This window comes from Azospirillum oleiclasticum (genome assembly GCF_013423485.1).
Lineage (GTDB): Bacteria > Pseudomonadota > Alphaproteobacteria > Azospirillales > Azospirillaceae > Azospirillum > Azospirillum oleiclasticum.
Genome location: NZ_JABFFR010000037.1, coordinates 1 through 57,671 on the forward strand (window position 1 = coordinate 1; position 57,671 = coordinate 57,671).

Here is a 57,671-nt window from a genome sequence, read left to right on the forward strand (position 1 = left end):
GCCGCCGCGATCAGGCCCTTGCCGGCGAGCGCGTGGCCGGCACCTTTGCCGTCGGCGGTCAGCGTACCCAGCGTGGCGCTGGCCGCCGACGGCGCGGACTGCATCCGCAGTCCGGCGAACACACTGCCCTTCGGAGCGTCGATGACGGGGCCGGACAAGCGGAAGTCGTACGCCGCGGCCGCTGCTCCGTCTCTGCGGTACAGCAGGTCACGGGCCAGTTCCACAAGAAGGCCGGCGTGCCCACCGTCGACATCGGACAGCTTTTCCTCCGGTTCAGCATTCGGCAGGTGGCGCAGGGCGCCCTCGAAGACGCCTCGCGCCGGTGCCGGCAGGAGGTTCCCGCGCACGCTGTACCGGAAATTCGAATAGAGATGGCTGATGCCCTACACGTTCTGGTCGTCCTGGGCTGTTAAACACCACTCCTTAAGATCCATGCGCCGTCGATCCCATTCAGAAACGGATCGATCATATCCCAAGAAACTCCCGTTTCGATAGAGATCTCTATCGAAAATTATATGCGCGGCACAAAACCGCACTCGCCAGCACGCATCGAGCCAAATTTTTCAACTTTGAAATCTGTGTCCGCCTGACTCTCAATCCGCCAGCTCCGCCGCGATCTCGGCGAAGCGGTGGTGGATGGTGAGGAAGGTGTCGACCAGGGCCGGGTCGAAATGGGTGTCGCGGCCTTCGCGGATGATGCGGACGGCCTGCTCGTGCGACATCGCGTCCTTGTAGACGCGGCGGGAGATGAGGGCGTCGTAGACGTCGGCGATGGCCATGAGGCGGCCGGAGATGGGGATCGCCTCGCCGCGCAGGCCCTGGGGATAGCCGCTGCCGTCCCATTTCTCCTGATGGGTGTGCGCGATCTCGCGGGCCAGACGCAGGAAGGAGGAGTCGGCGTCGCCCAGCAGCCCCTCGGCCTTGCGGATGGCCTCGTAGCCCAGCGTGGTGTGGGTCTTCATCACCGCGAACTCGTCGGGGGTCAGCCGGCCGGGCTTCAGCAGGATGGCGTCGGGCACGCCGACCTTGCCGATGTCGTGCAGCGGCGCGGATTTGTGCAGCAGCTCGATGAAGGCGTCGGTGAGCAGGTCGCGGTGGGCCGGCCCATGCACGGGATCGTCGCGCAGGGCCTCGGCGAGGATCCGCACGAAGCGCTGGGTGCGGCGGATGTGGTTGCCGGTCTCCGCGTCGCGGGTCTCGGCCAGCGAGGCCATGGCGACGATGGTGGCGTCCTGGCTGGCCTGCAGGTCACGGGTGCGCCGCGCCACCTCCGCCTCCAGATGGGCGTTGCGGTCGCGGATGATGTCGGCGGCCTGCTTGAGGCTGAGGTGGTTGCGCACGCGGGCCAGAAGCAGCGGCGGCGACACCGGCTTGGTCACGTAATCGACGGCGCCCAGCGCCAGCCCCTCCTGCTCGTCCCGCTCCTCGGTGCGGGCGGTCAGGAAGATGACGGGGATGTCGCGGGTCTGCGGGTCGGCCTTCAGCCGGCGGCACACCTCGTAACCGTCCATATCCGGCATCATCACGTCGAGCAGGATCAGGTCCGGCGGCCCGTCCGAGCGGGCGATGCGGAGCGCGCGCTCGCCGTTCGGCGCCACCTTCACCCGGTAATCCTCGCGCAGCAGCGCCCCCATGACGGTCAGGTTCTCCGGCGTGTCGTCCACCACGAGGACGACGCTGCGTTCCTCCAACCCGCTGTTCATGCCCCCACTCTTCATGCCGGATCCATGGATGCGACGTGACGGTCGAGGACCTCGTCCACGACCGCCAGCGCGGTCTCGAAATCGAAACGGTCGATGGCGGCGGTCAGGGTCCGCCGCTCCTGCGCGCCCAGCAGGGCCGTCACCGACGGCTCCTCCGCCGCCAGCAGGGCCTGCGCCTCGGGATCGTCGTCGCGCAGCAGCGCCGCCAGACGGCGCAGCGACGCCAGCGCCGCGCCGCGGTCCACCGCGGCCGGGGCGGGAGCGTCGCCGCCATCGTGCCGGTGGATCGCCGCCACCGCGTCCGCCATGGCGGTGGCGAAGGCCTGCACGGCGTCCGGCTCCGGCGTGCGCCCCTCGCGCAGCGTGGCTTCCAGCACGGCGGCGGCGGCCTGGACGCGCACCGCCCCGATCTGGGCGGCGGTGCCGCGCAGCGTGTGGGCGATGAACTCCGCCCGCGCCGGATCGCCCGCGGCCAGCGCCTCGCGCAGGCGGTCGGGGCCGGCCGCCTGATCGGCGGCGAAGCGGCGCAGCAGACGCTCGTAGAGGGTGGCGCGACCCAGCGTCCGGCCGAGCGCCGCCTCCACGTCGAACACGCCGGCCAGCGCGGCGAAATGGTCCTCCGCCTTGGCCGGGGGAGCGTCCGGGGCGACGTCGCCCGGCCGCCCGGTGTCCACCCGCCGTGTCGCCACCGCGGGGCCGGAGGCACGCCAGCGGGCCAGCGTGGCGTACAGTTCGGCCGGGTCGATGGGCTTGGGGATGTGGTCGTCCATCCCCGCCTCCAGGCAGCGGCGGCGATCGTCCTCCATGGCGTTGGCGGTCATGGCGATGATCGGCAGGCCGGGCCAGGATCCCTCGGCGCGGATGGCGATGGTGGCGGCGATGCCGTCCATCACCGGCATCTGCATGTCCATCAGCACGGCGTCGAACGCCTCCCGCCGCAGCCGTTCGATGGCGGCGGCGCCGTGGTCGGCCACCGCGACCGACAGGCCGGCACCCTCCATCAGCTCGCGCGCCACCTCCTGGTTGACGGCGTTGTCCTCCACCAGCAGCACGCGCATGCCGGCCAGCGCCGCCGGGACCTCGTCATCGGACAGGGCGGTCCGCCCCGCCGGACGCGCCCGGCCGCCCAGGACGCGCAGCATGGAATCGAACAGCATGCTGGGGCTGATCGGCTTGACCAGCACCTCGTCCAGACCGGCCACCGCGGCGCGGCCCACCACATCCTCCCGCCCGTAGGCGGTGACCAGAACGACGCGCGGCGCCCGGCCGGCGGGGGAGAGGTCGCGCACGCGCTCCCAGGTGGCGATGCCATCCATGCCCGGCATGAACCAGTCGAGCACCAGCACCGTGAAGGGATCGCCACCGGACGCCGCCGCGCGCACCCGCTCCACCGCCTCCGCACCGGAGTCCGCCTCGTCCACCCGGAAGGTCATGGAGCGGAGCTGGGTGGCGACGGCGGCCCGGGCGTTGGCGTTGTCGTCCACCACGAGCACGCGGCGGCCGCGCAGGTCCGCCTCCGGGATCAGCATGCCCGGCCCGCCGGCCCCGCGGCCGAGACGGGCGGTGAACCAGAAGGTGCTGCCGGCTCCGGGCACACTTTCGACGCCGACGTCGCCGCCCATCAGCTCCGCCAACCGCCGGCAGATGGCAAGCCCCAGCCCGGTGCCGCCGTACCGGCGGGTGGTGGAGCCGTCCGCCTGCTGGAAGGGGCGGAACAGCCGGGCCTGTTCCGCCGCCGTCATGCCGACGCCGGTGTCGCGCACGGAAAAGCGCAGCAGCGTGTGGCTGGCCGTCTCCTCCGCCACGCGGACGGAGACCGCGACCTCGCCGCGCTCGGTGAACTTGACGGCGTTGCCGACGTAGTTGATCAGCACCTGCCCCACCCGCAACGGATCGCCGACCAGCCGCGGCGGCACGTCCAGCGCCACGTCGAACACCAGCTCCAGCCCCTTGGCCGCGGCGCGCTCGGCCACCACGTCGGCGACGTTGCGCAGCACCTCCTCCAGGTCGAACTCCAGCGCCTCGATCCTGAGCTGGCCGGCCTCGATCTTGGAGAAGTCGAGGATGTCGTTGATGACCGCCAGCAGATGCTGACCCGCCTGCCGGATCTTGGCGGCCTGGTCGCGCTGCTGGCGGGTCAGGTCGGTGCGCAGCAGCAGGTGGGTCATGCCGATCACCGCGTTCAGCGGCGTGCGGATCTCGTGGCTGACGTTGGCGAGGAACAGGCTTTTGGCCTGGTTGGCGGCGTCGGCCTCGCGGTAGGCGGCGAGCAGCTCGCCCTCCACCCGCTTGCGCTCGGTGGCGTCGCGCAGGACGCCGGTGAACAGCACCTCGTCACCGAAGCGCGCCTCGCTGACCGACAGGTCGAGCGGGAAAAGGTCGCCCGACTTGCGACGGCCCATCACCTCGCGCCCACTGCCGATGATGCGCGGCTCGTGGGTGCGGTGGTAGCGGTCGAGATAGCCGTTGTGGCGCGAGCGGTCGGGCTCCGGCATCAGCATGGCGACGTCCTGGTCCAGCGTCTCCGCCTCGCTGTAGCCGAAGATGCGCTCGGCACTGGGGCTCCAGCGCTGGATGCGGCCGGTTCCGTCGATGGTGATGATGGCGTCGACCACGTTGTCGAGGATGGCGTTCAGCCGCGCCTGCCCGGTGCGCGCCTCGCGTTCCGCCGCCTCGCGCAGCGCCACCGCCTCGCGCAGGCTCTGCGCCGTCTCGAACTGGCGGCCGGCGAAGCTGCCGGCCAGCGTGGCGACGGCGACGATGCTGGCGAACAACCCGATCAGCACCGCCAGCACGGTGGGATCGACGGCCGCCGCCGGTGCGCCCGCGGGAACGGGGAAGAACACCGCCGCGCGCATGGCGGTGTAGTGCATGCCGGCCACCGCCGCCCCCATGACCACCGCCGCCATCGGCACCGACAGCAGCGGGTGCGGGCCGACGCGGCGGCGCAGCGCCAGCATGCCCAGCGACAGGAAGGCCAGGAACACCGCCACCACCACCGACAGCAGCACCAGAAGCGGGTCGTAGCGCAGCAGCGCGTCCAGCGTCATCGCCGCCATGCCGGTGTAGTGCATGGCCCCGATGCCGCCGCCCATCAGCACCGACCCGGTGAGCAGCCGCGCCATGCCGATGTCGCCGCGCCGGCCGATGACCAGCAGCGCCACCCCGCTCGCCAGCAGGCTCGGCAGCACCGACAGCAGCGTCGTCCCGATGTCGTAGCCGATGCCGCAGGGCAGCGAGAAGGCCAGCATGCCGATGAAGTGCATGGACCAGATGCCGCCGCCCATGCTGACCGCCCCGGCCGCCACCCATGCGAGCCGGCCGATCCGCGTGCCGGACGCCGCCACCCGCTCCGCCGTCAGCAGCGCCACCAGCGCCGCCAGCATGGCGATCAGCACGGACAGGACGACGAGCCCGGGGCTGTAGGCGCCCGGCAGCGGCGCCAGCGCCTCCGCTTCGGCGAAGCTCGGCCGGAAGTAACGGTCCAACCAGAACGTCATATGACAACTCTTGCGCCCGGATCCAAATGCTCCTGGCCCAAGTTTGGACCAAACCGCGCGTACGTTCCAAACATTACGGAGGCGCCGTGCTTCCGGATCGCAATTTTGTCGAAAAAATACTCCTCCACGCCACAGGCGTTACATCGCGAAACGGGCACACGGTGCTGTTGCACGGCGTGCCGGGGCGTGGAAGGCGCGGTCAGTTGGTGCCGACCGTCTTGTCCTTCTTGCGGGTGAGCTGGAGCTGGCCGTCGGCACCCTTCACGTAGGTTGTCTTGCCCACGGCAAGGTTGTCGAGGATGGTGACCAGCGCGCGGGGAATCGCCGCGAACTCCTTCGAGCCGCGCGACACCGTGTTGTAGTTGGCCACATGCGCGCGCAGCGCGTCCTTGCCAACCGGTTTGCCGTCGTTGCCGATCATCGTGCCGCCGCCGTCCGTTCGAGGAAATGCAGTGTTCTGCCGCGCCGTCCGCGGCCATGCAAGGGCCGCATGCGGCCCATCGCCGGACAAGCATGTTGCGGACGCGCGCGCTCCACCGCATTCTGCATACGGTAATAGGAAGGGCGCGATGACGGACGACGAGATCCAAGCGCTGATCCGCCGTATCAGGGCCGAGCGGCCGAACCGCGACCTGACCGCGGCGGTCGCTCTTGCCCTGGGCTGGACCACGGGGCCGAGCCGGGCGGGATGGAAGCTGGTGGCGCCCCACGCCACCGTCGGGGGCATGGTCATGGCACCGCCCGAAGCCACCATGCCGGCGGTGGTGTGGTTCGACCCCGAGGGGCAGGAGCGCGGCGGCATCGTCGGCAGCCGCGACGAGACGCTGCCGCCCTGGCTGACCAGCCTGGACGCCGCACTCGGCGCCGTCCCGTGCGACCGCAGGGCCCGGCTGCTCTACCACGCCATCATGAACCACGCCGCCTGGCTGATCCAGGCCGAGCGGGAAGACCCCGCACTCGACCGCCTGCCGGCCTTCATCGTCGCCGAGCTGCTGGACGACCGTGGCGAGCCGGAACCGCAGCCCGTCGTCCCCTGACCCCGAATCGCGCCGATGCCGCCTACAGCCGGTCGGCGAACATGAAGGCCACGGCGCCGACCAGGCACAGGAAGGCGGCGCCGTGGTTCCATTTCAGGGTCTCGCCGAGGAAGAACACGGCGAAGCCGGCGAAGACCAGCAGGGTGACCACCTCCTGTATGACCTTGAGCTGGCCGGCGCTGAAGCCCTGCTCGTAGCCGATGCGGTTGGCGGGCACGGCGAAGCAGTATTCCACGAAGGCGATGGCCCAGCTCGCCAGCACCACCTGCCACAGCGGCCGGTCGGTGAATTTCAGGTGGCCGTACCACGCCACCGTCATGAACAGGTTGGAGACGCTCAGGAGAAGGATCGTCGTCATCGCGCCGCTCGCGGTTCCGGAAGACCGCCTGTGTCGCACAGGCCGGGCCGCCGGGAAAGCAGGCCGGTCAGGCGTTCCCCATGGTGCGGGTCAGCGCGTTGAGCAGCACCGGCGGCGACACCGGCTTGTGCAGCACGTCGATGCCGCTGTCCCGCGCCTCGCGCAGGCGGTCGGGTGCCGTCTCCCCGGTCAGGATCAGGCTGGGGATGGGGCGGCGGAAATGCTCGGTCACCCTGCGGATGGCCTCGGTTCCGGTGTGCCCCTCGCGCAGCCGGTAGTCGGCGAGGATCAGGCCGGGCGGACCGCCGCGCGCGTTCAGCGCGGCCATCGCCTCCTCCACCGAGGTGGCGGCGATCACGTCGTAGCCCCAGCCGCGCAGCACCAGCGCCAATCCGGCCAGCACCACCGGCTCGTCGTCGATCAGCAGGATGGCTCCGCGCGGCCCGAGCACACGCTCGCCGGCCGGCTCCAAGGTGGGCGGGCGGATGGCGGCCGGCGACTCGCCGTCGGTCGGCACCTCCACCCAGAAGACGCTGCCGCGGCCGGGGGCCGAGCGCAGCCCCACCGGGTGGCCCAGCAGCCCGGCGATGCGCCGCACGATCCCCAGCCCGAGCCCCAGACCCTTGGCGCGGTCGCGCTCGGGGTTGCCCAGCTGCACGAAGTCGTCGAAGATCTCGGCGCGGCCGTCGGCGGGCATGCCGACACCGGTGTCCCTCACCTCGATGCGCGCGCCGGACCCGGCGCGGCGGCAGCCGACCAGCACCCGGCCGGACGGGCTGAAGCGGATGGCGTTCTCCACGAGCTGGCGCAGCAGGCGGGCGAGCAGCGCCGGGTCCGACACCAGGGTCAGCGACGACAACACCACCCGCAGCTCGACACCCGAGAGGGCCGCGGCGTCGGCGTAATCGGCCGGCAGCGGCGCCAGCAGGGCGTCCGCCGGGAAGGCCACGGGGCTGGCCGTCTCCACCCCGGCGTCGAGGCGCGCCACCTCCAGCAGCGAATCGAGCAGGGACTTCAGGGCGCCGATGGCGCCCTCCATGTCGGTGACCATCGCCCGCTCCGACCCTTCCGGCAGGCGCGCGGACAGGGCCGCGGCGTAGAACATCAGCGACTGCACCGGCTGGCGCAGGTCGTGTCCGGCGGCGGCCAGGAACTTGGCCTTCGACAGGGCGGCGCGCTCCGCCTCCTCCTTGGCGGTGCGCAGCGCGCTCTCGGCGCGCTTGCGGTCGGTGATGTCGCGCAGGACGCCGGCGAACAGCCGCTGGCCGGCCAGATTGCCCTCCCCCACCGCCAGCTCCACCGGGAACACCCGGCCGTCCTTGTGGCGGCCCTGCACCTCGCGACCGATGCCGATGATGCGCGCCTCGCCCGTACGCAAGTAGCGGGCGACATACTCGTCGTGCTCCTGCCGGTAGGGTGGCGGCATCAGCATCGACACGTTGCGGCCCAGCACCTCCGCCGCCGCGTAACCGAAGATCCGCTCGGCCGCGCGGTTGAAGCCGCCGATGCGGCCCTTGTCGTCGATGGTGACGATGGCGTCCGCGGCGGCGTCGAGGATGGCGCGGTTGCGCGCCTCGCTGTGGCGCAGCCGCTCCTCGATCTCCTTGCGGGCGCCGACGTCGCGGACGAAGCCGGCGAACAGCCGCTCGCCGCCCCCACCGTGGCTGTCGCCGACCGCCAGCTCCATGGCGAAGGTCGTGCCGTCGCGGCGCAGACCGCGCACGTCGCGGCCCTTGCCGATGATGCGCGCGTCGCCGGTCTGCAGGTAACGCTGGAGGTAACCGTCATGGGCGGAGCGGTCGGGGTCCGGCATCAGCATGGAGACGTTGCGCCCGACCACCTCCTCGGCCCGCCAGCCGAACATGCGTTCGGCGGAGCGGCTGAAGGCCTGCACGGTGCCGCGGCCGTCGATGATGACCAGCCCATCGACCGCGCTGTCCAGGATGGCGCGGGTCAGGTCGCCGCCGGCTCCGGGGGCGGAGGACGGGTTGGCGCCCGGCATCGGGGCGTGGACGCGGCCGCGCAGCCACCAGCCGACCGCACCGGCGGCGACGGCCGTGAGAAGCACGGTCAGGATCATGCCCGCGGCGTCCATCGGCCCCACCCCATCCCCCGCTGCAAAGCCCCTTGTCGTTCTATGGTCGAATGGCCGTACCGGCGGCCGTCGCTATGATGTCCCGCACCCTCGCCACGCCCAACGAACGAAGAGGATGCACCCCATGACGCGCGCCCTGCACATCCTGCCGGCCCTCGCCCTGCTGGCCACCGCCCTGCCGGCAACCGCCGCCGACCGCTCCACCCCCGAGCAGGCCAAGGCCCTGGTCGAGGAAGCCGTGGCCCTCCTGAAGGCGAAGGGGCCGGATGCCGCCGCCGCCGCCTTCAACGACCGCAAGGGGTCCTTCGTCCGCCAGGACCTCTACGTCTTCGTGTTCGACGCCGCCACCGGCCGCTATGTGGCGTCGGGCGCGAACCCGACGCTGACCGGCACCGACGCCACCGACCTTGCCGACGCCGAAGGCAAGCCGGTGGTGCAGAGCATGATCGCCGCGACCAAGGACAGGCCGTCTGCCTTCGTCGAGTATGTCTGGCTGAACCGCAGCATCAACAAGGTCGAACATAAACATTCCTTCGTGGTGCGCGAAGGAAACTACCTCGTCGGAAGCGGGTACTACACGGATTGACGGACGGGCAACGGCGTCCGCCCGGCCGGAACTGATGATGCAATGAAACCCTAACAGAACGGAGGTTGAATAGTTGGCCTGATAATCGTATCTCGGCAACGGGCAAATTCGGGGGCCGGTTCCGCATGGACGCCGGGCCGGCGAACGCCCATCCTTAAGCGGAACGGGTACGGGGGGAAGGACACGCCATGGCGCCGAAGGCCGAACTGCTCAAGGACGAGCTGACCGAAGAGGTGATCCGACAGGTGCGGGAGCGGCTGGACCAGCCCCGCTCCGCCCCGGCCGAGCGCTTCGTGCGGCAGTTCTACGCCAATGTGCCCCCCGACGACATCGTGCAGGTGTCGGCCGACCAGCTCTACGGCGCGGCACTCGCGATGTGGCAGCTCGGCCAGCAGCGGCTGCCGGGCCGGCCACGCGTGCGCGTCCACAACCCCCGCATCGACAGCGACGGCTGGCAGTCGCACCGGACGGTGGTGGAGATCGTCAATGACGACATGCCGTTCCTGGTCGATTCGGTCACCGCCGAGCTGAACCGGCAGGGGATGACCGTGCATCTGGTCATCCACCCCGTCGTGCGGGTGGCGCGCGGGGCCGACGGCCGGCTGACCGACCTCTACGAGCCGGCCGCCGCCCCGGTGGAGGCGACGGCGGAATCCTTCATGCATGTCGAGGTCGGCGCCGTCACCGACCCCGCGGCCCTGGAGTCCGCCCGCGCCGGGCTGGAGCGGGTGCTGGCCGACGTCCGCCACGCGGTGGAGGACTGGCGCGGCATGCGCGAACGCGTCCGCTCCGCCATCGCGGAGGCCGACACCGCGCTTGCCAGCCTGCCGCCCGAGGAGGTGGAGGAGGCCAAGGCGTTCCTGGCCTGGGTCGATGACGATCATTTCACCTATCTCGGCTACCGCGAATACCGGTTCGAGGAGACCGGCGGCGAGCCGGGGCTGACGCTGGTGGAGAACAGCGGGCTCGGCATCCTGCGCGACGACGCGGTGACCGTGTTCGACGGGCTGCGCAATTTCGCCAGCCTGCCGCCCGACGTGCGCGACCACCTGCGCCAGCCGCGCGTGCTGATGGTGACCAAGGGCAACCGCCCGTCCACCGTGCACCGGCCGGTGGCGCTGGACACGCTGCTGGTCAAGCGCTTCGACGCCGAGGGGCGGATCGTCGGCGAGCGGCTGGTGGCCGGGCTGTTCACGTCCGCCGCCTACAACCGCAACACCCGCGAGATCCCGTTCCTGCGCCGCAAGGTCGCCGACGTGCTGGCGCGCGCCGGCTTCGATCCGCGCAGCCACGACGGCAAGGCGCTGACCAACATCGTCGAGACCTACCCCCGCGACGAGCTGTTCCAGATCGCCGTGCCGGAGCTGTACGACATCGCCATCGGCATCCTGCATCTGCAGGAGCGCCAGCGCCTGGCGCTGTTCGTGCGCAAGGACCCGTTCGAGCGCTTCCGCTCCTGCCTCGTCTATGTGCCGCGCGACCGCTACGACACCGACCTGCGCCGCCGCATCCAGGCGATCCTGGAGTCCGCCTACAACGGCACCTGCACCGCCTTCTACACCCAGATCGGCGAGAGCGTGCTGGCCCGGCTGCACGTCATCGTGCGCACCGAGCCCGGCCGGGTGCCGGAGGTGGACACCGCCGACCTGGAGGCCCGGCTGCTGCAGGCGGCCCGCGACTGGACCGACCTGCTGAAGGAGGCGCTGACCGGCGCCCACGGCGAGGAGCAGGGAACGCGGCTGTTCGCCCGCTATGGTGCCGCCTTCCCCACCGGCTACCGCGAGATGTATTCGGCCGAGACCGCGGTGTTCGACATCGACCGCATCGAACGGTCGCTGGCCGGCGGCCAGCTCGGCATCAACCTGCACCGGCCGCTTGAGGCGGCCGAGGACGAGCTGCATTTCAAGATCTACCACGCCGGCAGCCCGGTCCCGCTGTCCGACGTGCTGCCGATGCTGGAGCACATGGACCTGAAGGTCATCACCGAGGTGCCTTTCGAGGTGCGCATCGCCGGTACCACGGAGCCGGTGTGGATCCACGACTTCTCCACACGGTCGCAGGCGGCCGCCGGCGACTGCGCGCTGGTGAAGGAGAAGTTCCAGGACGCCTTCGCCGCCGTCTGGGACGGGCGGATGGAGGATGACGGCTTCAACCGGCTGGTGCTGCGCGCCGGGCTGACGGCGCGCGAGGTGACGCTGGTGCGCGCCTACGCCAAGTATCTGCGGCAGGCCCGCTTCGCCTACGCCCAGGACACGGTCGAGGCGACGCTGGCGGCGCATGCCGCGATCACCCGGCTGGTCGTGCGTCTGTTCCACGCCCGCTTCGACCCGGCGCACGGCACGGATGCCGCGTCTGACGAGGAACGGCTGCTGGCGGAGATCGGCGAGCGGCTGGACGGCGTGTCCAACCTGGACGAGGACCGCATCCTGCGGCGCTTCGTCAACCTCGTCACCGCCACGCTGCGCACCAACGCCTACCAGCCGGCGGCGGACGGGCAGCCCAAGCCCTATGTCTCCTTCAAGCTGGACAGCCAGGCGGTCGAGGAGCTTCCCCTGCCCCGCCCGTGGGTGGAGGTCTTCGTCTATTCGCCGCGGATGGAGGGTGTGCACCTGCGCGGCGGCCGGGTGGCGCGCGGCGGCATCCGCTGGTCCGACCGGCGGGAGGATTTCCGCACCGAGATCCTGGGCCTGATGAAGGCGCAGATGGTCAAGAACTCGGTCATCGTGCCGGTGGGCTCCAAGGGCGGCTTCGTGCTCAAGCGCCCGCCCCCCGCCGCGGCCGGACGCGAGGCGTTCCTGGCCGAAGGCATCGAGTGCTACAAGACGCTGATGCGCGGCCTGCTCGACATCACCGACAATCTGGCGGCCGACGGCTCCGTGCTGCCGCCGCGGGACGTGATGCGGCGGGACGGCGACGATCCCTATCTGGTGGTGGCGGCGGACAAGGGCACGGCGACCTTCTCCGACATCGCCAACGGGGTGTCCATCGACTACGGCTTCTGGCTGGGCGACGCCTTCGCCTCGGGCGGCTCCGCCGGCTACGACCATAAGAGGATGGGCATCACCGCCCGTGGTGCCTGGGAGAGCGTGAAGCGCCATTTCCGGGAGATCGGCAAGGACATCCAGGCGGAGGACTTCACCGTCGTCGGCGTCGGCGACATGTCGGGCGACGTGTTCGGCAACGGCATGCTGCTGTCGAAGCACATCCGCATGGTCGGCGCCTTCGACCACCGGCACATCGTCTGCGATCCCGACCCCGACCCCGCGGTGTCGTGGGCGGAGCGCAAGCGGCTGTTCGACCTGCCCCGCTCCTCCTGGGACGATTACGACAAGGCCCTGCTGTCGGCGGGCGGCGCGGTCTTCCCGCGCAGCGCCAAGTCGCTGGCGCTGACCCCGCAGATCAAGGCGCGCTTCGGCATCGCCGCCGACCATGTGACCCCGCAGGAGCTGATGCAGGCCATGCTGCGGGCCGACGTCGAGCTGCTGTGGTTCGGCGGCATCGGCACCTACGTCAAGGCGTCGGAGGAGAGCCAGGCCGACGCCGGCGACAAGGCCAACGACGCGCTGCGCATCGACGGCGGCCAGATCCGCGCCCGCGTGGTCGGCGAAGGGGCCAACCTCGGTGTCACCCAGCGCGGCCGGATCGAGGCGGCCCGCCGCGGCATCCGCCTGAACACCGACGCCATCGACAATTCCGCCGGCGTCGACACCTCCGACCACGAGGTGAACATCAAGATCCTGCTGAACGACGTGGTGGCGCGCGGCGACATGACCGGCAAGCAGCGCGATGTCCTGCTGGCCGGGATGACGGAGGAGGTCGGCCAGCTCGTGCTCGCCGACAACTACCTGCAGACCCAGGCGTTGAGCGTCGCGCAGACGCAAGGGCCCGACGGGCTGGACATCCAGGCCCGCTTCATGCGCTCGCTGGAGAGGGCCGGCCGCCTCAACCGCCGCATCGAATTCCTGCCCGACGAGGAGGAGATCGCCTCCCGCCTGTCCGACCGCGAGGGGCTGACCCGGCCGGAGCTGGCGGTGCTGCTGGCCTACGCCAAGATCACGCTGTACGACGACCTGCTGGCCAGCGACCTGCCCGACGATCCGTTCATGGTGGACGACCTCGTCCGCTACTTCCCCAAGGCCCTGCGCAAGGGCTTCGCCGAGGCGATCCAGCGTCACAAGCTGCGCCGGGAGATCATCGCCACCTCCGTCACCAACTCCATCGTCAACCGCACCGGCCCCACCTTCGTGAAGGAGATGATGGACAAGACCGGCATGGGGCCGGCGGACGTGGCGCGCGCCTACGCCATCGTGCGCGACGGCTTCGGCCTGCGCTCGCTGTGGACCACCATCGAGGATCTGGACAACCGCGTGCCGGCGGCCACCCAGACCGCGATGATCGTGGAGACGGTGCGGCTGATGGAGCGGACGGTGGTGTGGTTCCTCGCCAACCTGCCGCAGCCGATGGACGTGGCGGCGGTCACCGGCGCCTTCCGGCCGGGGATCGAGGAGCTGGCGGCCGGGCTGGACGGCTTCCTCGACGCCGAGGAGGCGAACCGGCTCGCCACACGCTGCCGCACCCAGGCCGAGCTGGGCGTGCCGGAGGAGGCCGCGCGCCGCATCGCGGCCCTGCCGGTGCTGGCCGCGGCCCCCGATCTGGTCAGCATCGCCACCCGCACCGGCCGCAGCGTGGCGCAGGTGGCGGCGGTCTATTTCCTGCTGGGCCGCCGCTTCGGGCTGGAATGGCTGCGCGACAAGGCGGCCCTGGTGAAGACCGACAACCACTGGCAGAAGCAGGCGGTGGGCGCCATCATCGACGACCTGTTCGCCCACCAGACCCAGCTCACCGTCCGCGTGCTGGAGGGTGCCGGCGGCTCCGGCCCGACCCCGGTGGAGGACTGGAGCGCGGAACGCCGCCCGGTGGTGGAGCGCGTCGAACAGCTCCTGTCCGAACTGCGCACCCAGCCGGCCATCGAACTGTCCATGCTGGCGGTCGCGAACCGCCAGCTCCGCGGCCTGACGGGGGGGTGAGGAGCCGGCTGGCCATCGGCGCACGGAGCGCCCATCCTGTCCGCCGGACGGACAGGATGACGGCCATGGGCACGATCGAACGGGACGATCCGGTCGCGGATCCCCTCCTGGCACCGCTGAGCTCGGCGGAATTGCGGGCGCTCCGCCGCCGGATGACCATGGAAGCCGGCGAGGCGCTGGGGCTTTTCACCGGCGATGGCGTGGAGATCGCCAGCCGCCTGCCCGCGCGGCTGGTGGAGGCGGCGAAGCAGCGGTCGGGCATCGACGACCTGACCGAACTGCTCGAATACGCGCTGGCGTGCATCGCCACCGAGGACGATTTCGGCGAACGGCTTCTCGCCCGCGAGGGCAGCGTCAGTCGGGATCTGGACCTTGACTTTTGACCTTGCGTCGGCGCTGCGGCGTGTAAAGCCACAGGCGAACCGGCCTGCACCCGTCCGTCGACCGGATGAGGAGCTTCCCTTTGCCGGCCCCCTCGATATGCAGGGGCCGCCGCTGCTTCTCGACAGTTGCGTCTACATCGATTCACTGCTGGGCCGGCGCCCCCGGTCATCCGCAATCTGTTAAGACTGCGCCTCTGCAACCATTCGACCATCGCACTGGCCGAACTCACGCACCTCTTTGGCCGGCTCGATCCGCGCCATCCCGAGACGCGACGGACCCTGGCGGCGGTCGCGGGCGTGGTCGCCGATATCCCGCCGCACCGGCTGCAGGCCCCCGACGAAGCCGCCTGGGGCACCGGGGGCATGCTGGCCGGCCAGCTGTTCCGGCTCGGCGGCTTTCAGCCGGGCCAGGAAACCAAATGCCTGAACGACGCGATGCTGTACGTGCAGGCGTGGCGCACCGGCGCGGTGCTGGTCACCCGGAACCTCAGGAAATTCGACCTTCTCGACCAAGTCGCCGGCGGCGCCCGCTTGCTGTTCTACCGGGCGACCTGATCCGTCTCAGCCCAGCGCCTTCACCGCGTCGTCGGGGTTGGCGTGGATCTCGAACAGGGTGGAGAAGCCGCTCATGTCGAAGACCTCGCGGATGGTCGGGGCCATCGCGGCGAGCACGATGCGGCTGCCCGCGGGCTTGGCCTTCTTGGCGGCGACCAGCAGGGCGCGCAGGCCGGCCGAACTCATGTAGGTGAGCTGGGTCATGTCCACCACCACCGAGGCGGGCCCCGGTGTCACCGCCTGGACCAGCCGCTGCTCGAAGGCGCCGCAGCTCCCGCTGTCCACGCGGCCCGCCGGCTTGAGGAGGAGGATGCCGTTCCTGGTCTCTTCGCTGATGTCCATCTGTCCACGTCCCTTCCTGGCGCACCACTAGCTTTAGCGATCCGCGCCCGCCGTGACGACAGGTTTTTTCTCGCATGTCACGGGCGCCGGATGCATCGGGCTACCCCCGATGGATGACCGGCCGCGGCGGGGCTGCTATACCTGGGGCGGCACCGCGGGGCGGACAGGGGGTGGCGGCGACGGGCATGGTGGCGGAAGCGACGGTCGATGAGGCGGAACCCGTCCGGGTCGCCGCGCCGCGCCGGTTGCAACCGGCCGGCGGGCCGCCGGCACCGCGCCCGAATCCGGCGACGGCGCCGGCCGCGACCACCGGCTTCGCCCGGGTGTGCACGGCGCGCAACCCGCTGCTGGCCGCGGCATCCCCCCTGCTCGCCCGCATCGCCGAGCTCCAGGCCCGCAGCGACCTGCCCCCGCCCGAGCTGCTGGAGGGGGAGCTCCGGGTCGCCCTGGCGCGCTTCGTGGAGACCGCAGCCGCGGCCGGCTGCCCGGCCCCGGCTCTGCGCGCCGGCCGGTTCGCGCTGGCCGCCACCATCGACGACGCGCTGGGTGCGGCCCTGCACCGCCGGCTGTCGCCGCCGGGCGACGGCGGCGGTCCCGACCGTTTCTTCGACCGGCTGGGGGCGCTGCTGACCGACCCGCGGCACCACCGCCACGCGCTGGAGCTGTTCCACGCCTGCCTGTCGCTGGGCTTCATGGGGCGTTACCGCGACCGGCCCGGTGGTGGGGCGGAGCTGGACCGGCTGCGCGGCGAGCTGTTCCGGGTCCTGCGCCGGCTCGACCCGCCATCGGGCCGCGCCCTGTCGCCGGCTCCGGCGCCTCCCGACCGCCGGACGGGGCGGCGGCCGCTGCCCGTACGCGCCATCGCCGCGACCGTGCTGGGGGCGGCGCTGCTTGGCTACGGTGCGCTGGCGGCGACGCTGTCCGGCCGCGCCGGGACCGTCGCCGAGCGGCTCGACGCGCTGGCCCCGGAGGCGCCGGTGGAGCTGGCCCGCACGCCCCCGCCGCCCGCCACCGCCGGACCGGCGCTGGTCGCCCGGCTGGCCGAGGCGCTGCGCCCGGAGATCCGCGCCCGCTCGGCGGAGGTGCTGGCCGGCAGCGACGGCGCGCTGGTGATCCGGGTGCCGGCCGCCGGCATGTTCCCGGTGGACGGCGACGCCGTCGGCGCCCGCTACCGCGCCGTGCTCGACCGCGTCGGGCAGGCGCTGGCGGTGGAGGCCGGCATGATCGTGGTCGTCGCCCATATGGACGACCTGTTCGCCCCCACCGCCCGCTTCCCCACGCCCGACGCGCTGACCGCGGCGCGCGCCGCCTCGGTGGTCCGGATTCTGGAATCGCACCTGCCCGCCGCCCGCCTGTCCGCCGTCGGGCTGGGCCGGCGGGAGCCGCTGGCGCCCGGCCGCGACGCCGCCAGCCGGGGGCGCAACCGGCGGATCGACATCCGCCTCTATCCCTTTTGAACCGTCCCTTCCGACACGCCCCTCCCGATCCGCAAGGCAACGCCATGGCCCGCAAGACCCGCAACCCGATGGACCGCCTGACCGCCACCCCGCGGATGCGCTGGCTGGTCACGCTGGCCGGTGCGCTGGCCCTGGCGCTGCTCGGCTGGCATCTGGGGCCGCTGCTGTCGGTCGGCGGCTTCCGGCCGCTGGAGGATCCCTTCTCCCGCGCCATGCCGGGGCTGGCGGCGCTGGCCGGCTGGGTGCTGCTGAACCGCCGCGCCGACCGTCACGACCGGCGCGCCAACCGGCGCCTCATCGAAGCGCTGGCCACCCACGACGATCCCGACCTGCGCGCCTCGGTGGACGAACTGGACGGTGTGCGCGAGCGGGCGGAGGACGCGCTGAAGCGGCTGCGCACGCAGCGTTTCGGCTCGCGCTGGACGGGACGCTACGCCTACCAGCTTCCCTGGTATCTGGTGATCGGCGCGCCGGGATCGGGCAAGACGACCGCCATCGCCGAGGCCGGCCTCGCCACGTCCGCGGTGGCGGGCGGGCGTCCGGTGCAGGGGATGGGCGGCACCCGCACCTGCGACTGGTGGTTCACCGACCGCGCCGTGCTGATCGACACCGCCGGGCGCTACACCACCCAGGACAGCCGCGCCGCGGTGGACGGCCGGGTGTGGAACGGCCTGCTCGACATCCTGAGGGAGCACCGGCCGCGCCAGCCGATCAACGGCGTGATCGTCACCATCAGCCTCGCCGACCTGGCCACCTGGAGCCACGCGGAGCGGCGCGCCCAGGCCCTCGCGCTCCGCCAGCGGCTGGGCGAGCTGCGCCGGCATCTCGGCCTGCGGCTGCCCGTCTACGCGCTGTGCACCAAGGCCGACCTCGTCGCCGGCTTCGCCGCCTTCTTCGATTTCCTGCCCCAGGAGGAGCGCGACCAGGTGTGGGGCGCCAGCTTCGCCACCGACGACCGCCGCGCCGCGATGGCCTCCGGCACGTCCGCGAGAGCCTCCGGCAGGGTGGCGGGACCCGTAGCCGAACGCGTGCGCGGCGCGATGGCCGGCCTGCTGCGCCGGTTGGACGAGCGCATGTTCGAGCGGCTGCACCAGGAGCCGGACCAGGAACGCCGCAGCGCCGCCTTCGGCTTCCCCGCCCAGCTCTCCGCACTCGAAGGACCGCTGGAGGAGCTGCTGGCCACCGCCTGCGAACCCGAGCCGGGGGAAGAGGCGGTGATGCTGCGCGGCGTCTATTTCACCAGCGCGCGCCAGGGTGGCCCGGCGGTGGACCGGGTGGTGACCGGGCTGGCGGCGCTGGCGCCGGCGGCCCAGGAGCCGGTGGAGACCGGCAGCTTCTTCCTGCGCCGCCTGCTGCCCGAGGTGGTCTTCCCCGAGGCCAACCTCGCCGGGCTGGACCGCGAGACGGCGCGCCGCCGCCGCCTCGCCGATGGGCTGGCGCTCGGTGGGACGCTGGCGGCGGCGCTGGCCTTCGCCCTGTTCTGGACCGTGAGTTTCCAGGGCAACGCGGCGCTGATCGCGCGGGCCGACGCCGCCGTCACGGCGGCCGAAACGCGGCTGAAGGCGCTGGACACGCCGCCGCGCTCGCTGACCCGCGTGGAGGACACCGACTTCGCCGGCATCCTGCCGGCGCTCGACGCGCTGCGCACCCTGCCCATGGGCTGGACGGAGCGTACGGACTGGCCGCCGGTCGAGCTGACCGGCGGGCTGTACCAGGGCAAGCGCATCGGCCGTTCCGCCGAGGCGGTGTACCGCCGCGCGCTGCGCAGCGTGTTCCTGTCGCGCGTGGTGCTGCGGCTGGAGGAGCGGCTGCGCACGGGATGGGCGCGGCCGGACGAGCTGGTGCTGACGCTCCGCGCCTACCGCATGATCGGCGGGAGGGAGCCGCTGGACCGCGCCTATCTCGCCGAATGGCTGGCCGGCGACTGGCAGCGCACGCTGCCGGGGGCGGAGAACGAGGGGCGCCGGCGGGCGCTGGGCGACCATCTCGCCGCCCTGTTCGAGGTGGGCTTCGCTCCGATCCCGGTGGACGACCTGCTGGCCGACCGGGTGCGGCAGGTGATCGAGCAGGCGTCGGCCCGCCGCCCGTCATGAGCACGCTCCCGTCATGAGCACGCGCTGGGGGCCCGGCTACCATGGCAAGCTGCCGTCGCGCGGCGACTTCGTCGCCTTCGGCCTGCCGCGGGAGTTCGTGGAGCCGTGGGACGGCTGGCTCGCCACGGCGCTGACCGAGGCGCAGGCGGCGCTCGGCCCGCCGTGGGAGGGGCTGTTCGCCGCCGCACCCCCCTGGCGCTTCGCCCTGGCCGCCGGCGTCTGCGGCCCGGCGGCGGTGGCCGGCGTGCTGGTGGCGAGCCGCGACCGGGTGGGGCGCCTCTACCCCTTCATGATCGCCGCGGCCGCCCCACGCGGGGTGGAGGTGGCGGCGGTGCCGGCGGGCTGCCGCGGCTGGTTCGAACGGGCGGAGCGGCTGGCCGTTGCCGCCGCCCACGCCGCCATCAACCTGCACACCCTGCCCGCCCGCGCCGCCGCCATCGGCCGGCCGGACGCAACACCCAGCCCGGCGCACCGCGCCGTGGTCGAGTCGCATCTGGGGCCGTTGCCCGGCACGCCGTCGCTGTGGTGGACCGGTGGCGGCGGCCGGGTGGAGCCCTCGCTGCTGGCCTGCCCCGGCCTGCCCGACGGGCTGCGCTTCGCCGCCATGCTCGACAATGGCTGGGAGCGGCGGGGGTGGGAGACGGCGGAGGTCAGCGCACCCGTTCCATGAACGCCGTGACCACCCGCGACACCGTGGCCGGCTTGGTGAAGTCGATGCGCGGGTGGCGGAACGGCACCCAATGGAAGCGGGCGTAGAACAGCGTGCCGGGGTGCGGTGGCAGGGCGTAATCGTGCGCCGGCAGCGGCCGGAACGCCTCCCGCCCGCTGCGGATGTGGGCGAGGTTGCCGCGTTCGGACTCGTACAGATCCAGCAGCGCCCGCTTCTCCGCCTGCTCCGCGTCGGTGAGGGCCAGCACCGTCTCGCCACCGCGCGCGTCAGGGAAGTCCTGACTGCGCGTACGGCCGCCGGCGTTGTTGTACTCCGCATACTCCCAGACCGGCACGGTTGGGGCGATCAGGCTCGCCAGGGCGTTCGCCACGTCGTGGTCCTGGTGCCCGCCTTCGTACGCCGGGGCCCAGACGACGCCCGGCCGCAGCCGGTCCACCGCGCCGCGCAACTCCGCCAGCGCGTCGGCCATGTGGAGGCGCAGCGTGCGCGTCGGGCGGTCGGAAAAGGCGACGGGGGTGATCCCCAGCCGCTCCGCAGCGGCCAGAGCCTCGGCCCGGCGGCGGGCGACGCGGGCCGCCGTGCCGGCCGGGTCCGGGCGCCACGCCACCTCCACCCCCGGCACGCCGGTGGTGAGGTACAGCCCGTGCACCGCCGCTCCCTGCGCGCGGGCGCGTGCGATGGCGGCGGCGCAGCCGACGACCTCGTCGTCGGGGTGCGGGATCAGGACGAGGATGCGGTCGGCGAACATCAGGGCGCACGCCCGGCGGCGGTCCAGACCGGCAGCACGTCCTGCAACAACACATCGTCCCAGGAGGGCAGGTTCGCCGCGGCCCAGGCACCGGCACCGCGGCCCATGGCGGCCAGCCGTTCCGGCTCGGCCACCAGCGGGCGCAGCGCCGCGGCCCAGGAATCGGGGTCGGAGCCGCGGACGGTACCGCCCGTCTCCCCCTCGCGCAGGACGGCACCGGCGCCGCTGTCGGCGTGTGCCAGCACGGCGACGCCGCTGCTCAGCGCCTCCCGCACGACGTTGCTGTTCACCTCGATCTCCGAGGGCAGCACGAACAGGTCGGCCGAGGCGTAGAAGCGGGCCAGCACGGTTTGCGGCACGGCACCGGGGCAGGTGGCGGCGTCACCCAGCAGCGCCTGCAGCTCGGGCTTCTCCTCCCCCTCGCCGGCGCAGAGCAAGTGCAGGTCCAGCCCCTCCCCGCGCAATTGATGGACGGCGCGGGCCAGCGTCATCGGCCGCTTGCCGCGGTTGATGCGGCCGGCGAAGAGCACCAGCGCGCGGTTCCGCGGCACCCCGTACGCCTCCTCCAGCCACGCGCGGTCGCGCGCCGCGGGGGTGAAGAGGGTGCGGTCGATGCCGCGGCGCAGCAGCCCCACCCGCTCCGGCGGCAGCACGGCTTCCGCCCGCGCCCGCTCCTCCGGCCGCGACACCAGCGCGAAGGCGCAGCGCGCCTGATGGCGGGCGAGCTTGGCCAGCATGTCGCGCTCACCCTTCGCGGGCAGGGCGAGGCGGTCGACCAGCAGCCGGGTCAGGGCGCCGGTGCCGAACAGCCCCTCCAGCGTGCGCGCCATGAAGATGCGGGTGTAGCCCGGTGTGTCGGTGTGGACCGAGTTGACCAGCGGCACACCCCGCGCCGCCACCACCCGCTCGGCCGTACGCGCGTACGCGAAGAAGGCGTCGGTGGTGTGGATGAGGTCGCAATCCTGCAGCCGCGCGGCCAGCCGCGGGTGGTGGCGGGCGAGGTCGGTGTGGTCGGGCACGTGGCGCAGGAAGGGGATGCGCGCGGTGCTGAACACCGGCCGGTGGTGGCGGTGGCGCACGTTGGGCGCCAGCGTCACCGTGCGCTCCTCCTCCCCCTGGAAATGCACGGTCAGGTCGATGCCGGGGGCGGAGCGCACGGCGGCCTCCGACAGCCGCTCCCAGCACTTCACATGGCCGCCCGCGTCCGGACGCCACAGCAGGTCCACGAGGACGGCGACCTTGAGGGCGGGCCGGGTGTCGGTCATGGCAAAGCTTTGTCCGCTGCGATCGGGGGTCGGTGCCGTATAGTGCGCTGCATAACACGGACCCCCGCCGGATCACCACACCGCCATGCTCGCCGCCCTCGCCCTTCTGTCTCTTGCCATATGGACCCACCTCCTGGCCTTCCGCGGCGGCTTCTGGCGGGCCGACCAGAGGCTCCCCAGGGCGGACGGGCACCACTCCGCTACGGGCGTGGTGGCGGTGGTACCCGCCCGCGACGAGGAGGCCGTGGTGGGCGAGGCGTTGCGCGCCCTGCTGGCGCAGGAGCACGGGAACCTCCGCGTCGTGCTGGTGGACGACCACAGCCGCGACCGCACCCGCGCCATCGCCGACGCTGTGGCCGCGGATCACCCCGGCCGGCTGACCGTGACCGGCACGGAACCGCTGCCGCCGGGCTGGACCGGCAAGCTGTGGGCGCTGGCCGCCGGGGTGCGGGCCGCGCGGGCAGTGGCGCCGGACGCCACCCACATCCTGCTGTGCGACGCCGACATCCGGATGGAGCCGGACACCCTGCCGCGGCTGCTGGCGAAGGCGGAGCCAGGGGTGGAAGCCGGGCGGCTGGATCTGGTGTCGCTGATGGTGCGGCTGGACGACCGCGGTTTCTGGGGCGGGCTGCTGGTGCCGGCCTTCGTCTTCTTCTTCCAGATGCTCTACCCCTTCCCCTGGGTGAACGACCCGCGGGCGCGCACGGCGGCGGCGGCCGGCGGCTGCGTTCTGGTGCGCCGCGACGCGCTGGAGCGGGCCGGCGGCATCGAGGCCATCCGCGGCGCGCTGATCGACGATTGCACCCTGGCCGCGGCGGTGAAGCGCGCGGGCGGGCGCATCTGGCTGGGTCTGGCGGATTCGGCGCGCAGCCTGCGCGACAACGGCGGGTTCGACGGGGTGTGGAACATGGTGGCGCGCACCGCCTACACCCAGCTCCACCACTCCCCGCTCCTGCTGATCGGAACGCTGGCCGGCATGGCGCTGACCTTCCTGGTGCCGCCGCTGCTGGCCCTCGCCCTGCCGCTGCACGGGAACGGCTGGGCGGCGGCGGCCGGGCTGGCGGTGTGGGTCGCCATGGGTGTTGCCTATTCGCCAACACTGCGTCTTTACGGTCGCCCGATCGCCTCCGGGCTGTTGCTGCCCTTGGTTGCCGCGCTATACAGCCTGATGACGGTCGCCTCCGCGCTGCGCCATTGGCGTGGCCGGGGCGGGCAATGGAAGGGTCGGGTCTACCCCGCCGACGGCACGGCACGGGGCGGCTGACCCGGCAGGAGACGGGATTGGGCGGAGCGGTCGAAACCCCGTCGGGCAAGACGGCGGCGGACGAGAATTTCCCCGTCGGGTCGTGGCTTCTGCCCGCGGCCAAACGCCCGCACGTGGCCGCCTACTACGCCTTCGCCCGCGCCGCCGACGACATCGCCGACCACCCCGCTCTGACGCCCGACGAGAAGGTCACCCGCCTCGTCGCCTTCGGCGAGGCGCTGGAGACCGGCGGCGGCGATCCGGCGCTGTTCGCCAAGGCGCACCGGCTGCGCGCCAGCCTGGACGCGACCGGCGTGCCGCGGCGCCACGGGCTGGACCTGCTCAGCGCCTTCCGCCAGGACGCGGTGAAGCGGCGCTACGCCGACTGGGCCGAGCTGATCGATTACTGCGACCGCTCCGCCGCCCCGGTCGGGCGCTTCCTGCTCGACCTGCATGGCGAGGACCGGGCGCTGTGGCCGGCGACCGACGCCCTGTGCAACGCGTTGCAGGTGCTCAACCACCTTCAGGACTGCGGTGGCGACCGCCGAGATCTGGACCGCGTCTACATCCCGCTCGACTGGCTGGCCGAGCGCGGCGGCGACGTCACCGACCTCGACCGGCCGGCCGCCACCCCGGCGCTGCGGCACGCCATCGACCGCTGCCTGGACGGGGTGGACGCGCTGCTGGACCTCGCCCGCCCCTTTCCCGACGCGCTGCGCAACCGGCGGCTGGCGGCCGAATCCGCGGTGATCGTCGGGCTGGCGGAACGGCTGACGGCGCGGCTGCGCCGTGGCGATCCGCTGGCGCAACGGGTGGCCTTGAGCAAGGGCGATTTCGCGCTGTGCGGCGTGACGGGGCTGCTGCGCGGCCTGCTGGCGCCGCGGCGGGCGATGCCCGCCACCCCCGCCACGGCCGGGTTGCGGCGATGACGGCTGCGGCGGGCGAGGCGCCCGGCATCGACCCGGTGGCGCATGTGACGGAGGTGGTCCGGCGCTCCGGCTCCTCCTTCACGCTGGGCATGCGCATCCTGCCGCGCGAGCGGCGGGAGGCGATGTTCGCCATCTACGCCTTCTGCCGCGAGGTGGACGACGTCGCCGACGAGCCGAACCCCGACGCGGTGAAGCTGGCCCTGCTCGCCGACTGGCGGCGGGAGATCGACGCGCTGTACGAGGGCCGTCCCGGCCGCCCCACCACCCGCGCCCTGGCCGGCCCCGTCCGCCGCTTTGGCCTGCCCAAGGACGAGTTCGTCGCCGTCATCGACGGGATGGAGATGGACGTCGTCTCCCCCCTGCACGCGCCGGACATGGAGACGCTGCGCCTCTACTGCCGCCGGGTGGCCGGGGCGGTGGGGCTGTTGTCGCTGCACGCCTTCGGGGCGGAGGAGCCGGAGGCGCGCGGATTCGCGGTGGCTCTGGGCGAGGCGCTGCAACTGACCAACATCCTGCGCGACGTGGAGGAGGACGCCGGGCGCGACCGTCTCTACCTGCCGGGCGACCTGCTGCGCCGGCACGGCATCGACCCCAGCGCCGGGGGGGCCACCGGGGTGGCCGCGGTGCTGGCCCATCCCGGGTTGGACGCCGCCTGCCGCGATCTCGCCGCCGTGGCGCGCGCCCGCTTCGCCGAGGCCGACCGGGCGCTGGCGTCCTGCGCGCGGGCACCGCTGCGGCCGGCGCTGCTGATGATGGGCATCTACGAGGATGTGCTGAACCGGCTGGAGCGCCGGGGCTGGCACGGCAACGACGGGGCGCTGCGCGTCGGCAAGGCGTCCAAGCTGTGGGCTGCGCTGGCCGGAGGGCTGCTCCGACCACCCTGGCGACCTCCCATTGCAAACTGACCTTGCACTGCACCAATTTCCGCGCATACCTAATAGGGTGAGGTGACGGTGGTGCCGAAGCTGTGTTTGTGTGGCACCGGGGAATGCGGGCGTCCCGAATAGGGGAAGAAGGAAACATGGACGCACAGCTGCGCTTTATCGAGGAGTCCGTCGATGAGCTCGATCGGCTGGTCGACGAGGTGCGCGCCGACCTGAAGCGGCTTCAGAAGGGCGACGGGCACTGGGTCTTCGAGCTGGAGGCCGACACCACCATCCCCGCGGAATACATCCTGCTGCGCCATTACCTGGGCGAAGAGGTGGACGCGGCGCTGGAGGAACGCATCGGCCGCTACCTGCGCGCCGCGCAGGGCGATCACGGCGGCTGGCCGCTGTTCCACGACGGCGATTTCAACATGAGCGCGTCGGTCAAGGCCTACTACGCGCTGAAGCTGATCGGCGACGACCCCGACGCGCCGCACATGGCGACCGCGCGCGAGCGCATCCTGGCCGAGGGCGGGGCCGCCAAATCGAACGTCTTCACCCGCTTCGCACTGGCCCTGTTCGGTCAGGTGCCGTGGCGCGCGGTGCCGGTGATGCCGGTGGAGATCATGCTGCTGCCGCGCTGGTTCCCCTTCCACCTGTCCAAAGTGGCCTATTGGAGCCGCGTGGTGATCGTGCCGCTGCTGATCCTGATGGCGCTGAAGCCGCAGGCCGCCAACCCCAAGGGTGTCGGCGTGCGCGAGCTGTTCGTGACGCCGCCGGAGAAGGAGAAGCGCTACAACATCAACCCGACCGGGGCCGCCTGGGGCAACGTCTTCCTGGCGCTGGACCATCTGCTGCGCGCCGCCGAGCCGCTGTTCCCCAAGAAGCCGCGGGAGAAGGCGATCCAGAAGGCGCTGGACTTCCTGATGCCGCGCCTGAACGGCGAGGACGGGCTGGGCGCCATCTTCCCCGCCATGGTCAACGCGCTGCTGGCGCTGAAGGCGCTGGGCTACGACAACGACCACACCGCGGTGGCGACGGCGCGCCGCGCCATCGACAAGCTGGTGATCGACCATGGCGACAGCGGCTACTGCCAGCCCTGCGTGTCGCCGGTGTGGGACACCGGGCTCGCCGCCCACGCGCTGATGGAGGCGGGGGAGGATGGCCAGGGCCGCAGCGTCACCCGCGGGCTCGACTGGCTGGCCGGCAAGCAGATCCTGGACACCGCCGGCGACTGGGCTGACAACTTGTCCGGCCCCGTACCGAAGCCCGGCGGCTGGGCGTTCCAGTACGGCAACGACGCCTATCCCGATGTCGACGACACCGCGGTGGTCGCCATGGCGCTGCACCGCGCCGACCCCGACCGCTACGCCGAATCGGTGGAGCGGGCGGCCGACTGGATCGTCGGCATGCAGAGCAGGGACGGCGGCTGGGGTGCCTACGACGCCGACAACACCGCCCATTACCTGAACCACATCCCCTTCGCCGACCACGGCGCCCTGCTCGACCCGCCGACCGCCGACGTGACCGCCCGCTGCGTCGGCTTCCTGGCCCAACTCGACCGCGAACAGGATCGTTCCGCGGTCGAAAAGGGCGTGGCCTACCTGCTGAAGGAGCAGGAGCCGGACGGCGCCTGGTTCGGCCGCTGGGGCACCAACTATGTCTACGGCACCTGGTCGGTGCTGAGCGCGCTGAACGCCGTGGGCATGGACCACAAGGCCGAGCCGATCCGCCGCGCGGTGGCTTGGCTGGAGGCCACCCAGCGCCCCGACGGCGGCTGGGGCGAGGACTGCGCCACCTACTGGAACGACCGCAAGCGCGAGGCGAAGGCCAGCACGCCCTCCCAGACGTCCTGGGCGCTGCTCGCCCTGATGGCGGCCGGCGAGGTGGAGAGCGACGCGGTGAAGCGCGGCGTCGCCTTCCTGCAGGAGTCGCCGCGGCGCGGCGCCCGCTGGACGGAGGACCTCTACACCGGCGTCGGCTTCCCCCGCGTCTTCTACCTCCGCTACCACGGCTACGCCTCCTACTTCCCGCTGTGGGCGCTGGGACGCTACCGATCGTTGATGAAGCGGAACGACCGCCGCGTGGGGTATGGCATCTGAGGTGAGCCGCGTCGCGGTCATCACCGGGGTACGGACGGAGGCAGCGTGTCTGCCGGGCACCTCCGTCCATTGTTCCGGGGCCGATACGGACCGGGCGGAGGCTCTGGTGGCGAGGCTCGTAGCGGAGGGCGCCACCGCGCTGGTCAGCTTCGGGCTGGCCGGCGGGTTGGATCCGGCGCTGCGGCCGGGCGATCTGCTGTTGCCCGACAAGGTTTGTTTCGAGGACGGAACCGTTCTCCCGGTGCATGCCGGCTGGCGCGCCGCGCTGCTGGAGCGGGGCTTGCGGGCGGTCGGCGGGCGCATCCTGGCGAGCCGTGGCGTGGTGGCCGATCCGGCGGCGAAACGGTGCCTGTTCGACTGCACCGGCGCCGGCGCCGTGGATATGGAGAGCGGGGCCGTGGCGCGGTCCGGCCTGCCCTTCGTCGTGCTGCGCGCGGTGGCCGATCCCGCGGACCGCGCCATCCCCGCGGCGGCGCTGGCCGGGGTCGGGCCGGACGGTGCGGTGCGGCCGGCGGCGGTGGCTCTGCGGTTGCTGGCCGCACCCTGGCAGCTTCCGGCGCTGCTGCGGCTTGCGACGGACAGCCGGGCCGGACTAGAAGCGTTGCGGGGCGCCGTTGCCGGTACCCCCCTGGACCCTCCACCCTTCGAGGACCGCAAGCCGTGATCCCAGACAGCCGCACCGTCAACCGCCGCACCCTGCTGCTCGCCGCCGCGGCGGGCGGTGCCCTGATCGCCCTGCCCGTGGCCCCGGCGCTGGCGCAGGACTCGCCGGAGGCGGTGCTGCGGCGCTTCTTCGACACGCTGCTGGACGCCATGAAGAACGGCCCGCAGCTCGGCTTCCGCGGGCGCTACGACCGCATCAAGCCGGCCTTCGAGGCGGCCTTCGACGTGCCCTTCATGACCCGCGTGGTGGCGGGTGCGGCCTGGGGCAATCTGCCGGCCGACGCGCAGGCGCGGCTGATCGCCGCCTTCACCCGCTTCAGCGTCTCCTCCTACGCCCGCTCCTTCCGCAAGTACGACGGCGAGCGCTTCGACGTGAAGGGCACCCAGCAGTTCCCGCAGGGCACGCTGGTGCTGGCCGACATCGTGCCGCAGGGGGAAAAGCCCATCGCGCTCAACCACCTGATGCGCCAGGACGAGGCCAAGCGCTGGCGGGCCTTCGACGTGTTCCTGGACGGCACCATCAGCCAGCTCGCCACCCGCCGCTCGGACTTCGCCGCCACCCTGCGCGACCACGGCCCCGACGGGCTGATCCAGGAGCTGGACGGCAAGTCCAAGGGGATGGAGGAGGGGGCGTAAGGTCTGGTTTTATCGATCGCAAGCGATCGATGGCCCCTCAGACGCCGGGCGGCCCACATCCGTGGGCCTTGGCTTCGCGGGCATGGGCCCGCGGGGCCTCGATGGCCCAAATTACTCCCGCGCGGCGGCCAGCAGGGCCGGCAGCAGCAGGAACACGGTCAGCAGGATCACCCCCAGACCGATCAGCAGCAGCAGCCCCATGGACGCCGTGCCGGGGTGGTTGGACAGGGCGAGGCTGCCGAAGGCGACCGCGGTGGTCAGCGCGCTGTAGAACACCGCCCGAGTCGTGCTGGATTGCAGCGGCCGGTCCTGCCCGGCGCGGGCGTTGACCACGTAATAGATGGCGAAGGCCACGCCCGCCCCCAGCAGCAGCGGCAAGGCGATGATGTTGGCGAAGTTGAGCGCCAGCCCGGCGGCGACGGCGACCGCCCCGGTCAGCACCGTGGCGAGCGCCAGCGGCGCCAGCACCAGCGCCACGTCGAGCGGCCGGCGCAGCACCGTGAACAAAACGATCACGATGGCGCCCAGCGCCACCAGCCCGGCGTCGCGGAAGGCGCCGACGATCACATGGGCCGATTCCTGGATGGTCACCGCGGTGCCGGTGGCGGCCGGCGCGACCGCGCGCACCGCCGCCACGAAGCGCACGAGCGTGTCGGGATCGCGCCCGTCGCCGGCCGGCGACACCTCCACCCGCGCGCGGCCGTCGGCGGTCACCCAATCCCGCCTGAAGTCGGCCGGGATGGTGTCGGGCGTGACCGGCCCGGCGGACAGCAGGCCGCGCAGGGCGTCCAGCCGGCCCGGCAGACCGGCGGCGACCGCCCGGCCGAAACGGGCCAGCGTGGCGTCGTCCGCGGCCAGCACCGCCGACAGCGCCGCGGCCGGACGCGCCGCCCGCGCCTCGCCGCCGGGCAAGGCCCGCAGCCGCTCCACCGTCTCGGCCATGGCGGCGCGGATCTGCGCCGGGGTCGGCGGCGGGGCCACGGACAGCGGCGTCAGGGTGGGGCCGAGCAGCAGGTTCAGATCGTCGAGGATCGGCAGCTTGCGGTCCTGCCCCCCCGGCACGAAGCTGGCGATGGACAGGGCACGGAACACCTCCGGCAGAGCCTCCAGCCGGTCGGCGAGCGCCGCCGCCTCGGCCGGCGATCGGGCCAGGATCTGCACGGTGAAGGGGGTGGTGTCGCGGTCGGCCATCAGCTCCAGCGCGGTGGAGACGGCCTCCGTCTTGGCGTCGCGCAGGTTGACCGGGTTGAAGTCGAAGCGCAGCAGCGGCAGCGCCAGCAGCCCGGCAACCCCCAGCCCCAGCGCCACCGTCAGCACCGCCCGCCGCCGCTCCACCAGCAGCCGGTCGAGCGGGGCCAGCGCCGCGTAGCCCACCGGCTCCGGCTCCGGGCGCGGGCGGAACAGGGTCAGCAGGGCCGGCAGCAGGGTCAGGTTGCAGGCCGCCGCGATGGCCATGCCCGCCCCGGCGATCAGGCCGAGCTGCGACACCCCCACGTAATCGGTGGGCAGGAAGGCCAGGAACCCCGCCGCCGTGGTGGCGGCGGCCAGCAGCAGCGGCCCGGCGATGCCGCGCGCGGTGTCCCGCATCGCGTCGGCCGGGTCGGGCACCGCGTGCCGGCGGTCGCGGTAGCGGGTGGCGACCTGGATGCCGAAATCCACCCCCATGCCGATGAACAGCACGGCGAAGGCGATGGAGATCGGGTTCAGCGTGCCGACCGCCGCCACCGCGAAGCCGAAGGTGAAGGCCAGCCCGGCGACCAGCGTCAGCAGGATCGGCAGGATCAGCCGGCCGGAGCGCAGGCACAGGAACAGCAGCACGGCAACCGCCAGCAGCGAGCCGGCGGCGGAGACCTCCGCCCCGTCGGCGACCGTCCGGAACTCCTCCTCCTCCATGGCGATGTTGCCGGTCAGCCGCACGCGCACGCCGGCGTCGGGCGTCAGGCCGAGCTCGCGCACCGCGGCGCGCACTGCATCGGTCGCCGACACGGTGGGGGAGAGGGAGCCGAAATCGAGCGCCGGCTGGATCAGCACGAAGCGGCGGAGATCCAGCGGTCCCGGCTCCCGCCCGGTGAACAGCGCCTGCCAGGACAGGGGCCGCTCCTCCCCCCGCACCGCCGATTCGGCCGCGTCCGCGATGCCGTCGAGGATGGGGGCGGTGGCGGCGAGGTCGAGCTGGCCGCGCTTCACCCCCTCCAGCAGCAGGTTGATGGCGGCGAACAGGCCGCGCGGGCTGGGATCGGCTGCCAGCGAGCCGATCATCGGCTGCGCCTCGATCAGCCGGTCGGCGAGCTCCCGAAGCTCCGCCTCCTTCAGGAACAGCAGGCCGTGGGTGCGCAGATAGGGCGCGTCGCCGCGCCGCACGCTGCGGAACAGGTTGGGCCGCTGCTCCAGCCGCGCCGCCAATGCCGCCGCCGCGTCGTCGGCGCGGTCGGGAGTCGTGCCGTCGATGACCGCCACCAGACGCCGCTGGAATTGCGGGAAGGCGGCGTCGTAGGCACGCTCCTGCTGCTTCCAGGGCAGGTCGGCCGACAGCAGCCGGTCGGTGTCGGTGTCCATGCGGATGTTGGCCGCGGTGTACCAGCCCGCCGCCACGGTCAGCGCCAGGAACAGGGCCGCCACCGCGCCTGCCCGGCGGCGGCAGAGATCGACGAGGCGGACGACGAGATCGGTGAGAGCGCTGGTGGGGACGGCTTCCATGGAACGGCCTTGTGGTGCGCGGGCGCGGCGACCTATAGCAGAGGACGGCCAGCAAGAGGGAGGCGGGCGTGACCATCCTGATCACCGGGGCGACCGGCTTCATCGGCTCCGCCGTGGCGCGGCGGCTGCTCGCCGCCGGGGCCGACGTGACGGCGCTGGTGCGCCCCGGCACCGACCGCCGGAACCTGGAGGGGCTGCCCGTCCGCCGGGTGGAGGGCGATCTGCTCGACCCCGCCTCGCTCGCCCGCGCGGTCAAGGGGTGCGAGGCGCTGTTCCACGTCGCCGCCGACTACCGGCTCTGGGTGCCCGACCCGGTGGCCATGCACCGCGCCAACGTGGACGCCACCCGCACCCTGATGACGGCGGCGCTGGAGGCCGGGGTGCGGCGGGTGGTTTACACCAGCAGCGTCGCCGTGCTGGGGCTGGTGCCGGGCGGCGTCGCCGACGAGACCACCCCCGCCGGGCTGGACGACATGATCGGCACCTACAAGCGCAGCAAGTTCCTGGCCGAAGCGGAGGTGCGCCGGCTGGTCGAGGAACAGGGGCTGCCCGCCGTCATCGTCAACCCCTCCGCCCCCATCGGGCCGCGCGACGTGAAGCCCACCCCCACCGGCCGCATGGTGGTGGACGCCGCCGCCGGGCGCATGCCGGCCTATGTCGATACCGGCCTCAACGTCGTGCATGTGGACGACGTGGCGGAGGGGCAGTGGCTGGCCTTCGAGCGGGGGCGCGTCGGCGAGCGCTACATCCTCGGCGGCGAGAACCTGACGCTGCGGGAGATCCTCGGCCGCATCGCGACCATCGTCGGCCGCCCGCCGCCGCGCGTGCGCCTACCCCACGACCTGATCATCCCCATCGCCCGCGCCGCCGAGCTGGTGGCCCGGGTCACCGGCAAGGAACCCTTCGCCACCGTGGACGGCGTGCGCATGGCGAAGAAGCGCATGTTCTTCACCTCCGCCAAGGCCGAACACGAACTGGGCTACCGCCCACGCCCGGCGACGGCGGCGCTGGAGGAGGCGATCGCGTGGTTCCGGGGAAACGGGTATCTGGGGTAGGCGACCGGCCGCCGCGGCCGGTCACGCGTCGTCGCCGGGCTGGACGAGCACATAGTGGGTGCTGCGGCCACCGCCGTCGCCCGGCCGCAAAGCCCCTTTCTCGACAAGGTCCTTGAGATCGCGGGTCGCCGTGTCCTGCGAGGACTTGGTCAGCTTTGCCCATTCGGACGAAGTGAGCCTGCCGTCGAAGCCGCCGTCCAGCAAACGGTTCAACACCTTGATCTGGCGTTCATTGAAGCCGCTGGCGCGGTGCCGCTCCCAGAAGGCGGCCTTGCGCAGGACGCCGCCGACCGTACCGCCGGCCTCCGCGATCGCATGGGCCAGCCGGCCCAGGAACCAGCCCAGCCAGTCCGTGACGTCGCCGTCGCCCTTCTGTGTCGCTTCCAGCACCGCGTAATAGGCGTCGCGATCGGCGCGGATGCTGGCGGACAAGCTGTAGAAGCGGTGATCCGTCCGCTCGGAGCGGGCCAGGGCCAAGTCGGAGATCGCCCGCGCGATGCGTCCGTTGCCATCCTCGAAGGGATGGATGGTGACGAACCACAGATGCGCCAGCGCCGCGCGGAGCACCGGGTCGATGCCGTCCTCCGATTCGAACCAGTCGAGAAAGGCCGCCATCTCCCGGCCCAGACGTTCGGCGGGCGGCGCCTCGTAGTGGACACGCTCCCCGCCGATGGGCCCGGAGACGATCTCCATGGGGCCGTCCTCCGGGCGGCGCCAGCCGCCCACACGGATCCTCCGCATGCCACTGTAGCCGGTGGGAAAAAGCGCCGCGTGCCAACCGGACAGACGTTCCGCCGTCAGCGGGGCGGCATGCCGGAACACCGCGTCCAACGTCACCTCCACGATGCCGTCGATGCCGCGCTGCGTCACCGGCACGCCACCCGCGTCCATACCAAGCCGGCGGGCGAGGGACGACCGCACCTGCTCGCGGTTCAACGTCTCCCCTTCGATCGCGCTGGTGGTGACGACATCCTGCGTCATGGTCCCCAGCGCCGCCTCCCGCTGCAACGCGAACCCCATGGCCTGCATCCGCCCGAGAAGCCATCCCTGGCGATGCCGCGCGGCGGCAAGCGGCGCCTCGATCCGAGCCGCGTCCCAACGCCAGTGGGGCCAGTTTCCGGTTTCCCAAACGTAGGTCACGTTCTCCGCACCTCCTGTGGACATTATAATGATGGTTCGACGCGACCACAGCCTATTCTCCGCACATCCTGCGGAGAATAATCCCCCCAATCTCCGCACCCCTGCCCTACCCCTCCGCGGCATCCAGCGCGCTGACCGCCTCCGGCACCGCGGCGCGCATCGCTTCGATGAAGCGGCGCAGGCGGACCGGCTGGAAGGGGGCGTGGGGGTAGACGAGGTGGACGGGCAGCGGCGACGCCTGCCAGTCCGGGGCCAGATGCAGCAGCCGGCCGGCGGCGAGGTCGTCGGCCATCGCCCAGGCGGACGCGACGGCGACCCCCAGCCCGCGGAGCGCCGCGTTGTGGAGCGCGTAGAGGCTGTCGGTGGACAGGCGCGGGCGGATGGGGAAGCGCGCCGTCTCCCCGGTGCCGGCGCGGGTCAGCTCCACCTCGTTGCGGTAGAAAGTGTGGAGCGCCAGCCAGGGCAGCCGGGCCAGGGCGGCCGGCTCCCGCGGCGGCGGGGCGCCGGTCAGAAGCGAGGGCGCCGCCACCACGATCCGCGACAGGGACCCCACCCGCAGCGCCACCAGCGACGGCTCCAGCACCGCGCCGACGCGGATGGCGCAGTCGATCCCCTCCGCGGTGAAATCCGGCATGCGGTCGTGCAGCCGCCACTCCACCTGGAGCCGCGGGAAGCGTTGCAGGAAGGCGGCCAGCGGGGCGACCAGCAGATCCTGGCCCAGCGCGTGCGGCACCACCACGCGCAGCAGGCCCGACGGCTCCTCCCCGTCGCCGCGCACGGCGCTTTCCAGCGATTGCCAGGCGGAGACCAGATCGCGGGCGCGCTCGTAGCAGCGCGCGCCGTCGTCGGTCAGCGTCATGGCGTGGGTGGACCGGTGCAGCAGCCGCACGCCCAGCGCCCGCTCCAGCGTCTGGAGCCGGCGGCTGACCGTCGGCTGGGTGCTGCCGAGCTGCGCCGCGGCGGCCGACAGGCTGCCCGCCTCGACGATGCGCAGGAAGGTGTCGAGCAGCGCCAGACGGTCGGCGCCGAGGGTGGCGGGGTCGATGCTCATACGCGCGACGTATAGCAAATCTACGCGGGCACCGGCTACAGCCGCGCGGGATCGCGGGCCATACTCCGTTCCAGCCAATCATTGAAGGTCTTTCGACCATGTCTGCTATTCCATCGGCGCATGCGATACCCGCCACCGACACGGGCGCCCGCGCCGGCCTCTCCACCCCGCTGGTCCTGCTGCTCGCCACCGGCGCGGGGCTGGCGGTCGCCACGCTCTATTACAGCCACCCCATGCTGGGCGTGCTGGGCGCCGACATCGGTGCCGACAGCCGCATGATCGGGCTGGTGCCGCCGCTGACCCAGCTCGGCTACGCGCTGGGCATCCTGCTGCTGGCGCCGCTGGGCGACCGCTACGACCGGCGCCGCATCATCCTGGCCAAGGCCGCGGTGTTGTGCGCGGCGCTGCTGGCGGCCGGGGCCGCCCCCTCGGTGGTGCCGCTGCTGGCCGCCAGCCTCGCCATCGGCATCGCGGCCACGCTGGCGCAGGACATCGTGCCGGCCGCCGCCACGCTGGCCCCCGACGCCCACCGCGGCCGGGTGGTGGGCACCGTGATGACCGGGCTTCTGCTGGGCATCCTGCTGTCGCGCGTGGTCAGCGGCGTGGTGGCGGAGCAGTTCGGTTGGCGTGCCGTGTTCCTGGCCGCCGCCGTCAGCGTGGCGTTGCTGGCCGCCGCGCTGTGGCGCGGGCTGCCCCGCTTCGCGCCCACCACGCGGCTGTCCTACGGGGCGCTGCTGGGTTCGCTGGCCGGCTTGTGGGCGGCCTACCCGCGGCTGCGCCGGGCGGCGCTGGCGCAGGGGTTCCTGTCCATGGGCTTCAGCGCCTTCTGGTCGACGCTGGCGGTGATGCTGCACGAGGCGCCCTTCCAGCTCGGTGCCGCGGCGGCCGGCGCCTTCGGCGTGGCGGGTGCGGCGGGCGCGCTGGCGGCACCGCTGGCCGGCCGGCTGGCCGACCGGCGGGGGCCGGAGCTGGTGACCCGGCTGGGGGCGGCGCTGGCCGCCGGCTCCTTCGCGGTGATGGCGGCGATGCCGTGGCTGCCGCCTGAGGGTGCTTTGTGGCTGCTCCTGCTCAGCGCGGTCGGCTTCGACCTCGGCGTCCAGGCCTCCCTGATCGCGCACCAGACGATCATCTACGGGATCGACCCGGCGGCGCGCAGCCGGCTGAACGCGGTGCTGATGGTGTCGATGTTCGTCGGCATGGCCGCCGGCTCGGCGCTGGGCAGCCAGCTTCTGGCGCTGTGGGGCTGGATGGGCGTCACGGCACTCGCCACCGCCGCCGCCGCCGCGGCCCTGGCGGTGCGGGTGTGGCCGGCGGCGCGATGATCCGGCGCTTGAGCGGTTGATGCCCGCATCGAGCGGCGCGTGGCGTGGCGATTGTGTGACCGCCACGCCACGCGCCGCCGCTTTTGTATTGCGGCACAGCACGAGGGCGCGGCGGGGTGGATTGTTGCGCGGGTAGGCTCCATCTGCTGTCCGAAGCGCCTACGCGGTAATCCGCCCGGGCGGCCGGAAGATGGACAGCGACCGGGAGTCATGACGCCATGGCGGAAGCGCCTCTGAGAGTCGTCCTAGCCCAACCGCGGGGGTTCTGCGCGGGTGTCGAGCGCGCCATCGAGATCGTCGAGCGCGCGATCACCAAATACGGCCCGCCGGTCTATGTCCGGCACGAGATCGTGCACAACCGCCATGTCGTGGAAATGCTGAAGCAGCGCGGCGCCCGCTTCGTGGAGGAGGTGGACGAGATCCCCACCGGCGCGGTCACGGTCTTCAGCGCCCACGGTGTCGCCACGCTGGTGGAGCGCTGGGCCGACGAGCGCAGCCTGCACGTGATCGACGCCACCTGCCCGCTGGTCACCAAGGTGCACCGCGAGGGCCAGCGCTACGCGCGGGCCGGCTACGACGTGGTGCTGATCGGCCACAAGGGCCACCCGGAGGTGGAGGGCACGCTGGGCCAGATCGACGGTCCCGTCCATCTGGTGCCGGATGTGGCCGCGGTCGCCGCGGTGACCCCGCGCGACCCGGCCCGCATCGCCTACGTCACCCAGACCACGCTGAGCGTGGACGACACCCGCGACATCATCCGCGCGCTGACGGAGCGCTTTCCGGCCATCGTCGGCCCCGACGTGAAGGACATCTGCTACGCCACCCAGAACCGCCAGTCGGCGGTGCGGGCGCTGGCCGAACGGGTCGACCTGATCCTGGTGGTGGGGGCGAGGAACAGCTCCAACTCCAACCGGCTGCGCGAGATCGGCGCGCTGATGGGGCGGCCCGCCCACCTGATCGACGGTCCGCAGGATCTGGATCCGGCCTGGCTGGACGGCGTGGCCGCGGTGGGCGTCACCGCCGGCGCCTCGGCCCCGGAGGTGCTGGTGCGGGGCGTGGTGGAGCGGCTGTCCGCCCTGCGCACGGCGCGGGTGGAAACGCTGGACGGCATCCGCGAGGATGTGCACTTCAAGCTGCCGGACGAACTGGTCGCGGCCGCACCGCTTTCCGAGCCGGCGGTTTCCTGATAGAACCCCTCGGATTTTCCCCCTCGGTCCTTCCTGAAACGCCCAGACGGCGGAGGTCTCCCCTTGGCAATCCCGATGCGACAGCAGGCGGCGGTCGGCGCCTACATCCTGAAGCAGCGGCTCCTCGGCCGGAAGCGTTACCCGCTGGTGCTGATGCTGGAGCCGCTCTACCAGTGCAACCTGGCCTGCGCCGGCTGCGGCAAGATCGATTATCCCGACAGCATCCTGCGCCGCCGCCTGTCGGTGGAGGAGTGCCTGAGCGCGGTGGACGAGTGCGGCGCCCCCGTCGTCACCATCCCCGGCGGCGAACCGCTGCTGCACAAGGACATCGTCAAGATCGTCGATGGCATCGTCGCCAAGGGCAAATACGTCTATCTCTGCACCAACGCGCTGCTGCTGGAAAAGCGACTGGACCAGTTCACACCCAGCCAGTTCCTGACCTTCTCCGTCCATCTCGACGGGCTGAAGGAGCAGCACGACAAGGCGGTCAGCCAGACCGGCGTGTTCGACCGCGCGGTGTCGGCGATCAAGGCGGCGCGCGCCAAGGGATTCCGGGTCAGCGTCAACTGCACCCTGTTCGACGACGCCAAGCCGGCGGAGGTCGCCGCCTTCTTCGACTATGTGAAGGAACTGGGCGTCGAGGGCGTGACCGTCGCGCCCGGCTACGCCTACGAGCGCGCCCCGGACCAGGAGCATTTCCTCAACCGCCGCAAGACCAAGCAGCTCTTCCGCGAGGTCTTCAAGCTGGGCAAGGGCAGGAAGTGGCCCTTCAACCAGTCCTCGCTCTATCTGGACTTCCTGGCCGGCAACCAGACCTACAAATGCACGCCCTGGGGCACGCCGACCCGCAACGTGTTCGGCTGGCAGCGGCCGTGCTACCTGCTCAACGAGGGCTACGCCAAGACCTTCAAGGAGCTGATGGAGGACACGGACTGGGACAGCTACGGCACCGGGGCCTATGAGAAGTGCGCGGATTGCATGGCCCATTGCGGCTACGAGCCGACCGCGGTCACCGACGCCACCGCCAACCCGCTGAAGATGATGGCGGTGTCGCTGCGCGGCCCCCGCACCGACGGCGACTTCGCCCCGGAAATCCCGCTGGACCGCCAGCGCCCAGCCGAGTTCAAGCACGAGGATCTGGTGAAGAGCGCGGTCAACAGCTCCACCAAGGCACCGGAAAAGGCGGCGGGCTGACCCTCTCCCTCCCCTCTCCGGAGGGATGCGGGCTTTCCGAAGTGGTGTGTGACGATGCGCTGGAGCCTGTGGCTTCTTGGGCTGGGCGGGTTCGCGGCGGCCGTTTGGATGGTGGTGGACATCGGGGCCGGCGATGTGGCGTCGGCGCTGGCGGCGATCGGCTGGGGGGCGCTGCTGGTGCTGGCCTTCCGTGCGCTGCCGCTGTGGTTCGACGCCGCCGGCTGGCGCGTGCTGTTCGCCCGCGGGGCGCGGCCGCCGATGGGCGTGACCTGGTGGGTGCGCTGGATCTCCGAGAGCGTCAACGCGCTGCTGCCGGTCGCGCAGATCGGGGGCGAGGTGGTGCGCGCCCACCTGATCAGCCGGAGCAGCGTGGTGCCCCGCCCCGCCATTGGCACCGGCGAGGCGGCGGCGACCGTCATCGTCGACATGACCACCGGGCTGATCGCCACCGCCCTGTTCAGCCTGACCGGGCTGCTCCTGCTGCTCGGCCGCCACGCCGATGTGGGCGTGACCGGCGCCGTCTGGTGGGCGCTGGGCGGGCTGGCGCTGATGACCGGGGGCTTCGTGGCGGCGCAGCGCAGCGGCCTCGTCACCCGCGCGGTGCGGGCGGTGGCGGTGCGGCTGGCGCGCGGCCGGGCCGGCGCCTTCGTGGCCGAGATGAACACGTTGGACCGCGCCTTCGAGCGCATGTGGGCCGACCATGGCGCCATCCTCGCCTCGGCCGGCTGGCGCTTCGCCTCCTTCCTGGCCGGGGCGGCGGAGGTGTGGCTGGTCCTGCTGCTGCTGGGGCACCCCATCGGCTGGGACGACGCGCTGATGCTGGAGGCGCTGTCGACCGCCGCCCGCAGCGCCGCCTTCGCCATCCCCGGCGGGCTCGGCGTGCAGGAGGGCAGCCTGCTGGTGCTCGGCCAGCTCATCGGGCTCGACGCGCCGACCGCCCTGGCGCTGGCCCTGGTGAAACGCCTGCGCGAGGTGGTCACCGGCCTGCCGGCGCTGGCGCTGTGGTGGTGGGTGGGCACCCGGAGCCCGGCACCGAGGGAACCATGAGGAAAAGCGCCCGCGCGCTGGACCGCATCGACCTGCGCATCCTGGCGGCACTCCAGGCGGACGGGCGGATCACCAACGCCGCGCTTGCCGAGCGGATCGGCCTGTCCCCCAGCCCTTGCCTGGAGCGGGTGCGGCGACTGGAGCAGACCGGCTTCATCCGCCGCTACACGGCCGAAATCGACCTGTCCCCGGTGACGCGGACGGTGACCGTCTTCGCCGAGGTCACGCTGGCCAGCCACGCCCAGGCCGATTTCGCCCGCTTCGAGGCGGCGCTGGCGGCCGAACCGGCGGTGGTGGAGGCGCATTGCGTCGGCGGCGGCATCGACTATGTCCTGCGCATCGTCGCCCGCGACATCGCCGATTATCACGAGACCAGCGAACGGCTGCTGGCTTCGGCCCCGGAGGTGGCGAACCTGACCAGCTACGTCGCCATCCGCCGTGTCAAGGCCGACAGCGGCCTGCCGCTCGACCGGCTGGCCGACCCGGAGGCGTGACGCCGCAGAATCGCCGGCCTTCCCGCCCGGCCGCCGCAGAGCCTGCGCCGGGACGCCCGGCCTTCCGGAGAACATCCTCCGCAACCCGTGCGATCCTTGGAACGTACAATGTTCCATCAGGGGGCCGGGCCATGGGCGTCTTCTCCGCCGGGGATTTCCAGGATCACGAGCAAGTCGTCTTCGTCCGCGACCCGGCCACGGGCTTGCGCGCCATCGTCGCCATCCACAGCACGGCCCGCGGCCCGGCCTTCGGCGGCTGCCGCCTGTGGCCCTACGCCACGGAGGAGGAGGCGCTGCGCGACGTGCTGCGCCTGTCGGCGGGGATGACGCTGAAGGCGGCGGTCATGGGGCTGCCCTTCGGCGGCGGCAAGTCGGTCATCATCGGCGACCCGGCGCGCGACAAGACGCCGGAGCTTCTGCACGCCATGGGACGCGCGGTGCACGCGCTGGGCGGACGTTACCTGATGGCCGACGATGTCGGCACCACGGTGGGCGACATGGCGGTGATCCGTCGGGTGACGCCGCACGCCCGCGGGCTGGCCGGCGCCGACGGCGCCCCCTGCCCCGCCACCGCCTGGGGCGTGTACCAGGGCATGCTGGCCGCGGCGGAGCACGCCTTCGGCAGCCCGGATCTCGCCGGGCGGAGGGTGGCGGTCCAGGGGCTGGGCAGCGTGGGCATGCGGCTGTGCGGGTTCCTGCACGCGGCCGGGGCACGGCTGCTGGTCGGCGACCTCGACCCGGCGCGGGTGGAGACGGCGTGCCGGCGCTTTGCCGCCGTGGCGGTCGAGCCCGCCGCCATCCTGGGGGCGGAGGCCGACGTGCTGTCGCCCAACGCGCTGGGTGCGGTGCTGGACGACCGCAGCATCCCGGCCATCCGGGCGCCTGTGGTCTGCGGCGCGGCCAACAACCAGCTCGCCGAACCGCGGCACGGGGAGGCGCTGCACCGCCGCGGCATCCTCTACGCCCCCGATTTCGTGGTGAACGCCGGCGGGCTGATCGACGTGGCGCACGAGGGGCCGGGCTACGACCCCGCCGCGGTGCTGCGCGACTGCGAGCGCATCCGCCGGGTCGCGGCGGAGCTGTTCGGGCGCGCGGCGCGCGAGGGCCGGCCGACCGCGGATGTGGCGCTGGAGATGGCCGCCGCGGCGCTGCCCGGACGCAACCCAGGCCCGCGACTCGCCGCCTGAAGCGTGGCCGTCATGCGTGCAGTGCAAAAAGGGGGGCTTGACAGGGGTGAGTGAGCGCTCACTTACTCACCCCATGTCCAAGGACCGCCTCGACAGCACGGAACGACGCAACGCCATCGTGGAGGCGGCCCTGCCGCTGTTCGCGCGCAAGGGCTTCGCCGCCACCACGACGAAGGAGATCGCGTCCGCCGCCGGCGTGTCGGAGGCGTTGATCTTCAAGCATTTCCCCAGCAAGGCGGCGCTCTACGACCACATCCTGCGCTCCTGCATCGAGGGCGACGAGGAGTTGAAGGCGCTGCTGGCCCGGCAGCCCTCCACCGACACGCTGGTCACGGTGGTGCGCGGGCTGGTCCAGTTCTACACCATGGAGCTGCCGGAGGATCCGGCGGCGCTGGCCCGGCACCGGCTGTTCCTGCTGAGCCTGCTGGACGACGGCGAATACGCGCGCGTCGTCTACCGCTGGCTGGAGGAGGCGCTGATGCCGGTCTTCACGGCGTCGGTCGAGGCGGCGGAGGCGACGGGCGACGTCGTGCCCTCGCCGGTGGCCGCCGCCAACCGCCTGTGGTTCGCCGAGCATCTCGGCAGCATGCTGGCGAATCTCTGCCTGGGCGGCCAGTCGGCCGTCGTCCACCCCTGCCGCGACGAGACGCTCGCCCGGCAGGCGGCGTGGTTCATCCTGCGCGGGGTCGGCATGACCGACGTGGCGCTGGCCCGTTACGCGGACCAGCCCTGGCTGCCCCCGTCCCAATCCACCCCCGACAACGGCAACGGGCCGAAGCGAGGCCGATCGTGAGCACAGACACCCAGACTTCCACCACCGTCGGCCACGACGCCGTGCGGCGCGAGGGCGCGCACGGCGAACGCCGTCCCGTCCGCCGCCGCTCCACCGTCCTGCGGCTGATCATCGTCGCCGTGCTGATGGCGCTGCTGCTGGGCGGGCTGTGGTGGTTCAACGAATTCCGCAATCGGATGATCGCCGACTTCTTCGCCGGCAACAAACCGCCACCCACCCCGGTGGCGGTGGCGGAGGCGACGCTGGAGACGGTGCCCAAGTTCCTGACCGCCATCGGCACGCTGGAGGCGGTGCGGCAGGTGACGGTGTCGCCGGAGGTCGCCGGCCGCATCACCCAGATCTTCTTCGAGTCGGGCGCCGCCGTGAAGGCCGGCGCGCCGCTGGTGCAGCTCAACGACCAGACCGAGCAGGCCGACCTGCTGGCGCAGCGCGCCCAGGCACGGCTGGCCGAGCTGAACCTGGAACGTTCGCTGAGCCTGCGCCGCAACCAGGCGGGGCCGCAGACCACGGTGGACCAGAACCGCGCCGAGCTGGACGAGGTCAACGCCAACATCAAACGCACCGAATCCACGATCGCGCAGAAGCTGATCCGTGCGCCGTTCGACGGCAACCTCGGCATCCGGCAGGTCAATGTCGGCCAGTACCTGACCGCCGGGGCGACGGTGGTCACGCTCACCGACCTGTCGACGCTGCTGGTCAACTTCACGCTGCCCGAGCAGTCGCGCGAGCGCATCCACGTGGGGCAGGAGCTGCGCATCGCATCCGACGCCTTCCCCGGCCGCAGCTTCCCGGCGACGATCACCACCATCGAACCGCAGGTCAGCGAGGACACGCGCGCCATCAAGGTGCAGGGCACGCTGGAGAACCGCGACCGCGTGCTGCTGCCGGGCATGTTCGCCAACGTGCAGGTGGTGCTGCCGCCGGAAACCGGTGTTGTCGTGGTGCCGGAGACGGCGGTCGACTACACGCTTTACGGCGACAGCGTCTTCGTGGTGCGCGAGAAGCCGGGGTCGGACGGCAAGCCGGCGCTGACCGCCGAGCGCGTGCCGGTCACCGCCGGCGACCGCGGCGCCAACCGGGTGGAGATCCGCCGTGGCGTGAAGCCGGGCGAGCGGGTCATCGTGTCCGGCCAGCTGAAGCTGAGCAACGGCGCCGCCGTGACCATCGCCGAGGGCGCCGCCCCGCCGACGCCGGAGCGGATTCCGGTCAATTGATTGAGCGTCGGGGGCGGGCCCCACGCGACGACGCCGAGTTAGGAACGGGTGCATCCCATGCGCTTCACCGATCTGTTCATCCGGCGGCCGGTGCTGTCGATCGTGGTCAGCCTGCTGATCCTGCTGATCGGCGGCCGCGCGCTGTACGAGCTGCCGATCCGGCAGTATCCGGAGCTGAGCAACACCGTCATCACCATCACCACATCCTACCCCGGCGCCTCGCCCGAGCTGATGCAGGGCTTCATCACCACGCCGATCGAGCAGGCGGTGGCGAGTGCGGAGGGGCTGGATTACCTGACCTCCTCCTCCACGCAGGGCACCAGCGTGGTCACCGCCTATGTGCGGCTGAACTTCGACCCCAACGTCGCCATGACCGACGTGATGGCGAAGGTGCAGCAGGTGAAGTACCAGCTCCCGCGCGAGGCCAACGACCCGGTGATCCTGAAGAGCACGGGGGAGACCACCTCGCTGCTCTACATGGGCTTCTCCAGCACCGAGCTGAACGGCGCCGCCATCTCCGACTTCCTGACCCGCGTGATCCAGCCGCAGCTCGCCACCATCGAGGGCGTGGCGGAGGCGGAGATCCTGGGCGGTCAGACCTTCGCCATGCGGCTGTGGGTGGACCCGGTGCGGATGGCCGCGCGCGGCATCACCCCGGCCGACATCTCCGCCGCCATCCAGGCCAACAACTACCAGTCGGCACCCGGCCAGGCGAAGGGCGTCTACACCATCACCAACGTCACCGCCAACACCGGCCTCACCGACATCGAGGAGTTCCGGAACATGGTGGTGAAGGCGGCGGACGGCGCGCTGGTGCGCATCCGCGACGTCGCCACCGTGGAGCTGGGGGCGCAGAGCACCAACGCCAGCGTCTACATGAACGGCCAGCAGGCCATCTTCATCGGCGTGAACTCCACCCCGACCGGCAACCCGCTGAACATCGTCCAGGACATCCGCCGGATGGTGCCGGACCTGGAGCGCAACCTGCCGCCGTCGATGAAGATGGAGATCGTCTACGACTCGACCCGCTTCATCCAGGCCTCCATCGACGAGGTGGTGAAGACGCTGGCCGAGGCGGTGGCGATCGTGGTGGTCGTCATCTTCCTGTTCCTGGGCTCCTTCCGCTCGGTGCTGATCCCGATCGTCACCATCCCGCTGTCGATCATCGGTGCCGCCACCTTCATGCTGGCGATGGGATTCAGCCTCAACCTGCTGACGCTGCTCGCCATGGTGCTGGCCATCGGGCTGGTCGTGGACGACGCCATCGTGGTGGTGGAGAACGTCCACCGCCATCTGGAGGAGGGGCGAACGCCGGTGCAGGCGTCGCTGATCGGCGCCCGCGAGATCGTCGGCCCCATCATCTCCATGACCATCACGCTGGCGGCGGTCTACGCCCCCATCGGCTTCCTCAGCGGCCTGACCGGCACGCTGTTCCGGGAGTTCGCCTTCACGCTGGCGGGGTCGGTCATCATCTCCGGCGTCGTGGCGCTGACGCTGTCGCCGATGATGTGCTCGGTGATCCTGACGCCGTCGATGAACCACGGCCGCTTCGCCCGCTTCGTCGACCGCAGCTTCACCCGGCTGGAGGGCTGGTACTCGCGCCGGCTGGCCGGCTCGCTGGACCACCGGGCGGCGACGCTGCTGTTCGGCGTGTGCATCCTGGGTGCGGTCGGCTTCCTGTTCGTCAACACCAGCTCCGAGCTGGCGCCGGAGGAGGACCAGGGCATCCTGTTCGGCATCACCAAGGCGCCGCAATACGCCAACCTCGACTACATCGACATCTACGGCAAGCAGATGGACGCGATCTTCGCCTCCCACCCGGAGACGGACACGCGCTTCGTGCTGAACGGCATGCCCACCCTGAACCAGGGCTTCGCCGGCATGATCCTGAAGCCGTGGGACGAGCGCACCAAGACCGCCCAGCAGCTCCAGCCGGAGGTGCAGGGCCAGCTGTCGGGGGTCACCGGCACCCAGGTGTTTCTGGTGTCGCCGCCGGCCCTGCCCGGCTCCACCGGCGGTCTGCCGGTGCAGATGGTGATCTACAGCCCCGGCGATTACCGCACCATCTTCGACGCCATGGAGCGCATCAAGGCGGCGGCCTTCCAGAGCGGCATGTTCATCGTCGCCGACAGCGACCTGCAGTTCAACAACCCGGTCATCCGCCTGCACATCGACCGCTCCAAGGCGGCCGATCTGGGGCTGAACATGCAGAGCGTCGCCGACACGCTGGCGGTGCTGGTGGGCGGCAACTACGTCAACCGCTTCAACCTGCAGGGCCGCTCCTACGAGGTCATCCCGCAGGTGCCGCGCGAGAAGCGGCTGTCGGCGGAGGATCTGACCCGCTACTACGTCAAGGCGGCCAACGGCCAGCCGATCCCGCTGTCCACGGTGGTGTCCTTCGCCACCGACGTGCAGCCCAACGCGCTCAACAAGTACAACCAGCTCAACGCCGCCACCTTCTCCGCCGTGCCCATGCCGGGGGTGACCATGGGTCAGGCGGTGGAGTTCCTGGAACAGCAGGCGCGCGAGATCCTGCCGGCCGGCTTCAACCACGCCTACCTGTCGGAGTCGCGGCAGTATGTGACCGAGGGCAGCCAGCTCACCGTCACCTTCATCTTCGCGCTGGTCGTCATCTTCCTGGTGCTGGCGGCGCAGTTCGAATCGCTGCGCGACCCGCTGGTGATCCTGGTCAGCGTGCCGATGTCGATCTTCGGGGCGCTGCTGCCGCTGTTCTTCGGCGTGGCGACCATGAACATCTACACCCAGGTGGGCCTCGTCACCCTGGTCGGGCTGATCACCAAGCACGGCATCCTGATGGTGGAATTCGCCAAGGAGATGCAGGTGAACGAGCAGGTGGACCGCCGCACCGCCATCGAGCACGCCGCGCGCGTCCGCCTGCGCCCCATCCTGATGACCACCGCGGCCATGGTGATGGGGCTGGTGCCGCTGCTGTCGGCGGCGGGGGCCGGTGCCGCCAGCCGCTTCTCCATCGGGCTGGTCATCGTCACCGGCATGCTGATCGGCACGCTGTTCACCCTGTTCGTGCTGCCGGCCGTCTACACCGTGCTGGCGAAGGACCACCGGGCCGCCGCCGCGTCCGAGCGCAACGAGCAGATCGCCGCGCTGTCCTGACCCGCCGGGCCTGCACGCTCCGCCCCCTCTCCCGCCGCGGGAGAGGGCATCGGCCGTCCCCGATTCGTTCGCGGGACGGCCGGGTCCGGCCGCCCGTGTTGCCGCCAAAGGCTGACTTCCGATCGCGCGCACTCATCCAAATGGCAGAGTGGCAGCAAGTTCGCGGATCTGCCGTCAAGAACGATTGAATTGCGGGTGCAAAACCGTCATCCTCTTGGTACCGACCGTGACACTCGCGGCCGGTTTGGCATCTTTTTTACGAGACCGTTCATGTACGACCGCCCGCAGCGCGGTGGCCATCGCGCCCCCGAAATCACCCATCGCAACGTCCGCGCCACCGTGAAGTGGTTCAACCCGACCAAGGGCTTCGGCTTCGTGACGCCCGAAGACGGGTCCCCGGATGCGTTCCTTCACGCAACCGTCGTCCAGTTCTCCGGGCATGACGCCCTGGCGGACGGCACGACCATCGTGTGCGACCTGTCCCGCGGCCCCAAGGGCCCCCAGGTCGCCAACATCCACTCCGTCGACACCTCCACGGCCAGCGCCAGCCCCCGCAGCGGCGGTGACCGCATGGGTGGTGACCGCATGGGCGGCGGTGGCTACGGTGGCGGCGGCGGCGGCGGTGGCCGCGGCGGCTACCGCGACTACGGCGCCCCGTCGGACTCCGAGACGGTGGACGGCACGGTGAAGTGGTTCAACGTGACGAAGGGCTTCGGCTTCATCGCTCCGGCGGACGGCGGGAAGGACATCTTCGTCCACAAGAGCGCGCTCGACCGCTCCGGCCTCGACGGCATCGCCGACGGCGAGCAGGTCCGCGTGACCGTTCGCCAGGGTGCGAAGGGTCCCGAGGCGGTGCGGGTCGAGCTGGCCTGACGGCCGGTCAGTCCCGACGGTCCCGATCCGAAACGGTTCCGGGGCGCCCCTGACGGGGCGCTCCGGGCTGTTCGGCGCGCTCTGTCACTGTGTTGCTCCGACACGCGCCGGCCATGGCCGATCGCGGTGCGGAGCATTTTTGTTTGCGCGCATCTTCTGATCCCGCGCGGCTCCGGTGTACGCCGCGTTGTCAGCGCACGGGCAGGAAGGGCAGCCCCGCCTGTTCCATGGCGCTCAGGATGACCGCCTCCGACTTCTGGTCGAAGAGCTGGAGCAGCAGGTCGTCGACCGCCCACTCGTCGGTGGGGGTGCATTCCTCGAAGAGCCGGGCGATCACCTCGGACTGGAAGGCGTCGCGGCGTTCCTCCCCGCCCTCGAACACCATCTCCTTGGCGACCGTTACGGCGACGCGGAAGGGGGCCGCCAGCACCAACGGCAGCCCGGCCCGCTGGAACAGCGCGCGCAGGCCCAGCGCGCCGTCGTCCCAGGCGAGCGCCCGGGCGTTCTCCACCGGTATGCCGGCGCGGGCCGACAGGCCGGCGGTGAACAGCGCCACATCGCCCGCGCACAGCGCCCGGAACAGCAGCGAGGCGGACAGCCGGCCGTTGGCCTGCAGCCAGCGGGCGAGCAGCTCGGCGTCTACGTCCGACCGCAGGACCGGCCGCAGCAGTCGCATCGTCGCCGCCTCCCGCGCGTTTTCCACCAGCCGGTTGACCAGGGCCGGCGCCAGCCCGTGCGCGCGCACCAGCGTGGCGCGCAGGCCGGCGGAGACGTAGGCGACCAGCTTCTCCACGACCGCGAGCGGCAGGCCGGGGCGCGACGCCATCGCGTCGCTGACCGCGCGGATGCGCCCGAAGCGCGCGACCGCGCGGTGCAGGGTGCGCTCCGGCAGCACGGCCCCCTGGTTGCGCAGCAGGCAGGTGATGACGGCGACGTTGCCCTCCTCCACCAGCGCCTCGGAGATGGTGGCGGTCACCTCCCGCCGGCCTGCGATGGCGAGCTGCTTGCCGGCGTCCCGTTCCTCCAGCACCTTCAGCAGGAAGCGGTCGTTCAGGCCTGCGGCGTGGCGCAGGATGGGGAAGGCCACGCGCGCCACGTCCCGCACCAGCCGCTCGGCCAGCTCGGTGGTGAGCAGCGGGCTGTTGTGGATCTGCCAGGCCACCGCCTCGCGCACCGCCAATTCGGCGTCGGCCGCGAAGCAGTGGAGCACCTCCAGCGCCAGCCCGCGCTCGGTCTCGTCCAGCGCCCCCGCCTCCAGATCCCGGACCAGATTGCCCATGGTCTCGATGCGCGATTCGGCGGTCGGAGTCGCCAGCAGACGATCGACGTCCCGCTTGGACAGGGTGCTCTTGGAAGGGGCGGGCGTCGTCATGGCGGTTCCCGGTCTGCGGTCGGACGGCGTCTCAATCCAGGCCGCGGCTGGAATAGCGGATCAGGTCGCTCCACACCCGCTCCAGGCGGCGGAGCACGCGGTGGGTGGTGGCGAGGTCGTCGAGATCCGCCTCGTTGCGGACGATGGCGTCGGCCTGGGTGGCCTCCAGCCGGCGCAGCTCCTCGTAGAGCCGCTGCCCCTTCTCGGACAGGCGCAGCCGGGCGGAGCGCCGGTCGCGCTGCGAGGCGGCGCGGTCCACATAGCCAGACTCGACCAGATTCTTCAGGTTGTACGACGCGTTGGAGCCGAGATAGTAGCCGCGCTCCATCAGATCGCGCACCGACAGCTCGTCGTTGCCGATCAGCATGAGCATCAACGCCTGCACCGGGCTCAGATCATCCGCCCCGCGCCGCTCCAGCTCGACGCGCACAACGTCGAGGAAGCGGCGGTGCATCCGCTCGATGATGCGCGCGACGTCGTGATAGGAGGCGAGGTCGGAGGCACGCGCCGGTTGGGCCGATTCCGGTTGGCCCGCAGCTGAAGGGCGGGTGTCCGGCGGACGTCCCGGTCTCTGTGCGGCGCTCATCGGGCGCTACCCGCGCCGCCCGCCGCGCACCGGGTGCCCGGCACCCCCGTCCGGATTTGCTGGTCCATGGTCTCTCTCCTCGTTCGCGGGGCGTCCCCCCCGATTCCGGTGCGATGCTCCGCCGCCGATGCCGCACTGCGGAACGCACCCGCCCCCGCGCACCGGGCAGCAACTGCCCATGGTCTTTCCACTTTCATCGACGCTCGGATCATCGCGGCCCGGAATCCAATGAAATGACAAATTCTGAACAGACAAGTACGATTTTGCCGAAGAATGTTAAAATATATTCAAAGATCATCTTTGCGACGAATATCGTTCTATTTTCCATCATTACTCCAGCCTGAAGCCTTTGGTTGCATAGCGTGGTATGCTTCGTCCATTCTATCGAGTATCCGCCACGGATTCGTCGGCGAAACGCCTTAAAGCTCTTCTTTGTCACAGACCGTTAAAGCATGCTGCGACTTTTCCTCGAAGTCCACGCAACCGTGCCAGCGGATTCCGAAGTAGAGGAGGAAGGACTCGCGGGAATGGTCACAATGCCCGCACGGCTCAGGGACAGGGTGCGGGCCGGCAGGGCCGGAACGCACGCGCGTTCCGGTCGTCAGTCATCGATGGTGCATCGCAGAGTCAGGCGGCGCCGGTCACGCTTCCCGCGTCGCCAGATGGACGTTCGCCCCGCCCTCCGCCTCCAGAACCGCGGCGGCGCGGGTCTCCGCCGCCTCGTCCGCGACGCGCACCCACAGGATGACGCCGCCGGCCTCCAGCGCGCGGGCGAACTCGTCGGTGTCGGGGTGGCTGGTCAGCTCGTCCAGATAGTCCTTGATGGCGATGCCGCCGATCCCCGCCGCGACGACCGCCGCCACCGCCGCGGTGATCGGCCCGCCGACGAAGGCCAGCAGACCGGCGGTGGTCAGCGGGAAGGCGTAGTTCAGCTCCCCCACCAGCGCGGTCATGGCGTCGTCGCGCGCGCGGGGCGGGTGGTGCTCGGCCGCCTCCAGCGAGGTGTGGCTGGCGAGCACCGACAGATCCTCGCGCGCGAAACCGCCGGCGAGCAGGGCCGCCACGGCACGGTCGAAGGATTCCCGGCTGTCGAACAGCCCCACGACCTCGCGGATCTCGGACGGCCCGGAGGCGGTGGCGGTGGAGGCTGACGTGGCGGGCATGGCGGGCTCCTCTTGATTGTTTGTAACGCCATTCTATGCCGGCACGACCGTAGGAACCATACGGCACACCGCCGCGTGCGGGACGAGTCGACGCGTTGTACCCCCTGCGCGCGCCCTCCCCATCCCCCTCCCGAGCCCGGCCGTGACCCGGCCGGAAGGTGCGACAATCGGTGCGCCATTCCCTATCCATTGTTTCGAATCGCTTTTCCCGACCAGCCCGCCGGATAGGTGCGGCCGTGGGAAAAAAAGGCGTTGCGCCTCTCCGGCCTCGTGACATGATGCGGGTGACCATCAATATCTTGTTGCCGTAGCGGCAGAACACACCACGCGCCGCGCCGCGCAAGGATTCCGCGTATGACCTGGGACACGACCGCGCTTCTCGCCAAAGCCCGGATGGACAACCATCCAGCCGTCGCCGCGCCGCCGACCCTCCGCCTCACCCCGGCCATCTTCGGCAAGCTGCTCGTGGCCGCCTGGGCGGCCCGGCATGGCCGGACGGATTTTCCGCCCCGGGACCGCATCACCGACGTGCTGCTGGAGCGCGCGGGCGAGGCCCCCGCGGATGTCGACTCCATCCTTTGCGTCGATGACCGGATCACCGGCCCGGTGCTGGCGGACTGGTCGGAATACATGGCCGCTGCGCAGATGAGCGGCTTGGTCAAGCGGCTGAACCCCGACTACGTGCGGGTGGTGGTCGAGATCGACGGGCTGACCGGCCGTGACCTGTTGGACGATTACACGCGGGGCAAGCCGGAGCTGAAGCGCTGGGTGGAAACCGTCGTGGATGATCTGTCCAGGCCTGCCGGCATGGCGAGTTGCGATGCAGCATCATCCGGACGATGAGGATCGGCTCAAGGATTTACAGCGGCGCCTCGTCGAGGGGTCGCCGGCGGCCCGTGCGATTTTCCACCATCTCGCCCCGAGACTGATCCAGCCGCCGGCCCGTAATCCGGGCGCCAAACACATCAACGACCCGATCTGGAAGACCGTCCATCTCGCCTGGAACGAGGTCGCGCTTCTCGACATGCCGCTGATGCAGCGGCTGCGGCGGGTGCGGCAGCTCGGGTTGGCGAACATCGCCTATCCATCGGCCCAGCACAGCCGATTCGAGCATTCCCTGGGAGCCATGTACCTTGCGGGCCGGGTCTTCGACCGGTTCTGCGGATCCCTCGAAGCGGAGTCGGCCGTGGTCTTCCGGCGGTCGGTCCGGATCGCGGCGCTGCTGCACGACTGCGGCCATCCATCCTTCAGCCACGCCGGCGAGCGGGCGTTGGCCCGCCACCCCGCGGTCGAGGACGCGTTCGCCGAGGCGCAGACGCTGCTGACGGCCGAGTTCAAGGACCCGGTCGGCGACGAGATCGGGCAGGAACTGGCCGGCCGCCGCGCGACCACCGCCCGGGACCGCCCGAAGGCACGGGTGCAGGCTGCCGAAGTCGCGTCCGCCCTGTTCGTGCTGAGCCCGGCGATGCAGGCGGAAGCTATCCGGATCGGCCTCTCGCCGACCGATCTGCTGCGCATCGCGGCGCTCATCATCGGGCGGCCCTTCCGGCTGACGGATGGAAGCGGCGGAATCTATGTGGACGTCCTGAAGTCGATCGTGTCCGGCGATCTCGATGTGGACAAGCTGGATTACGTCGCGCGTGACGCCTATTTCGCCGGCATTCCGATCGCCATCGATGTCGATCGGCTTATTTCGCAGCTCTGCACCGTGGAGCACAGGGTCGCCCTGCCGGGACGGGAACACAACCGGTGCCTTCTCTTCGGCGTGCATCCGGCAGGCGTCCCCTCTGTGGAAATGTTCATCCTGACGCGCGCCTACCTGCACCAGCGCCTCTACCAGCACCCGAAGGTGCGCGTGGCCGAGGAACTCCTCGTCCGCAGACTGGCCGAGGAGGTGGCTCGCAGGATCGACGCGTCACCCGGAACCGGGCTGTGCGACGCCCTGGACCTGCTGTTCGGCATGACCGGCGACGACGGCTGCCTCGAACGGCTGGATCCGGCACCCATCGGCGACACGGATGACTCCTCGCTGGCCGCCCGCTGGCGGCTCAGCCGGCGCGTGCTGGCGTGCAGCCCGCGGTCGACCGTCGGCTACGACACGGCGAGCGGACGCCCGACCCCTCTCCTCCTCAAGGAGTGGGACAAGGCCTCGGACACACTGGAGGCGAACCCCTCGGCTCTCGAAGGTCTGATCGCCGAACGGCTCGGAACGCCCGTGCGGAACGTGATCGTCGACTGGCGGCGCATGCCGATGATCAAGGAGAATCCGGCGGTCTTCATCAACGACCGCTTCACCACGGAAAAGCTTCTCCCCATCGCCGAGTCCTTCGACGCCAGCCAGTTCGCCAACGCCACCGACCAATCGCGGCAGCGGCGCTGGGTGTTCGCCGTGGGCGTCGATCCGGCCAAGGCCGCGGCGGCGGCTTCCGCGGTCCTCGCCTCCACCCATGGAATCATCCCCCTCCGCTCCGCCGCCATCGAGGCGAAGAACGATCCGGACAAAGTGCTGGGGGCGCTTCGGGATTTCGCGGGCGCGAACAAGGACATCGATGGCTACCACGGGGAACTTGTCACCGACGCATGGGGGGACAGGCTGGTCATTCCCCCGCGGATGCTGGTCCGCGCGCTGCCCTTCCCCGATCCGGATGCGAAAAATGTCGGATTCCGCATCGCCGACGAATTCCGCAAGACGACGTTGACCGGCATCCATCGGCCCGACGTCTTCGCCGCCATGGAGGTGCTGCGGCTCGTGCTGTCCTATGCCGATGAAACGTCGCAGACGATGCCACGCCACTCCCTGGCGGTGGACGAGCCGGCATTGCAGTCCGGCCTTAAAGGCTGGCTGATTCGGACTACGAGGAACACCGACGTTTCGGTCATGGAACAGGCGTCGGCACAGACCGGCCGCATCGACCTGACCGTGACCTTCGGCGGGAGCCGCCCGCTGACCGTCCCCATCGAGCTGAAGGCCGAGGAGGCGACCTTCGAGACCATGGTGAAAAGCCACAAGGATCAGGTGCTCAGCTACCTGACGGACCCCCGTTACGGCCGCGTCGGCGTGCTGTTCTTCCGTTTCCGTGCCAAGGACGACCGGCGCGCGTCTGAACACCTTCATGTCGAGTTCTCGGGCGGCAAGACGCCGACCGCCGTACTCTGTGTCGGCCAGCATGTGCCGCGGGGTCCGGCGTCGGCCCACGGGTAGGCTCGTCCGTCCAACGCGGTGCGCCCCGGCCCCCGCCGTGTTAGGGTGCGGCCGCTTGTCCCACCGCCCGCAACCACGGCCGCCGCCTTGTCCGACACCGCCGCCCCCGCGCCCACGATCCCCGCCGACGCCACGCCGATGATGGCGCAGTATCTGGAGATCAAGCAGGCGCACCCTGACTGCCTGCTGTTCTACCGGATGGGCGACTTCTACGAGCTGTTCTTCGAGGACGCGGTGCGGGCCTCCGCCGCGCTGGACATCGCGCTGACCAAGCGCGGCCAGCATCAGGGCGGCGACATCCCGATGTGCGGCGTGCCGGTGCACAGCCACGAATCCTACCTGCAACGGCTGATCCGCCACGGCTTCCGCGTCGCCATCTGCGAGCAGATGGAGGACCCGGCGGAGGCCAAGAAGCGCGGCGCCAAGTCGGTGGTGAAACGCGGCGTCATCCGCATCGTCACGCCCGGCACGCTGACCGAGGATTCGCTGCTGGACGCCCGCTCCAGCAACTGGCTGGCCGCGGTGGCGGAAGCCGCCGGCGGCATGGGGCTGGCGTGGCTGGAGCTGTCCACCGGCGAGCTGGCGGTGCAGCCGGTGGAGCGCGCCGGGCTGGCCGCCGCCATCGGCCGGCTCGACCCGCAGGAGCTTCTGGTGCCGGAACGGCTGGCCCAGGCGCCCGACCTGTTCGAGCTGTGGGGCGAGTGGAAGGAGCGGATGACCATCCAGCCCAACCCGCGCTTCGACAGCGAAAACGGCCGGCAGCGGCTGATGGCGGCCTACGGCGTCGGTTCGCTGGACGCCTACGGCGCCTTCACCCGCGCCGAGGTGGCCGCCGCCGGCGCCATCGTCGGCTATGTGGAGCTGACGCAGAAGGGCCGCATCCCCCGTCTGTCGCCGCCGCGCCGGGTCGGCCCCGGTGCGGTGATGGAGATCGACGCCGCCACCCGCCGCAACCTCGAACTCGTCCGCACCATGACCGGCGAGCGGCGCGGCAGCCTGCTCGCCACCATCGACCGCACGGTGACCGGGGCCGGGGCGCGGCTGCTGGCCGCCCACCTCGCCGCGCCCCTGACCGACGTGGCGGCGATCGCGCGCCGCCACGACATGGTGGGCTTCCTGCTGGCCGAGGAGGCGCTGCGGCAGGACCTGCGCGAGGCGCTGAAGGCCTGCCCGGATCTGGAGCGCGCCCTGTCCCGCCTGACGCTGGGGCGCGGCGGCCCGCGCGACCTTGCCGCCATCCGCGACGGGCTGGCCCAGGCCGGCGCGGTGCGCGCCCTGCTGGCGGCCGGCGGTACGTTGCCGGACGGGTTGCCGGACGGGTTGAAAGCGGTGGCGGCGGGGCTGGGCGAGCACGCCGCCCATGTCGACCATCTCCGCGCCGCGCTGGCCGCCGAACTGCCGCTGCTGGCCCGCGACGGCGGCTTCATCGCCCGCGGCTACGCGCCCCAGCTCGACGAGCTGGTGGGGCTGCGCGACGAGAGCCGGCGGCTGATCGCCGGCCTGCAGGCCCGTTACGCCGAGCTGTCCGGCGTGCCGACGCTGAAGATCAAGCACAACAACGTGCTGGGCTACCACATCGAGGTCACCGCGACGCACGCCGACAAGCTGTTGTCGGGGAAGAACCGCGAGACTTTCATGCACCGCCAGACCATGGCGAACGCCGTGCGCTTCGGGACGGTGGAGCTGTCCGACCTCGAGCGCCGCATCTCCGAGGCCGGCGACCGCGCGCTGGCGGTGGAGCTGGAGCTGTTCGAGGCGCTGGTGGCGGAGGTGGGTGGCCGCGCCGACGCCATCGCCGCCGCCGCCCGCGCGCTGGCCGCACTCGACGTGGCAGCATCGCTGGCCGAGCTGGCGGCGGAGCGGCGCCAGGTGCGGCCGGTGGTGGACCGCTCGCTCGCCTTCACCATCCGCGGCGGCCGGCACCCGGTGGTGGAGGCGGTGCTGGACGCCCAGCACGGCGGCCCTTTCGTCGCCAACGACTGCGACCTCGCCCCCGACAACCGGCTGTGGCTGCTGACCGGCCCCAACATGGCCGGCAAATCCACCTTCCTGCGGCAGAACGCGCTGATCGCCGTGCTGGCGCAGATCGGCGCCTTCGTGCCGGCCGACGCCGCCCACATCGGGGTGGTCGACCGGCTGTTCAGCAGGGTGGGTGCCGCCGACGACCTCGCCCGCGGGCGCTCCACCTTCATGGTGGAGATGGTGGAGACGGCGGCCATCCTGAACCAGGCGGGGGAGCGGGCGCTGGTGATCCTGGACGAGATCGGCCGCGGCACCGCCACCTTCGACGGGCTGAGCATCGCCTGGGCCTGCGTGGAGCATCTGCACGACGCCAACCGCTGCCGCGCGCTCTTCGCCACCCATTACCACGAGCTGACCATGCTGGCCTCCAAGCTGTCGGCGCTCTCCTGCCACACCATGCGGATCAAGGAATGGCAGGGCGACGTGGTGTTCCTGCACGAGGTGGCGGCGGGTGCCGCCGACCGCAGCTACGGCATCCACGTCGCCAAGCTCGCCGGCCTGCCGCCGCCCGTGGTGGCGCGCGCCGACGCCGTGCTGAAGCTGCTGGAATCGGGCGACCAGAACGCCGCCATCCACCGTCTGGCCGAGGACCTGCCGCTGTTCAGCGCCGCCCTGAAACGCCCGGCCGCGAAGGCGGAGGCGCCGGCCCCCCGCGGCTCGGCGGTCGAGGACGCGCTGAAGGCCGTGAACCCGGACGAGCTGACGCCCCGGCAGGCGCTGGAGGAGCTGTACCGACTGCGCGCCCTGGCGCTGGGAGGGGCATGATGCGCATCCCCATCCTGGGCATCCTGTGGCGCCGCCTCGCCACCGTCGAGCTGTGGCTGCTGGCGACGCTGCTGGCGGCGGCGGGTGGGCTGCTCGCCTTCGGGATGCTGGCGGAGGAGATCATCGAGGGCGAGGCGCTGGCCTTCGACCGCAACATCCTGCTGGCGCTGCGCAACCCGGCCGACCTGTCCGACCCCATCGGCCCCCGCTGGCTCGAGGAGGTGGCACGCGACATCACCGCACTCGGCAGCCATGTGGTGCTGACCTTGGTGACGCTGGCGGTCGTCGGCTTCCTGCTGATCGCGCGCAAGCGCGGGGCGGCGGTGCTGGTGGCGGTGTCGGTCGGCGGCGGCACACTGCTGGGCACGCTGCTGAAACTGCTGTTCGGCCGGGCGCGGCCGGACCTCGTGCCGCACGCGGTGGAGGTCTATTCGGCCAGCTTTCCCAGCGGCCACGCCATGCTGTCGGCGGTCACCTACCTGACGCTCGGCGCCCTGCTGATGCGCGTCCAGGCGCGGCCGGGGGAGCGGCTGTACATCCTGGCCGTGGCGATCGCGCTGACGCTGCTGGTCGGGGCCAGCCGCGTCTATCTGGGCGTCCACTGGCCGAGCGACGTGCTGGCCGGCTGGTGCGTCGGCGCCGCCTGGGCGATCCTGTGCTGGACCGCCGCCCTGTGGCTGCAGCGCCGCGGCGAGGTGGAGCCGCCGCCAGGCAATGGAACGGCGGAGAACGGTCCGGCGGGGTGACCCCCTACTCCACCACCCCGACATAGGGCAGGTAGCGGTAATCCTCGGCGTGGTCGATGCCGTAGCCGACGACGAACAGGTCGTCCACGGTGAAGCCGACGAACTCCACCGGCACGTCGATGATGCGGCGCGAGGGCTTGTCGAGCAGGGCGCAGATGCGCACCTCCGTCGCCCCGGCGGCCAGCAGGCTGCGGCGGGCGTAGTCCAGCGAGCGGCCGCTGTCGGCGATGTCGTCCACCAGCAGCACCGGCCGCCCGACGATGTCCGACGGCACCGGCCCCACCAGCTCCACCGCACCGCTGCTCACCGTGCCGCTGCCGTAGCTGCGCAGCCGCAGCGTCTCGAATCGCGGAGCCATGCCGGCGCGGCCCATGGCGCGCAGCAGGTCGGCGGCGAAGACCATGCTGCCCTTCATCACCGCCACCATCACGGTGTCGCGCGGGCAGACGGCGGCGATGTCGGCCGCCATGGCCTCCACCCGTTCGGCGATCCGCGGGGCGTCGATCAGCAGTCTCATGGGCGGGCGTCCGGTCTCGGTCGGCGGGAGGGCGCCATGATGGCGGAAGCCGCCGCGGCGGTCGAGGGGGTGGCTGGGGGTCCCGGACGCCCGCAGGCTCACGCCGCCTCGCGGCGCTCCGCGCCGCGCATGTCGGCGCCCGTGGTGGTGGCGCCGCGCAGGTCGGCGTCGATCAGGTTGGTGTTGAGCATGGCGGCGTTGGACAGCCAGGCCTGGGCGAGGTTGGCGCCGCCGAGGTCGGCGCCGTTCAGCTTCGCGCGGGTCAGGTCGGCGCCGCTGAAGATGGCGCGGCGGGCGCGGGCGCGCGTCAGGTCGGCGGGAAACAGGGTGCCCCCGGTGATGGGCAGCGGGCTGAGCCGCGCTGCGGAGAAGTCGGCGTAGTCGAGAAGCCCGCGGTGCAGCCGGGCACCGCGCAGGTCGGCACCGCGCAGGTTGGCGCCGCGGAGGTCGGCCAGTTCCAGGTCGGCGGTCACAAGCGCAATCCCTTCCAGATTGGCGTTGTTCAGGCGCGCCGCGCGCAGCATCGCCGCCGACAGGTTGGCGCCCGACAGGTCCAGGCCCGACAGGTCGCGGTTGGACAGGTCGGCCCGCCGGCCCTTGCGGCCACCGCTGACCACCCAGTCGTCGTGGGAGTCGAGGATGGCGGACAGCTCG

The 57,671-nt window shown here is 71.7% G+C and carries 46 protein-coding genes (1 of these 46 running past the window's edge); 29 read left to right on the top strand and 17 right to left on the bottom strand.

From position 1 onward, the window contains the following. The 4 genes from HL658_RS29435 to HL658_RS29450 form a co-directional block, all read right to left on the bottom strand. The coding region (locus HL658_RS29435; RefSeq protein WP_180287691.1) for a hypothetical protein at positions 1 to 347 on the bottom strand (347 nt) is incomplete at its 3' end. A 246-nt stretch (positions 348 to 593) separates the two neighbouring features. Beyond that, positions 594 to 1,703 carry a response regulator gene (locus HL658_RS29440; RefSeq protein WP_180285181.1) on the bottom strand — a complete coding sequence of 370 codons (1,110 nt, stop codon included), beginning with the start codon at positions 1,701 to 1,703 and terminating at the stop codon, positions 594 to 596. Between the two features lie 11 nt (positions 1,704 to 1,714). Further along, positions 1,715 to 5,203: a response regulator gene (locus tag HL658_RS29445; protein WP_180285180.1), complete on the bottom strand. Its 3,489-nt coding sequence runs from the start codon at positions 5,201 to 5,203 to the stop codon at positions 1,715 to 1,717. Between the two features lie 199 nt (positions 5,204 to 5,402). After that, on the bottom strand, positions 5,403 to 5,624 hold the full coding sequence (locus HL658_RS29450; RefSeq protein WP_180285179.1) for a hypothetical protein: 222 nt from the start codon (positions 5,622 to 5,624) through the stop codon (positions 5,403 to 5,405). 148 nt (positions 5,625 to 5,772) lie between these two features. On the opposite strand from HL658_RS29450, the gene HL658_RS29455 reads away from it, so the two are divergent. Beyond that, positions 5,773 to 6,240: a hypothetical protein gene (locus HL658_RS29455; protein ID WP_180285178.1), complete on the top strand. Its 468-nt coding sequence runs from the start codon at positions 5,773 to 5,775 to the stop codon at positions 6,238 to 6,240. A 22-nt stretch (positions 6,241 to 6,262) separates the two neighbouring features. On the opposite strand, the gene HL658_RS29460 is transcribed toward HL658_RS29455, so the two are convergent. Both HL658_RS29460 and HL658_RS29465 read right to left on the bottom strand, forming a co-directional pair. Further along, positions 6,263 to 6,598: a DMT family protein gene (locus HL658_RS29460; RefSeq protein WP_180285177.1), complete on the bottom strand. Its 336-nt coding sequence runs from the start codon at positions 6,596 to 6,598 to the stop codon at positions 6,263 to 6,265. Between the two features lie 67 nt (positions 6,599 to 6,665). Beyond that, positions 6,666 to 8,693, bottom strand: coding sequence for a PAS domain-containing hybrid sensor histidine kinase/response regulator (locus HL658_RS29465; RefSeq protein ID WP_180285176.1), 2,028 nt, complete (start codon positions 8,691 to 8,693; stop codon positions 6,666 to 6,668). Between the two features lie 124 nt (positions 8,694 to 8,817). Here HL658_RS29465 and HL658_RS29470 point away from each other — a divergent pair, with 124 nt between their 5' ends. From HL658_RS29470 to HL658_RS29485, 4 genes are all read left to right on the top strand, one after another. Continuing rightward, entirely contained in the window at positions 8,818 to 9,279 is a 462-nt protein-coding gene (locus tag HL658_RS29470; protein WP_180285175.1) for a cache domain-containing protein, read from the top strand. A 188-nt stretch (positions 9,280 to 9,467) separates the two neighbouring features. Then, positions 9,468 to 14,306, top strand: a complete 4,839-nt coding sequence (locus HL658_RS29475) for an NAD-glutamate dehydrogenase (protein WP_180285174.1) — start codon at positions 9,468 to 9,470, stop codon at positions 14,304 to 14,306. A gap of 65 nt (positions 14,307 to 14,371) precedes the next feature. Then, a complete protein-coding gene (locus HL658_RS29480; RefSeq protein ID WP_180285173.1) occupies positions 14,372 to 14,689 on the top strand; it encodes a hypothetical protein in 318 nt (105 codons plus the stop codon). A gap of 297 nt (positions 14,690 to 14,986) precedes the next feature. Next, the gene (locus HL658_RS29485; protein ID WP_180285172.1) at positions 14,987 to 15,244 is read left to right on the top strand and encodes a hypothetical protein; all 258 of its coding nucleotides are present in this window, start codon (positions 14,987 to 14,989) and stop codon (positions 15,242 to 15,244) included. A 6-nt stretch (positions 15,245 to 15,250) separates the two neighbouring features. On the opposite strand, the gene HL658_RS29490 is transcribed toward HL658_RS29485, so the two are convergent. Continuing rightward, positions 15,251 to 15,586 (bottom strand): STAS domain-containing protein, encoded by a 336-nt coding sequence (locus HL658_RS29490; RefSeq protein ID WP_180285171.1) that lies wholly within the window; start codon positions 15,584 to 15,586, stop codon positions 15,251 to 15,253. Positions 15,587 to 15,756: 170 nt separating this feature from the next. Between HL658_RS29490 and icmH the strand changes: the two genes are divergently transcribed. The 3 genes from icmH to tagF are packed head-to-tail and all read left to right on the top strand — an operon-like array spanning position 15,757 to position 19,806. Beyond that, positions 15,757 to 17,043 (top strand): type IVB secretion system protein IcmH/DotU, encoded by a 1,287-nt coding sequence (icmH, locus tag HL658_RS29495; protein ID WP_343055384.1) that lies wholly within the window; start codon positions 15,757 to 15,759, stop codon positions 17,041 to 17,043. A gap of 44 nt (positions 17,044 to 17,087) precedes the next feature. Continuing rightward, positions 17,088 to 19,136 carry a type VI secretion system membrane subunit TssM gene (tssM, locus tag HL658_RS29500; protein WP_180285170.1) on the top strand — a complete coding sequence of 683 codons (2,049 nt, stop codon included), beginning with the start codon at positions 17,088 to 17,090 and terminating at the stop codon, positions 19,134 to 19,136. A 13-nt stretch (positions 19,137 to 19,149) separates the two neighbouring features. Next, complete coding sequence (gene tagF, locus HL658_RS29505) at positions 19,150 to 19,806, top strand: type VI secretion system-associated protein TagF (protein WP_180285169.1); 657 nt, start codon at positions 19,150 to 19,152, stop codon at positions 19,804 to 19,806. On the opposite strand, the gene HL658_RS29510 is transcribed toward tagF, so the two are convergent. Together HL658_RS29510 and HL658_RS29515 are read right to left on the bottom strand one after the other, a co-directional pair. Then, entirely contained in the window at positions 19,787 to 20,554 is a 768-nt protein-coding gene (locus HL658_RS29510; RefSeq protein ID WP_180285168.1) for a PIG-L deacetylase family protein, read from the bottom strand. The genes tagF and HL658_RS29510 overlap by 20 nt on opposite strands. After that, on the bottom strand, positions 20,554 to 21,819 hold the full coding sequence (locus HL658_RS29515; RefSeq protein WP_180285167.1) for a glycosyltransferase: 1,266 nt from the start codon (positions 21,817 to 21,819) through the stop codon (positions 20,554 to 20,556). Before HL658_RS29515 ends, HL658_RS29510 begins: the two co-directional genes overlap by 1 nt. 85 nt (positions 21,820 to 21,904) lie before the next feature. On the opposite strand from HL658_RS29515, the gene HL658_RS29520 reads away from it, so the two are divergent. The 6 genes from HL658_RS29520 to HL658_RS29545 all read left to right on the top strand — a co-directional run bounded on the left by HL658_RS29520 (position 21,905) and on the right by HL658_RS29545 (position 28,258). Next, entirely contained in the window at positions 21,905 to 23,083 is a 1,179-nt protein-coding gene (locus HL658_RS29520) for a glycosyltransferase (RefSeq protein WP_180285166.1), read from the top strand. A gap of 17 nt (positions 23,084 to 23,100) precedes the next feature. After that, entirely contained in the window at positions 23,101 to 23,991 is an 891-nt protein-coding gene (hpnC, locus tag HL658_RS29525) for a squalene synthase HpnC (protein ID WP_246338037.1), read from the top strand. Continuing rightward, positions 23,988 to 24,896 (top strand): presqualene diphosphate synthase HpnD, encoded by a 909-nt coding sequence (gene hpnD, locus HL658_RS29530; RefSeq protein ID WP_180285164.1) that lies wholly within the window; start codon positions 23,988 to 23,990, stop codon positions 24,894 to 24,896. The genes hpnC and hpnD overlap by 4 nt, the downstream gene beginning before the upstream one ends. Positions 24,897 to 25,012: 116 nt before the next feature. Then, the gene (gene shc / locus HL658_RS29535; RefSeq protein ID WP_180285163.1) at positions 25,013 to 26,959 is read left to right on the top strand and encodes a squalene--hopene cyclase; all 1,947 of its coding nucleotides are present in this window, start codon (positions 25,013 to 25,015) and stop codon (positions 26,957 to 26,959) included. Further along, positions 26,949 to 27,623 carry a phosphorylase family protein gene (locus tag HL658_RS29540; RefSeq protein ID WP_180285162.1) on the top strand — a complete coding sequence of 225 codons (675 nt, stop codon included), beginning with the start codon at positions 26,949 to 26,951 and terminating at the stop codon, positions 27,621 to 27,623. The genes shc and HL658_RS29540 overlap by 11 nt, the downstream gene beginning before the upstream one ends. Continuing rightward, positions 27,620 to 28,258 (top strand): ABC transporter substrate-binding protein, encoded by a 639-nt coding sequence (locus tag HL658_RS29545; RefSeq protein ID WP_180285161.1) that lies wholly within the window; start codon positions 27,620 to 27,622, stop codon positions 28,256 to 28,258. The genes HL658_RS29540 and HL658_RS29545 overlap by 4 nt, the downstream gene beginning before the upstream one ends. Before the next feature lie 111 nt (positions 28,259 to 28,369). Here the strand turns inward: HL658_RS29545 and HL658_RS29550 are convergent, their stop codons facing one another. After that, the gene (locus tag HL658_RS29550; RefSeq protein ID WP_180285160.1) at positions 28,370 to 30,955 is read right to left on the bottom strand and encodes an MMPL family transporter; all 2,586 of its coding nucleotides are present in this window, start codon (positions 30,953 to 30,955) and stop codon (positions 28,370 to 28,372) included. Positions 30,956 to 31,023: 68 nt separating this feature from the next. Between HL658_RS29550 and hpnA the strand changes: the two genes are divergently transcribed. Then, the gene (gene hpnA / locus HL658_RS29555) at positions 31,024 to 32,010 is read left to right on the top strand and encodes a hopanoid-associated sugar epimerase (RefSeq protein ID WP_180285159.1); all 987 of its coding nucleotides are present in this window, start codon (positions 31,024 to 31,026) and stop codon (positions 32,008 to 32,010) included. Between the two features lie 21 nt (positions 32,011 to 32,031). On the opposite strand, the gene HL658_RS29560 is transcribed toward hpnA, so the two are convergent. Together HL658_RS29560 and HL658_RS29565 are read right to left on the bottom strand one after the other, a co-directional pair. Further along, complete coding sequence (locus HL658_RS29560) at positions 32,032 to 33,150, bottom strand: Fic family protein (RefSeq protein ID WP_425485388.1); 1,119 nt, start codon at positions 33,148 to 33,150, stop codon at positions 32,032 to 32,034. Between the two features lie 106 nt (positions 33,151 to 33,256). Continuing rightward, entirely contained in the window at positions 33,257 to 34,201 is a 945-nt protein-coding gene (locus HL658_RS29565; protein WP_180285157.1) for a LysR family transcriptional regulator, read from the bottom strand. A 98-nt stretch (positions 34,202 to 34,299) separates the two neighbouring features. Between HL658_RS29565 and HL658_RS29570 the strand changes: the two genes are divergently transcribed. The 10 genes from HL658_RS29570 to HL658_RS29615 all read left to right on the top strand — a co-directional run bounded on the left by HL658_RS29570 (position 34,300) and on the right by HL658_RS29615 (position 46,644). Continuing rightward, positions 34,300 to 35,523 (top strand): MFS transporter, encoded by a 1,224-nt coding sequence (locus tag HL658_RS29570; RefSeq protein WP_180285156.1) that lies wholly within the window; start codon positions 34,300 to 34,302, stop codon positions 35,521 to 35,523. A gap of 218 nt (positions 35,524 to 35,741) precedes the next feature. Beyond that, positions 35,742 to 36,710, top strand: a complete 969-nt coding sequence (gene ispH / locus HL658_RS29575; RefSeq protein ID WP_180285155.1) for a 4-hydroxy-3-methylbut-2-enyl diphosphate reductase — start codon at positions 35,742 to 35,744, stop codon at positions 36,708 to 36,710. Between the two features lie 63 nt (positions 36,711 to 36,773). Further along, the gene (hpnH, locus tag HL658_RS29580) at positions 36,774 to 37,904 is read left to right on the top strand and encodes an adenosyl-hopene transferase HpnH (protein WP_180285154.1); all 1,131 of its coding nucleotides are present in this window, start codon (positions 36,774 to 36,776) and stop codon (positions 37,902 to 37,904) included. A gap of 54 nt (positions 37,905 to 37,958) precedes the next feature. Further along, complete coding sequence (locus tag HL658_RS29585; RefSeq protein ID WP_246338043.1) at positions 37,959 to 38,951, top strand: lysylphosphatidylglycerol synthase domain-containing protein; 993 nt, start codon at positions 37,959 to 37,961, stop codon at positions 38,949 to 38,951. Then, positions 38,948 to 39,445 (top strand): Lrp/AsnC family transcriptional regulator, encoded by a 498-nt coding sequence (locus HL658_RS29590; protein ID WP_180285152.1) that lies wholly within the window; start codon positions 38,948 to 38,950, stop codon positions 39,443 to 39,445. Before HL658_RS29585 ends, HL658_RS29590 begins: the two co-directional genes overlap by 4 nt. Positions 39,446 to 39,576: 131 nt before the next feature. Next, positions 39,577 to 40,632 carry a Glu/Leu/Phe/Val dehydrogenase gene (locus tag HL658_RS29595; RefSeq protein ID WP_180285151.1) on the top strand — a complete coding sequence of 352 codons (1,056 nt, stop codon included), beginning with the start codon at positions 39,577 to 39,579 and terminating at the stop codon, positions 40,630 to 40,632. Positions 40,633 to 40,705: 73 nt separating this feature from the next. Then, complete coding sequence (locus HL658_RS29600; protein WP_180285150.1) at positions 40,706 to 41,425, top strand: TetR/AcrR family transcriptional regulator; 720 nt, start codon at positions 40,706 to 40,708, stop codon at positions 41,423 to 41,425. After that, a complete protein-coding gene (locus HL658_RS29605; RefSeq protein ID WP_343055385.1) occupies positions 41,422 to 42,639 on the top strand; it encodes an efflux RND transporter periplasmic adaptor subunit in 1,218 nt (405 codons plus the stop codon). Before HL658_RS29600 ends, HL658_RS29605 begins: the two co-directional genes overlap by 4 nt. A gap of 57 nt (positions 42,640 to 42,696) precedes the next feature. Beyond that, entirely contained in the window at positions 42,697 to 45,771 is a 3,075-nt protein-coding gene (locus tag HL658_RS29610) for a MexW/MexI family multidrug efflux RND transporter permease subunit (protein ID WP_180285149.1), read from the top strand. A gap of 270 nt (positions 45,772 to 46,041) precedes the next feature. Continuing rightward, positions 46,042 to 46,644, top strand: coding sequence for a cold-shock protein (locus tag HL658_RS29615; RefSeq protein WP_180285148.1), 603 nt, complete (start codon positions 46,042 to 46,044; stop codon positions 46,642 to 46,644). A gap of 190 nt (positions 46,645 to 46,834) precedes the next feature. On the opposite strand, the gene HL658_RS29620 is transcribed toward HL658_RS29615, so the two are convergent. From HL658_RS29620 to HL658_RS29630, 3 genes are all read right to left on the bottom strand, one after another. Beyond that, positions 46,835 to 48,016, bottom strand: coding sequence for a DUF2336 domain-containing protein (locus tag HL658_RS29620; RefSeq protein WP_180285147.1), 1,182 nt, complete (start codon positions 48,014 to 48,016; stop codon positions 46,835 to 46,837). A gap of 31 nt (positions 48,017 to 48,047) precedes the next feature. Continuing rightward, on the bottom strand, positions 48,048 to 48,602 hold the full coding sequence (locus HL658_RS29625; protein ID WP_180285146.1) for a MarR family winged helix-turn-helix transcriptional regulator: 555 nt from the start codon (positions 48,600 to 48,602) through the stop codon (positions 48,048 to 48,050). A gap of 641 nt (positions 48,603 to 49,243) precedes the next feature. Next, positions 49,244 to 49,765 carry a hypothetical protein gene (locus HL658_RS29630; RefSeq protein WP_180285145.1) on the bottom strand — a complete coding sequence of 174 codons (522 nt, stop codon included), beginning with the start codon at positions 49,763 to 49,765 and terminating at the stop codon, positions 49,244 to 49,246. 354 nt (positions 49,766 to 50,119) lie between these two features. Here HL658_RS29630 and HL658_RS29635 point away from each other — a divergent pair, with 354 nt between their 5' ends. The 4 genes from HL658_RS29635 (at position 50,120) to HL658_RS29650 (ending at position 56,500) form a co-directional block, all read left to right on the top strand. Then, positions 50,120 to 50,608, top strand: a complete 489-nt coding sequence (locus tag HL658_RS29635) for a hypothetical protein (RefSeq protein ID WP_180285144.1) — start codon at positions 50,120 to 50,122, stop codon at positions 50,606 to 50,608. After that, positions 50,586 to 52,967, top strand: coding sequence for an HD domain-containing protein (locus HL658_RS36710; RefSeq protein WP_211109891.1), 2,382 nt, complete (start codon positions 50,586 to 50,588; stop codon positions 52,965 to 52,967). The genes HL658_RS29635 and HL658_RS36710 overlap by 23 nt, the downstream gene beginning before the upstream one ends. A 138-nt stretch (positions 52,968 to 53,105) precedes the next feature. After that, positions 53,106 to 55,754, top strand: coding sequence for a DNA mismatch repair protein MutS (gene mutS, locus HL658_RS29645; protein ID WP_180285263.1), 2,649 nt, complete (start codon positions 53,106 to 53,108; stop codon positions 55,752 to 55,754). Continuing rightward, positions 55,754 to 56,500: a phosphatase PAP2 family protein gene (locus HL658_RS29650; protein WP_343055386.1), complete on the top strand. Its 747-nt coding sequence runs from the start codon at positions 55,754 to 55,756 to the stop codon at positions 56,498 to 56,500. Before mutS ends, HL658_RS29650 begins: the two co-directional genes overlap by 1 nt. A 4-nt stretch (positions 56,501 to 56,504) precedes the next feature. On the opposite strand, the gene HL658_RS29655 is transcribed toward HL658_RS29650, so the two are convergent. Then, positions 56,505 to 57,017, bottom strand: a complete 513-nt coding sequence (locus tag HL658_RS29655) for a phosphoribosyltransferase (protein ID WP_180285142.1) — start codon at positions 57,015 to 57,017, stop codon at positions 56,505 to 56,507. Positions 57,018 to 57,115: 98 nt separating this feature from the next. Next, on the bottom strand, positions 57,116 to 57,671 hold the 3' portion of the coding sequence (locus tag HL658_RS29660; RefSeq protein WP_180285141.1) for a pentapeptide repeat-containing protein. 815 nt of this gene lie beyond the right edge of the window; the window shows 556 of its 1,371 coding nt (coding positions 816-1,371); the start codon falls outside the window, past its right edge; its stop codon occupies positions 57,116 to 57,118.

Excerpts from the sequence above, each read along its gene's own strand:
- HL658_RS29440 (WP_180285181.1), bottom strand. The coding sequence starts at position 1,703 with ATGAACAGCGGGTTGGAGGAACGCAGCGTCGTCCTCGTGGTGGACGAC.
- HL658_RS29445 (WP_180285180.1), bottom strand. The coding sequence starts at position 5,203 with ATGACGTTCTGGTTGGACCGTTACTTCCGGCCGAGCTTCGCCGAAGCG.
- HL658_RS29450 (WP_180285179.1), bottom strand. The coding sequence starts at position 5,624 with ATGATCGGCAACGACGGCAAACCGGTTGGCAAGGACGCGCTGCGCGCG.
- HL658_RS29455 (WP_180285178.1), top strand. The coding sequence starts at position 5,773 with ATGACGGACGACGAGATCCAAGCGCTGATCCGCCGTATCAGGGCCGAG.
- HL658_RS29460 (WP_180285177.1), bottom strand. The coding sequence starts at position 6,598 with ATGACGACGATCCTTCTCCTGAGCGTCTCCAACCTGTTCATGACGGTG.
- HL658_RS29465 (WP_180285176.1), bottom strand. The coding sequence starts at position 8,693 with ATGGACGCCGCGGGCATGATCCTGACCGTGCTTCTCACGGCCGTCGCC.
- HL658_RS29470 (WP_180285175.1), top strand. The coding sequence starts at position 8,818 with ATGACGCGCGCCCTGCACATCCTGCCGGCCCTCGCCCTGCTGGCCACC.
- HL658_RS29475 (WP_180285174.1), top strand. The coding sequence starts at position 9,468 with ATGGCGCCGAAGGCCGAACTGCTCAAGGACGAGCTGACCGAAGAGGTG.
- HL658_RS29480 (WP_180285173.1), top strand. The coding sequence starts at position 14,372 with ATGGGCACGATCGAACGGGACGATCCGGTCGCGGATCCCCTCCTGGCA.
- HL658_RS29490 (WP_180285171.1), bottom strand. The coding sequence starts at position 15,586 with ATGGACATCAGCGAAGAGACCAGGAACGGCATCCTCCTCCTCAAGCCG.
- tssM (WP_180285170.1), top strand. The coding sequence starts at position 17,088 with ATGGCCCGCAAGACCCGCAACCCGATGGACCGCCTGACCGCCACCCCG.
- tagF (WP_180285169.1), top strand. The coding sequence starts at position 19,150 with ATGAGCACGCGCTGGGGGCCCGGCTACCATGGCAAGCTGCCGTCGCGC.
- HL658_RS29510 (WP_180285168.1), bottom strand. The coding sequence starts at position 20,554 with ATGTTCGCCGACCGCATCCTCGTCCTGATCCCGCACCCCGACGACGAG.
- HL658_RS29515 (WP_180285167.1), bottom strand. The coding sequence starts at position 21,819 with ATGACCGACACCCGGCCCGCCCTCAAGGTCGCCGTCCTCGTGGACCTG.
- HL658_RS29520 (WP_180285166.1), top strand. The coding sequence starts at position 21,905 with ATGCTCGCCGCCCTCGCCCTTCTGTCTCTTGCCATATGGACCCACCTC.
- hpnD (WP_180285164.1), top strand. The coding sequence starts at position 23,988 with ATGACGGCTGCGGCGGGCGAGGCGCCCGGCATCGACCCGGTGGCGCAT.
- shc (WP_180285163.1), top strand. The coding sequence starts at position 25,013 with ATGGACGCACAGCTGCGCTTTATCGAGGAGTCCGTCGATGAGCTCGAT.
- HL658_RS29540 (WP_180285162.1), top strand. The coding sequence starts at position 26,949 with ATGGCATCTGAGGTGAGCCGCGTCGCGGTCATCACCGGGGTACGGACG.
- HL658_RS29550 (WP_180285160.1), bottom strand. The coding sequence starts at position 30,955 with ATGGAAGCCGTCCCCACCAGCGCTCTCACCGATCTCGTCGTCCGCCTC.
- HL658_RS29565 (WP_180285157.1), bottom strand. The coding sequence starts at position 34,201 with ATGAGCATCGACCCCGCCACCCTCGGCGCCGACCGTCTGGCGCTGCTC.
- HL658_RS29570 (WP_180285156.1), top strand. The coding sequence starts at position 34,300 with ATGTCTGCTATTCCATCGGCGCATGCGATACCCGCCACCGACACGGGC.
- ispH (WP_180285155.1), top strand. The coding sequence starts at position 35,742 with ATGGCGGAAGCGCCTCTGAGAGTCGTCCTAGCCCAACCGCGGGGGTTC.
- HL658_RS29585 (WP_246338043.1), top strand. The coding sequence starts at position 37,959 with ATGCGCTGGAGCCTGTGGCTTCTTGGGCTGGGCGGGTTCGCGGCGGCC.
- HL658_RS29590 (WP_180285152.1), top strand. The coding sequence starts at position 38,948 with ATGAGGAAAAGCGCCCGCGCGCTGGACCGCATCGACCTGCGCATCCTG.
- HL658_RS29595 (WP_180285151.1), top strand. The coding sequence starts at position 39,577 with ATGGGCGTCTTCTCCGCCGGGGATTTCCAGGATCACGAGCAAGTCGTC.
- HL658_RS29600 (WP_180285150.1), top strand. The coding sequence starts at position 40,706 with ATGTCCAAGGACCGCCTCGACAGCACGGAACGACGCAACGCCATCGTG.
- HL658_RS29610 (WP_180285149.1), top strand. The coding sequence starts at position 42,697 with ATGCGCTTCACCGATCTGTTCATCCGGCGGCCGGTGCTGTCGATCGTG.
- HL658_RS29615 (WP_180285148.1), top strand. The coding sequence starts at position 46,042 with ATGTACGACCGCCCGCAGCGCGGTGGCCATCGCGCCCCCGAAATCACC.
- HL658_RS29620 (WP_180285147.1), bottom strand. The coding sequence starts at position 48,016 with ATGACGACGCCCGCCCCTTCCAAGAGCACCCTGTCCAAGCGGGACGTC.
- HL658_RS29625 (WP_180285146.1), bottom strand. The coding sequence starts at position 48,602 with ATGAGCGCCGCACAGAGACCGGGACGTCCGCCGGACACCCGCCCTTCA.
- HL658_RS29630 (WP_180285145.1), bottom strand. The coding sequence starts at position 49,765 with ATGCCCGCCACGTCAGCCTCCACCGCCACCGCCTCCGGGCCGTCCGAG.
- HL658_RS29635 (WP_180285144.1), top strand. The coding sequence starts at position 50,120 with ATGACCTGGGACACGACCGCGCTTCTCGCCAAAGCCCGGATGGACAAC.
- HL658_RS36710 (WP_211109891.1), top strand. The coding sequence starts at position 50,586 with ATGCAGCATCATCCGGACGATGAGGATCGGCTCAAGGATTTACAGCGG.
- mutS (WP_180285263.1), top strand. The coding sequence starts at position 53,106 with ATGATGGCGCAGTATCTGGAGATCAAGCAGGCGCACCCTGACTGCCTG.
- HL658_RS29650 (WP_343055386.1), top strand. The coding sequence starts at position 55,754 with ATGCGCATCCCCATCCTGGGCATCCTGTGGCGCCGCCTCGCCACCGTC.
- HL658_RS29655 (WP_180285142.1), bottom strand. The coding sequence starts at position 57,017 with ATGAGACTGCTGATCGACGCCCCGCGGATCGCCGAACGGGTGGAGGCC.